This window comes from Arthrobacter sp. KN11-1C, from assembly GCF_052180225.1.
Taxonomy (GTDB): domain Bacteria; phylum Actinomycetota; class Actinomycetes; order Actinomycetales; family Micrococcaceae; genus Arthrobacter.
The window spans coordinates 4,271,152-4,326,064 of record NZ_CP197467.1 but is presented as its reverse complement, the minus strand read 5'-3'; the positions used below and the strand labels follow the sequence as shown (position 1 = coordinate 4,326,064).

56 protein-coding genes, 4 tRNA genes and 2 pseudogenes (2 of these 62 running past the window's edge) are annotated in these 54,913 nt (G+C 65.3%); 36 read left to right on the top strand and 26 right to left on the bottom strand.

Annotated features, from left to right (window positions below; all coding sequences use genetic code 11):
- The 5 genes and pseudogenes from ptsP to ACSBOX_RS20250 form a co-directional block, all read right to left on the bottom strand.
- Positions 1-1,013: pseudogene (gene ptsP / locus ACSBOX_RS20270) on the bottom strand (phosphoenolpyruvate--protein phosphotransferase); it reaches 696 nt to the left of the window's first position.
- Positions 1,014-1,047: 34 nt separating this feature from the next.
- On the bottom strand, positions 1,048-3,081 hold the full coding sequence (locus ACSBOX_RS20265; protein ID WP_442544067.1) for a PTS fructose transporter subunit IIABC: 2,034 nt from the start codon (positions 3,079-3,081) through the stop codon (positions 1,048-1,050).
- Between the two features lie 2 nt (positions 3,082-3,083).
- The gene (locus ACSBOX_RS20260) at positions 3,084-4,079 is read right to left on the bottom strand and encodes a 1-phosphofructokinase family hexose kinase (protein WP_442544066.1); all 996 of its coding nucleotides are present in this window, start codon (positions 4,077-4,079) and stop codon (positions 3,084-3,086) included.
- Positions 4,076-4,888, bottom strand: a complete 813-nt coding sequence (locus tag ACSBOX_RS20255; protein WP_442544065.1) for a DeoR/GlpR family DNA-binding transcription regulator — start codon at positions 4,886-4,888, stop codon at positions 4,076-4,078. The genes ACSBOX_RS20260 and ACSBOX_RS20255 overlap by 4 nt, the downstream gene beginning before the upstream one ends.
- Before the next feature lie 487 nt (positions 4,889-5,375).
- Positions 5,376-5,567 carry a hypothetical protein gene (locus ACSBOX_RS20250; RefSeq protein WP_442544064.1) on the bottom strand — a complete coding sequence of 64 codons (192 nt, stop codon included), beginning with the start codon at positions 5,565-5,567 and terminating at the stop codon, positions 5,376-5,378.
- Between the two features lie 720 nt (positions 5,568-6,287).
- Between ACSBOX_RS20250 and ACSBOX_RS20245 the strand changes: the two genes are divergently transcribed.
- Complete coding sequence (locus ACSBOX_RS20245; RefSeq protein WP_442544063.1) at positions 6,288-7,025, top strand: ANTAR domain-containing protein; 738 nt, start codon at positions 6,288-6,290, stop codon at positions 7,023-7,025.
- A gap of 9 nt (positions 7,026-7,034) precedes the next feature.
- On the opposite strand, the gene ACSBOX_RS20240 is transcribed toward ACSBOX_RS20245, so the two are convergent.
- Together ACSBOX_RS20240 and ACSBOX_RS20235 are read right to left on the bottom strand one after the other, a co-directional pair.
- Positions 7,035-7,466: an SRPBCC domain-containing protein gene (locus ACSBOX_RS20240; RefSeq protein ID WP_442544062.1), complete on the bottom strand. Its 432-nt coding sequence runs from the start codon at positions 7,464-7,466 to the stop codon at positions 7,035-7,037.
- A 51-nt stretch (positions 7,467-7,517) separates the two neighbouring features.
- Complete coding sequence (locus ACSBOX_RS20235; protein ID WP_442544061.1) at positions 7,518-7,655, bottom strand: hypothetical protein; 138 nt, start codon at positions 7,653-7,655, stop codon at positions 7,518-7,520.
- Between ACSBOX_RS20235 and ACSBOX_RS20230 the strand changes: the two genes are divergently transcribed.
- From ACSBOX_RS20230 to ACSBOX_RS20215, 4 genes are all read left to right on the top strand, one after another.
- Positions 7,654-8,271, top strand: a complete 618-nt coding sequence (locus ACSBOX_RS20230; protein ID WP_442544060.1) for an alpha/beta hydrolase — start codon at positions 7,654-7,656, stop codon at positions 8,269-8,271. The genes ACSBOX_RS20235 and ACSBOX_RS20230 overlap by 2 nt on opposite strands.
- A 154-nt stretch (positions 8,272-8,425) precedes the next feature.
- A complete protein-coding gene (locus ACSBOX_RS20225; RefSeq protein WP_442544059.1) occupies positions 8,426-9,436 on the top strand; it encodes a LacI family DNA-binding transcriptional regulator in 1,011 nt (336 codons plus the stop codon).
- 17 nt (positions 9,437-9,453) lie between these two features.
- On the top strand, positions 9,454-10,191 hold the full coding sequence (locus ACSBOX_RS20220) for an HAD family hydrolase (RefSeq protein ID WP_442544058.1): 738 nt from the start codon (positions 9,454-9,456) through the stop codon (positions 10,189-10,191).
- Between the two features lie 40 nt (positions 10,192-10,231).
- Entirely contained in the window at positions 10,232-12,613 is a 2,382-nt protein-coding gene (locus ACSBOX_RS20215; RefSeq protein WP_442544057.1) for a glycoside hydrolase family 65 protein, read from the top strand.
- A gap of 75 nt (positions 12,614-12,688) precedes the next feature.
- On the opposite strand, the gene ACSBOX_RS20210 is transcribed toward ACSBOX_RS20215, so the two are convergent.
- Genes ACSBOX_RS20210 through ACSBOX_RS20195 form a run of 4 tightly spaced genes read right to left on the bottom strand, consistent with a single transcriptional unit; the run spans position 12,689 to position 15,377 of the window.
- Positions 12,689-13,099, bottom strand: coding sequence for a DUF6855 family protein (locus ACSBOX_RS20210; RefSeq protein ID WP_442544056.1), 411 nt, complete (start codon positions 13,097-13,099; stop codon positions 12,689-12,691).
- A 58-nt stretch (positions 13,100-13,157) separates the two neighbouring features.
- Complete coding sequence (locus ACSBOX_RS20205; RefSeq protein ID WP_442544055.1) at positions 13,158-14,447, bottom strand: macrolide family glycosyltransferase; 1,290 nt, start codon at positions 14,445-14,447, stop codon at positions 13,158-13,160.
- A gap of 36 nt (positions 14,448-14,483) precedes the next feature.
- Positions 14,484-15,197 (bottom strand): DNA alkylation repair protein, encoded by a 714-nt coding sequence (locus tag ACSBOX_RS20200; protein WP_442544054.1) that lies wholly within the window; start codon positions 15,195-15,197, stop codon positions 14,484-14,486.
- 30 nt (positions 15,198-15,227) lie between these two features.
- Positions 15,228-15,377: a hypothetical protein gene (locus ACSBOX_RS20195; protein WP_442544053.1), complete on the bottom strand. Its 150-nt coding sequence runs from the start codon at positions 15,375-15,377 to the stop codon at positions 15,228-15,230.
- 133 nt (positions 15,378-15,510) lie between these two features.
- On the opposite strand from ACSBOX_RS20195, the gene ACSBOX_RS20190 reads away from it, so the two are divergent.
- Genes ACSBOX_RS20190 through ACSBOX_RS20175 form a run of 4 tightly spaced genes read left to right on the top strand, consistent with a single transcriptional unit; the run spans position 15,511 to position 18,602 of the window.
- Entirely contained in the window at positions 15,511-16,299 is a 789-nt protein-coding gene (locus tag ACSBOX_RS20190) for a hypothetical protein (protein WP_442544052.1), read from the top strand.
- Positions 16,299-17,048 (top strand): LamB/YcsF family protein, encoded by a 750-nt coding sequence (locus ACSBOX_RS20185; protein WP_241707273.1) that lies wholly within the window; start codon positions 16,299-16,301, stop codon positions 17,046-17,048. Before ACSBOX_RS20190 ends, ACSBOX_RS20185 begins: the two co-directional genes overlap by 1 nt.
- 37 nt (positions 17,049-17,085) lie before the next feature.
- Positions 17,086-17,679, top strand: a complete 594-nt coding sequence (gene pxpB, locus ACSBOX_RS20180; protein WP_442546077.1) for a 5-oxoprolinase subunit PxpB — start codon at positions 17,086-17,088, stop codon at positions 17,677-17,679.
- Positions 17,679-18,602, top strand: a complete 924-nt coding sequence (locus ACSBOX_RS20175; RefSeq protein WP_442544051.1) for a biotin-dependent carboxyltransferase family protein — start codon at positions 17,679-17,681, stop codon at positions 18,600-18,602. Before pxpB ends, ACSBOX_RS20175 begins: the two co-directional genes overlap by 1 nt.
- Positions 18,603-18,885: 283 nt before the next feature.
- Here the strand turns inward: ACSBOX_RS20175 and ACSBOX_RS20170 are convergent, their stop codons facing one another.
- Entirely contained in the window at positions 18,886-20,247 is a 1,362-nt protein-coding gene (locus ACSBOX_RS20170) for a DUF445 domain-containing protein (protein ID WP_442544050.1), read from the bottom strand.
- Between the two features lie 50 nt (positions 20,248-20,297).
- Between ACSBOX_RS20170 and ACSBOX_RS20165 the strand changes: the two genes are divergently transcribed.
- Positions 20,298-21,194, top strand: coding sequence for a glycerophosphodiester phosphodiesterase (locus ACSBOX_RS20165; RefSeq protein WP_442544049.1), 897 nt, complete (start codon positions 20,298-20,300; stop codon positions 21,192-21,194).
- Positions 21,195-21,263: 69 nt separating this feature from the next.
- Here the strand turns inward: ACSBOX_RS20165 and ACSBOX_RS20160 are convergent, their stop codons facing one another.
- Positions 21,264-22,001: a fumarylacetoacetate hydrolase family protein gene (locus tag ACSBOX_RS20160; RefSeq protein WP_442544048.1), complete on the bottom strand. Its 738-nt coding sequence runs from the start codon at positions 21,999-22,001 to the stop codon at positions 21,264-21,266.
- Positions 22,002-22,184: 183 nt separating this feature from the next.
- On the opposite strand from ACSBOX_RS20160, the gene ACSBOX_RS20155 reads away from it, so the two are divergent.
- From ACSBOX_RS20155 to ACSBOX_RS20145, 3 genes are read left to right on the top strand one after another with little or no spacing between them, the layout of a single operon-like run.
- Positions 22,185-22,679, top strand: coding sequence for a DoxX family protein (locus tag ACSBOX_RS20155; RefSeq protein ID WP_442544047.1), 495 nt, complete (start codon positions 22,185-22,187; stop codon positions 22,677-22,679).
- Positions 22,676-23,428 (top strand): AzlC family ABC transporter permease, encoded by a 753-nt coding sequence (locus ACSBOX_RS20150; RefSeq protein WP_442544046.1) that lies wholly within the window; start codon positions 22,676-22,678, stop codon positions 23,426-23,428. The genes ACSBOX_RS20155 and ACSBOX_RS20150 overlap by 4 nt, the downstream gene beginning before the upstream one ends.
- The gene (locus ACSBOX_RS20145; RefSeq protein WP_442544045.1) at positions 23,425-23,736 is read left to right on the top strand and encodes an AzlD domain-containing protein; all 312 of its coding nucleotides are present in this window, start codon (positions 23,425-23,427) and stop codon (positions 23,734-23,736) included. The genes ACSBOX_RS20150 and ACSBOX_RS20145 overlap by 4 nt, the downstream gene beginning before the upstream one ends.
- A gap of 55 nt (positions 23,737-23,791) precedes the next feature.
- Here ACSBOX_RS20145 and ACSBOX_RS20140 read toward each other — a convergent pair whose 3' ends face one another.
- Positions 23,792-24,412 carry a TetR/AcrR family transcriptional regulator gene (locus tag ACSBOX_RS20140; RefSeq protein WP_241707286.1) on the bottom strand — a complete coding sequence of 207 codons (621 nt, stop codon included), beginning with the start codon at positions 24,410-24,412 and terminating at the stop codon, positions 23,792-23,794.
- 70 nt (positions 24,413-24,482) lie between these two features.
- On the opposite strand from ACSBOX_RS20140, the gene ACSBOX_RS20135 reads away from it, so the two are divergent.
- The 4 genes from ACSBOX_RS20135 to ACSBOX_RS20120 all read left to right on the top strand — a co-directional run bounded on the left by ACSBOX_RS20135 (position 24,483) and on the right by ACSBOX_RS20120 (position 27,045).
- A complete protein-coding gene (locus ACSBOX_RS20135; protein WP_078106842.1) occupies positions 24,483-24,806 on the top strand; it encodes a thiamine-binding protein in 324 nt (107 codons plus the stop codon).
- A gap of 39 nt (positions 24,807-24,845) precedes the next feature.
- Positions 24,846-25,544: an O-methyltransferase gene (locus ACSBOX_RS20130; protein WP_442544044.1), complete on the top strand. Its 699-nt coding sequence runs from the start codon at positions 24,846-24,848 to the stop codon at positions 25,542-25,544.
- Between the two features lie 15 nt (positions 25,545-25,559).
- On the top strand, positions 25,560-26,063 hold the full coding sequence (locus ACSBOX_RS20125; protein WP_442544043.1) for a GNAT family N-acetyltransferase: 504 nt from the start codon (positions 25,560-25,562) through the stop codon (positions 26,061-26,063).
- Between the two features lie 91 nt (positions 26,064-26,154).
- Entirely contained in the window at positions 26,155-27,045 is an 891-nt protein-coding gene (locus ACSBOX_RS20120; protein WP_442544042.1) for a spermidine synthase, read from the top strand.
- 76 nt (positions 27,046-27,121) lie between these two features.
- Here ACSBOX_RS20120 and ACSBOX_RS20115 read toward each other — a convergent pair whose 3' ends face one another.
- Positions 27,122-28,018 (bottom strand): LysR family transcriptional regulator, encoded by an 897-nt coding sequence (locus tag ACSBOX_RS20115; RefSeq protein WP_442544041.1) that lies wholly within the window; start codon positions 28,016-28,018, stop codon positions 27,122-27,124.
- Positions 28,019-28,147: 129 nt separating this feature from the next.
- Here ACSBOX_RS20115 and ACSBOX_RS20110 point away from each other — a divergent pair, with 129 nt between their 5' ends.
- The 3 genes from ACSBOX_RS20110 to ACSBOX_RS20100 are packed head-to-tail and all read left to right on the top strand — an operon-like array spanning position 28,148 to position 31,452.
- On the top strand, positions 28,148-29,524 hold the full coding sequence (locus ACSBOX_RS20110) for an MFS transporter (protein WP_442544040.1): 1,377 nt from the start codon (positions 28,148-28,150) through the stop codon (positions 29,522-29,524).
- Positions 29,521-30,264, top strand: a complete 744-nt coding sequence (locus tag ACSBOX_RS20105; RefSeq protein WP_442544039.1) for a 3-hydroxybutyrate dehydrogenase — start codon at positions 29,521-29,523, stop codon at positions 30,262-30,264. Before ACSBOX_RS20110 ends, ACSBOX_RS20105 begins: the two co-directional genes overlap by 4 nt.
- Before the next feature lie 45 nt (positions 30,265-30,309).
- Positions 30,310-31,452 (top strand): diguanylate cyclase, encoded by a 1,143-nt coding sequence (locus ACSBOX_RS20100; protein ID WP_442544038.1) that lies wholly within the window; start codon positions 30,310-30,312, stop codon positions 31,450-31,452.
- Between the two features lie 42 nt (positions 31,453-31,494).
- Here the strand turns inward: ACSBOX_RS20100 and ACSBOX_RS20095 are convergent, their stop codons facing one another.
- A complete protein-coding gene (locus tag ACSBOX_RS20095) occupies positions 31,495-31,698 on the bottom strand; it encodes a helix-turn-helix domain-containing protein (protein ID WP_442544037.1) in 204 nt (67 codons plus the stop codon).
- Positions 31,699-31,733: 35 nt separating this feature from the next.
- Entirely contained in the window at positions 31,734-32,018 is a 285-nt protein-coding gene (locus ACSBOX_RS20090; RefSeq protein WP_442544036.1) for a hypothetical protein, read from the bottom strand.
- Between the two features lie 252 nt (positions 32,019-32,270).
- Between ACSBOX_RS20090 and ACSBOX_RS20085 the strand changes: the two genes are divergently transcribed.
- Entirely contained in the window at positions 32,271-32,924 is a 654-nt protein-coding gene (locus ACSBOX_RS20085; RefSeq protein WP_442544035.1) for a hypothetical protein, read from the top strand.
- Between the two features lie 28 nt (positions 32,925-32,952).
- Here ACSBOX_RS20085 and ACSBOX_RS20080 read toward each other — a convergent pair.
- Positions 32,953-33,588, bottom strand: a pseudogene (locus tag ACSBOX_RS20080) (LysE family translocator).
- A 75-nt stretch (positions 33,589-33,663) separates the two neighbouring features.
- Complete coding sequence (locus ACSBOX_RS20075) at positions 33,664-35,145, bottom strand: amino acid permease (RefSeq protein WP_442544034.1); 1,482 nt, start codon at positions 35,143-35,145, stop codon at positions 33,664-33,666.
- A gap of 287 nt (positions 35,146-35,432) precedes the next feature.
- Here ACSBOX_RS20075 and ACSBOX_RS20070 point away from each other — a divergent pair, with 287 nt between their 5' ends.
- From ACSBOX_RS20070 to ACSBOX_RS20055, 4 genes are all read left to right on the top strand, one after another.
- Positions 35,433-36,236, top strand: a complete 804-nt coding sequence (locus tag ACSBOX_RS20070) for an IclR family transcriptional regulator (RefSeq protein ID WP_345447919.1) — start codon at positions 35,433-35,435, stop codon at positions 36,234-36,236.
- A 189-nt stretch (positions 36,237-36,425) separates the two neighbouring features.
- Positions 36,426-38,156: a urocanate hydratase gene (locus tag ACSBOX_RS20065; protein WP_442544033.1), complete on the top strand. Its 1,731-nt coding sequence runs from the start codon at positions 36,426-36,428 to the stop codon at positions 38,154-38,156.
- A gap of 94 nt (positions 38,157-38,250) precedes the next feature.
- On the top strand, positions 38,251-39,843 hold the full coding sequence (gene hutH, locus ACSBOX_RS20060; protein ID WP_442544032.1) for a histidine ammonia-lyase: 1,593 nt from the start codon (positions 38,251-38,253) through the stop codon (positions 39,841-39,843).
- Between the two features lie 194 nt (positions 39,844-40,037).
- Positions 40,038-40,286, top strand: coding sequence for a hypothetical protein (locus ACSBOX_RS20055; protein ID WP_078106823.1), 249 nt, complete (start codon positions 40,038-40,040; stop codon positions 40,284-40,286).
- 113 nt (positions 40,287-40,399) lie between these two features.
- Here ACSBOX_RS20055 and ACSBOX_RS20050 read toward each other — a convergent pair whose 3' ends face one another.
- The 4 genes from ACSBOX_RS20050 to ACSBOX_RS20035 form a co-directional block, all read right to left on the bottom strand.
- Positions 40,400-40,621 carry a hypothetical protein gene (locus ACSBOX_RS20050; RefSeq protein WP_442544031.1) on the bottom strand — a complete coding sequence of 74 codons (222 nt, stop codon included), beginning with the start codon at positions 40,619-40,621 and terminating at the stop codon, positions 40,400-40,402.
- A 116-nt stretch (positions 40,622-40,737) separates the two neighbouring features.
- Positions 40,738-40,808, bottom strand: a tRNA-Cys gene (locus ACSBOX_RS20045).
- Positions 40,809-40,993: 185 nt separating this feature from the next.
- Positions 40,994-41,959 carry a formimidoylglutamase gene (gene hutG, locus ACSBOX_RS20040; RefSeq protein ID WP_442544030.1) on the bottom strand — a complete coding sequence of 322 codons (966 nt, stop codon included), beginning with the start codon at positions 41,957-41,959 and terminating at the stop codon, positions 40,994-40,996.
- 74 nt (positions 41,960-42,033) lie between these two features.
- A complete protein-coding gene (locus ACSBOX_RS20035; RefSeq protein ID WP_442544029.1) occupies positions 42,034-43,476 on the bottom strand; it encodes an NCS2 family permease in 1,443 nt (480 codons plus the stop codon).
- Positions 43,477-43,590: 114 nt separating this feature from the next.
- Between ACSBOX_RS20035 and ACSBOX_RS20030 the strand changes: the two genes are divergently transcribed.
- The gene (locus ACSBOX_RS20030) at positions 43,591-44,271 is read left to right on the top strand and encodes a copper resistance CopC family protein (RefSeq protein WP_442544028.1); all 681 of its coding nucleotides are present in this window, start codon (positions 43,591-43,593) and stop codon (positions 44,269-44,271) included.
- Here ACSBOX_RS20030 and ACSBOX_RS20025 read toward each other — a convergent pair.
- Positions 44,268-44,945, bottom strand: coding sequence for an FAD-binding protein (locus ACSBOX_RS20025; RefSeq protein WP_442546076.1), 678 nt, complete (start codon positions 44,943-44,945; stop codon positions 44,268-44,270). The genes ACSBOX_RS20030 and ACSBOX_RS20025 overlap by 4 nt on opposite strands.
- A gap of 399 nt (positions 44,946-45,344) precedes the next feature.
- On the opposite strand from ACSBOX_RS20025, the gene ACSBOX_RS20020 reads away from it, so the two are divergent.
- A complete protein-coding gene (locus ACSBOX_RS20020; protein WP_442544027.1) occupies positions 45,345-46,397 on the top strand; it encodes a universal stress protein in 1,053 nt (350 codons plus the stop codon).
- 39 nt (positions 46,398-46,436) lie between these two features.
- Entirely contained in the window at positions 46,437-49,187 is a 2,751-nt protein-coding gene (locus ACSBOX_RS20015; RefSeq protein WP_442544026.1) for a PEP/pyruvate-binding domain-containing protein, read from the top strand.
- Between the two features lie 73 nt (positions 49,188-49,260).
- Here the strand turns inward: ACSBOX_RS20015 and ACSBOX_RS20010 are convergent, their stop codons facing one another.
- Positions 49,261-49,791, bottom strand: a complete 531-nt coding sequence (locus tag ACSBOX_RS20010; RefSeq protein ID WP_442544025.1) for a metallopeptidase family protein — start codon at positions 49,789-49,791, stop codon at positions 49,261-49,263.
- Between the two features lie 159 nt (positions 49,792-49,950).
- On the opposite strand from ACSBOX_RS20010, the gene ACSBOX_RS20005 reads away from it, so the two are divergent.
- Together ACSBOX_RS20005 and ACSBOX_RS20000 are read left to right on the top strand one after the other, a co-directional pair.
- The gene (locus ACSBOX_RS20005) at positions 49,951-51,003 is read left to right on the top strand and encodes a LacI family DNA-binding transcriptional regulator (RefSeq protein ID WP_442544024.1); all 1,053 of its coding nucleotides are present in this window, start codon (positions 49,951-49,953) and stop codon (positions 51,001-51,003) included.
- Between the two features lie 28 nt (positions 51,004-51,031).
- A complete protein-coding gene (locus ACSBOX_RS20000; RefSeq protein ID WP_442544023.1) occupies positions 51,032-51,952 on the top strand; it encodes a carbohydrate kinase family protein in 921 nt (306 codons plus the stop codon).
- Positions 51,953-52,027: 75 nt separating this feature from the next.
- Here the strand turns inward: ACSBOX_RS20000 and ACSBOX_RS19995 are convergent, their stop codons facing one another.
- On the bottom strand, positions 52,028-52,951 hold the full coding sequence (locus ACSBOX_RS19995) for a DMT family transporter (protein ID WP_442544022.1): 924 nt from the start codon (positions 52,949-52,951) through the stop codon (positions 52,028-52,030).
- Positions 52,952-53,216: 265 nt separating this feature from the next.
- On the opposite strand from ACSBOX_RS19995, the gene ACSBOX_RS19990 reads away from it, so the two are divergent.
- From ACSBOX_RS19990 to ACSBOX_RS19965, 6 genes are all read left to right on the top strand, one after another.
- A tRNA-Glu gene (locus ACSBOX_RS19990) sits at positions 53,217-53,289 on the top strand.
- A 100-nt stretch (positions 53,290-53,389) separates the two neighbouring features.
- Positions 53,390-53,463: transfer RNA gene (locus tag ACSBOX_RS19985), tRNA-Asp, on the top strand.
- A 50-nt stretch (positions 53,464-53,513) separates the two neighbouring features.
- Positions 53,514-53,589: transfer RNA gene (locus ACSBOX_RS19980), tRNA-Phe, on the top strand.
- 538 nt (positions 53,590-54,127) lie between these two features.
- Positions 54,128-54,601: an Asp23/Gls24 family envelope stress response protein gene (locus ACSBOX_RS19975; RefSeq protein WP_442544021.1), complete on the top strand. Its 474-nt coding sequence runs from the start codon at positions 54,128-54,130 to the stop codon at positions 54,599-54,601.
- Complete coding sequence (locus ACSBOX_RS19970; RefSeq protein ID WP_078106814.1) at positions 54,598-54,789, top strand: DUF2273 domain-containing protein; 192 nt, start codon at positions 54,598-54,600, stop codon at positions 54,787-54,789. Before ACSBOX_RS19975 ends, ACSBOX_RS19970 begins: the two co-directional genes overlap by 4 nt.
- Positions 54,786-54,913: the beginning of a hypothetical protein gene (locus tag ACSBOX_RS19965; RefSeq protein WP_442544020.1), read on the top strand. The gene runs 256 nt beyond the window's last position; only the first 128 of its 384 coding nucleotides appear in the window; the start codon lies at positions 54,786-54,788; its stop codon lies off the right edge, out of view. The genes ACSBOX_RS19970 and ACSBOX_RS19965 overlap by 4 nt, the downstream gene beginning before the upstream one ends.

The window sequence follows — 54,913 nt, the reverse complement described above, 5'->3', positions numbered from 1 at the left end:
GGCTTGTCCGCGCCGGCGTCGAGGGTTCGGACCACCACCTTCTTGCCCGGGAACGCAGCGAAGACTGCGCCGTAGGCGGCGATCTGCTCCTCGACGGTGGGTTCGTCGTCGCGATCCAGGAAACAGAATTCGGTGCGCAGCAAACCGACGCCCTCGGCACCGGCGTCGGCGGCCTTGACCGCGTCGGTACCCGTGCCGACGTTGGCGAGCAGCGGAACCCGGAACCCGTCGGCCATGACGTTGCTCCCGCTGAATGCGGCAATCGTCGACGCCTGGTTGGCCCACGCCTTGGCAGCAAGGCGGAGTTCCTCGCCAGGGTCAACCGTGATGGTGCCGGCAGCACCGTCGAGGTAGACCTCGATGCCGTCCCCGATCTCGTCGACACCGGGGGCGGCGACGATCGCGGGCAGGCCGAGGGCGCGGGCCAGGATGGCGGTGTGGGACTGCGGGCCGCCGCTTGAGGTGATCAGGGCGATCACCTGGGCGGGGTCCAGGGTGGCGGTGTCCGCCGGGGCGAGGTCCTCGGCGGCCAGGATGAACGGAACGTCCGACGCCGGGATGCCCGGCGCGGGCAGTCCGCGCAGTTCGGAGACGATGCGGGCGCGGACGTCCAGGACGTCGGCCACGCGCTCTGCCATGTAGCCGCCGAGGGCCTTCAACGAATCGGCAACTGTGGCAGCTGCCTCCCAGATGGCCCTTTCGGCGGTGCGTGCGCCGCCCGGGACCTCGGGGGAGAGGAGCCTGATGGCCGATTTCACCAGCATGGGATCGGCGGCCATCAGGGCAGTTGCTTCCAGGACCTCTTTGCCTTCGCCGGATGCCGTCGCGGCCCGGGCACGGAGTTCCGCCTGCACGGCCTTGGCGGCATCCTTGATGCGCTGGCCCTGCGATTCGACGGTAACGTCCGCAGGAATATTGACGTTCTCGTGGGGCTCTAGAACCGGCTTCGGCATCTGCCGCACCGGCCCCAGAACACGCCCGGGGGCAACGCCTACTCCTGAAAAGGTCTGCATGGATTTGTCCTCTACTTGCTTATTGGCGGGTTGTTCAGGCTGCGACCGGAACAGGAACCTGCTCTGCCTCAACCGGCTTCCGGACTGCCCAACGCTTCAGCGCGAGGAGGACGAGGGCGGTGATAACCATGCCGACGATGATCGAGATGACGAACATGGCCAGGTTTCCGATCGCGAAGAAGACGAAGATGCCACCGTGAGGGGCTTGCGAAGTCACGCCCGTCGCCATGCACAGCGCACCGGTCACGGCGCCGCCCACCATGCTGGCGGGGATGACACGGAACGGGTCGGCAGCAGCGAACGGGATGGCGCCTTCGGAGATGAAGGACGCGCCCAGCAGCCAGGCGGCCTTGCCGTTCTCGCGCTCAGCCAGGCTGAAGCCCTTCTTGTTCAGCGTCGTGGCCAGTGCCATGGCCAGCGGAGGAACCATGCCGGCTGCCATGACGGCGGCCATGATCTGCCACGGAGCCTGGTTCGCCAGGCTACCGGCACCCAGGCCGGCGACGGCGAAGGAGTAGGCAACCTTGTTGACGGGGCCACCGAGGTCGAAGCACATCATGAGGCCGAGGATGATGCCGAGAACGACGGCGGACGCGCCGGTCATGCCGGTCAACCACGTGTTGAGCTGCAAGGTGACCCACGCGATGGGACCGCCGAGAACGAGGAACATCAAACCGGAAGCGACGATCGAAGCCAAGAGCGGGATGATCACCACAGGCATGAGCCCGCGCAACCAGCGTGGAACCCTGAACGTGCCGATCCAATGTGCCGTGAGGCCGGCCAGCAAGCCGCCAACCAGGCCGCCCAGGAAGCCTGCGCCCATGAAGCCGGCAACAGCACCGGCCACGAAACCAGGCGCAATGCCGGGCCGGTCCGCGATGCCGAAGGCAATGTAGCCTGCCAGGGCGGGGACCAGGAAGCCAAGGGACAGTCCACCGATCTTGAAGGCAACGGTTCCCAAGTAGAGCGCAAGGTTCCCGTTGGGCAGATCAAACAGCGTGTTGTGGGCCAGGATGTCGTTGGCCTTCGTTCCCAAGGCAATGTCGTAACCCGCCAACAGGAAGCCCAGGGCAATGAGCAGGCCGCCACCGGCGACGAACGGGATCATGTAGCTGACACCGGTCAGGAGGACCTTCTTGACCTTGGTGCCGAGGTGCTCGCTCGCAGCCTCGGACGCCTGCTCGGCGCTCTCTTCGGCGCCGAAATGCGGGACACGGTGCGCGTGCGGGTCGGTCGCGGCGGCGAGGGCTTCCTGGACCATCTTGGCCGGCTCGTCAATGCCGCGCTTCACGGGTGCGTTGATGACGGGCTTGCCGGCAAAGCGTTCCTTGCCGCGGACATCGACGTCTACCGCGAAGATCACGGCGTCTGCAGCAGCGATGACCGAAGGGTCCAGCGCCGTGAATCCGCCCGAGCCCTGGGTTTCCACCTGAAGGTCGACGCCCATTTCCTTGGCCGCGGCCACGAGGGAGTCGGCTGCCATGTAGGTGTGGGCGATGCCGGTGGGGCAAGCCGTGACGGCAACGATGCGCTTCGGGGCCACAGAAGCCGTACGGGCCGACGTCGGGGCGGCCTCTGCAACGGGTGCCGCCGAGCCTGCAGCATGCGCGGCCGGCTTGTCGGCCAGGGCGCCTTCAACCAGGTCGACGATGTCCTGCCCGGTGGCAGCCGAACGAAGAGCCGCCGTGAAGTCCTTCTTGATGAGGGAACGGGCCAGCTTGGAGAGCAACTTCAGGTGCTCCTGGTCCGCTCCTTCCGGTGCAGCGATGAAGAAGATGATGTCCGCGGGACCATCCTTGGCACCGAAGTCCACTTTGTGCGAGAGCCGGGCCATCGCCAAGGTCGGCTCCGTTACCGCGGCTGAGCGGCAGTGCGGGATGGCGATGCCGCCGGGTACGCCCGTGGCAGTCTTCTGCTCGCGGGCGAAGGCGTCCGCGAAGAGCCCTTCAACCTCGGAGGCGCGCCCGGCTGCGGCAACTTTGCCCGCCAGGAAGCGGATGACATCGGCGGGGGAATCGCCGAGGTTCTGGTCAAGGGAGACCAGTTGGGGGGTGATGAGCTGGGTCACTGTTAGTCCTTCTGAAGGGCCGTGATGGTTACGGCGTCGGGAGTTGTTTGGTGGACCGCCGGGACAGTGGAGCCCGGCAGCGAAGCAGCGGCGGCACCGTGTGCCACAGCCTGACGGAGGCAGTCCTGCGAAGTTCCGCCGTTGGTGGCGGCCAGCAGATAGCCAGCAAGGGATGAATCGCCGGCACCAACTGTGCTGACGGCTTGGATCGGCGGATGCGTGGCGAGCCACGCGCCGTCGGCGGTTACCAGGACGGCGCCCTTCGAACCGAGTGTTGCGAGTACCGCACCCACACCGCTGCCGACGACGGCGGCAGCGGCCCTGGCGGCAAGGCCGGGGTCCGCTTCCAATTCGTCAGCCGTGTGGACGTCTGTGAGGCCGGCGGCGGCAGCCAGTTCGGCCAGTTCTTCCGCGTTGGGCTTCAAGAGATCGGGCTTGCCGTTGATATTGCCGAGTGAATCGCCAGTGATGGCGGCAACCAGCGGGGCGCCTGAGGAGTCGATTGCGATAAGCGGGGCGTCGCCGTCGTGCGTGGAACGGAGCCGGCGGGCGACCGTGGCATAGAAATCCGCAGGAACTCCTGGTGGGAGCGATCCGGCGAGTACCACCCAGCTCGCGCCACGGGAGCGGTCCAGCAGCAGCCCGATCAGGGCTTCCTGCTCGTCCAGGCTCAACTCCGGGCCGGGTTCGTTGATCTTGGTGGTGACGCCGTCCGGTTCGGTGAGCGTCACGTTGCTGCGCAGCGGCTCGCTGATGGGAAGCGCGGCGTAGGGGACGCCGTCGTCGAGCAGTCCGGCGAGGACGGGATCGGAATCCCCGCCCGGCAGGACAGCGACGGTGTCCAGGCCCGAGGCGACCAGCGCCCGCGAGACGTTGACGCCCTTGCCGCCCGAGTGCTGGTGGACGGCGACGGCGCGCTGCACCTCGCCCCGGGCCAAAGGCGCAGGGAGCTCGACGGTGCGGTCAAGGCTCGGGTTGGCGGTCAGGGTGACGATCATGCGATCACCACGTCGACGCCGGCCTCCGCCAGTGCGGCAGAGAGCTCTTCTGAGGGTTCGTGGTCAGTAATCACGGTGTCCACATCTTTTAGGGCAGCGAACTGGACCAGGGTTTCCGCGTCCAGTTTGGAGGAATCCGCGAGGACGACGACGCGCCGTGCGGACGTGACGAAGGCGGCCTTGACGGCGGCTTCTTCGGGATCAGGGGTGCTGAGCCCGAACGTGGCGTGGATACCGTTGGTGCCGACGAAGGCGATGTCCGGGCGGAGCCGGGAAGCGGCCTCGACCGTGGACTGCCCGACGGCGGCCTGGGTGAGCCCGCGGACGCGGCCACCCAGGATCTGCAGCGCGATGTGCGGGTTTCCCGAAAGCCGTCCGGCGATGGGAATGGCGTGGGTGATAACCACCAGTTCTTCCCGCGGGCCGTTTCCGTTGGAAGAGGCGGTGCGCAGCGCGGTGCGCTGGTCCAGCAAGCGGGCGAGGGCTTCCGTGGTGGAGCCGGCATCGATCAGGATGCTGCCGGCAGCGTTCTCGGGGATGAGTGCAAGGGCGGCCTCGGCGATGCGGACCTTTTCCGGTTGGCGCTGGATGGCCCGCTCAACCACGCTTTCCTCGCGGGTGCTGAGGCGGTCCGACGGGACAGCCCCACCGTGCACGCGGCGAAGGTTGCCGGCGGATTCGAGGGCAGCAAGGTCACGGCGGACAGTCTCCGTGGTGATGCTGAACCGATCCGCAAGGTCAGTGACGCTGACCCGTCCACGCTCGGCGACGAGCTCGGAGATCAGCTGTTGGCGCTCCTCGGCAAACACATACCCTCCATTGCGTACAAGCTCTAGGTACATCAGTGACTGCGATCACATGATGTGGAATTGCTTGACTCTATCTTTGTTCATGTTGGTCTGTCAACAGAAAACAACATAAACAAAGATGTTGGCTTGGTTTGGGGTTGGTTTTGCTTGGATGAGCGGTGGGTGGGGTGGGTTTTGGGCGCGCTTGAGGGTGGGCAGCGTTGGATTCTGCTGGATCATTCGAAGATGGCGGCTCGCCGGCCCCGGAATGGCGGGGGCAGCGAGGCTGCATGCTGGAGTGATCCAGCAGAATCCGACATGCGACGGATGAGGCGACGGATGAGGCGTGCGGGCGCGACCGGCGCGACGGCTCGGGTCTGGGGCGCGGCGGCTTAGGCTCTGGGGCGCGGCGGCGCCAACGTCTAACCGGTCCGACGCAGGGTGGCTAGTCCCGGAAGGGGGTAGTCGGATTGGGGCTTTCCGCCCTAGCGCCGGACCGGAGGGTTCCCTACGGCCACTCGATCTCCCGCAGGCCGGGGTACTCGATGGGGAGGTTGTCCGGGTCGGGAGGATCGGGCAAGCGGGGCCGGGGAGGGGAATCCGGTTCTTGCCGGTGCTGGTTCCGCTTTTGGTCCAACTCATCCGACTCTTGCCGGAAGTCGTCCCCGGGCCGTCGGTGCTGTGTACTTTCGAGCTTCATGGTGCTTCCTTCGGATAATTCTGCGCGTCGCGGCTAAGCAGGTATTTCCAACTCGAATCCGCAACTGCATCTCAAGACCTTGGTGGGGAGAAGGGCTTCGGAGGGGGAGCTGCGCGATCGGGGCCTGCCCGTCTGCGGTACTCCGAAGCGCCGCTGTGCGGTTTTGACTTCACGGAGAGGTTCACTGCAGTGGAAATAGTGGCTTCCAAACTCAAGGAGGCCATCCTGAATCCCCCGACGATTCAGGATGGCCCCCGCCTGCTGGACGGTGGCCGCGTGGCTGTAGGAAGACCCGCAAGAAGTGCACGTGTAGAACACGGCAATCTGTTGGGAAAACCTTGGAGCCCGGGCCTGGATTGATTCGATGATCAGGTGCTTGTCTGTTCCACAACCGACACACCAAAGGGGTGAGGCCCCTGGGCGATGTGGTTCATGGGGAATCGCGGATTCGGAGATGGTCGACACCGACTAGCTCCGTACCGGCAACAGGCATTTGCTCATCAGGCAGCACCTTCACATTGAGTGACATGGCGCCCGGCTGCTTGAGCGAAAACAGGCCGAAGAGTTCGGCCCTGTCCGGAATTCTGCACGGACTGTAGAAGAATTGTGCACTGTGCATCTCCGGTGCGCAAGACCGTCGGGGATTTTGTCCAAGTGGTGGACGTTCTATTGGGGCGCTCTTTTTCCTCCATTGCCGGCCTGCTGCTCGTAGACTGAGCCATGGACGAAATGGGCCTGAATGCCTCGGTAGTCGGACAACTCCAGGATTTGGTCATCGACAGCGAAGACGTCAGCGGCTTCCTCGAAGAACTTGCGGTATTCACGGCCTCGTCAGTGTCCGCTGCGCGCGGCCAGGATGTCCTATGCGGTATCACGTTGAGCAGGCGTCGACGGTCGATGACGGTTGCTGGAAGCAGCCACGAAGCCCGCCTCATTGACGAAGTGCAGCAAGCCTACGGAGACGGACCTTGCCTGGAAGCGATGAGAACGGGCAAGTCTGTACTGGTCTCCGACACGTCCACCGACTCGCGGTGGCCGGAATACTGCGCCACCATCGCTGAGCGCGGACACCTCGCCGTGCTTTGCGTGCCTCTGGGGCTTGAAGAAGGCGCGACGGCGGCGATCAACCTTTTCGCCCCACAGGGCGAAGCCTTCGATGAGACCTCCATCCGCAGCTGCGAGCAATTCGCAAGCCAGGCGGAGAAGGCCCTACGGCTCGCGGTTCGGATCGGCGCCAGGCAGCAGCGTGCAGAGGACCTCGAGCAGGCCATGCGTTCACGGACTGCCATCGATCTGGCAACCGGCGTCATCATGGGCCAGAACAAGTGCAGCCAGGAGGAGGCCTTCAGGATTCTGACCAAGGCCTCAAACGGCAGGAACCAGAAACTCAGGGATGTTGCGGAATCCCTTCTCCAGTCCTTGACGAACGAGACGCCCGTCTTGCACTTCGAGCCTTAAGCGACTCGGCTAGCTGCGCTCAGCGATTTCTTTGACGCTTGCCACGAGGCTGTCCCACATGCCCTTCGAATGCGCGGCTTCTTCCGGGCTGGCGTTGTTATCCTGGGCCAAAGTCAGCCTGGTCATCCCGTCTTCAGGATCCAAGGTCCACGTCAGGGTGTGGTAGTTCTCCGGGGCATCGACTTGGCCCGACAGCGGGCTGAAATGGGTGTTCACCAGCCGCTTGCGGGGCTCGAACTCGAGGATGACGCCCTTGTCCTCATAGTCTTTGCCCTTCCAGACCCCACGCCAAGCAATGGGTCCGCCAACCGTCCAGTCGGTGACAATCTCGGTCCCGAACATGAACTCCTTGACGGCCCGGGGGTCGGTGAGCACCGACCACACCCGATCGGCGCTCGCCTGGATCGTGATGGTTGAACTCGCGATGAAATTGCCTGTCATGTCAATCTCCTTTGCCACGTGGTCGGCATCCGGGCGCCGGCGCAACAGAGTCTACGCCGGGATGAGTTTCAGGTTGAGCGCGAGCTCGCCGGAACGGTGCCGGCTCGCCCGAGCCTTCCGGCGACCGGGCACCATTCCGGCGACTTCGACGACGGGCACGACGATGGCGACCGCATAGGCTCTTCCCATGGAAACTGTCGTCTGGTCCAAACCGGAAAATGAACGTGCCGGGACGCCTCTCCTTGTGATGATGCACGGATACGGCACGGACGAGCAGCGAATGGTGAATCTCTTTCCCCAGCTCCCGAAGGAGTTCACTTGCGCCGCGCTCCGGGGTCCCATGGCGATCGGCGACCACTACGGCTGGTTCCTGCTGGACTATTTCCTCGCCAACGACTTTGCGGATGTCATCACCGCCACCAACAAAGTCTTCGCTTGGATCGACTCCGTCAAGCGCAACCACAGCAGTGTGAGCCTCCTGGGCTATTCCCAAGGCATGGCCATGGCCAGCACCCTCCTGCGGCTTCGTCCGGAAGGCTTCAAAGCCACAGTGGGCCTCTCCGGATTCGTGCTGGAAAACGACCTCCTGGCGCTGAGTGAATCCTTCGACTCGCCGCCGCCCTTCTTCTGGGGGAGGGACAAAGCCGATCCCGTGATCTTCAGTGATGCCATTGAGCACACGGCGGAATGGCTCGACAAAAACACTGCTCTCACCGCGAGAACCTACCCCGGCATGGGCCACCGGATCGAGGCCCGGGAAATGGCGGATGTCAGCGCTTTTCTGCGGTTTTACGCCCTTCGCTGAAGTGAGGCCTGCGTCACATTCGGGGATGCTGGAAAACAACTCTTGATTGCCAAAATTGTAAGCGCTTACACTCTTCTTCGGCGGTGCAAGGATGTGCCGCCGATTCCAGAAGATGAAAGGGTTGAGGCCGTGTTGAATGGTTAAGGCTCACCGCGTGACAATCCAGGACGTTGCCGTCCTCTCGGGCCTGTCAATATGCACCGTTTCTCGCGCCCTGCGGAACCTGCCGAACGTGTCCGAAAAAGCCCAGGCGAAAGTGGCCGACGCCGCCGCCAAGCTCGGCTACAAGGCATCCTCCGCGGCAGCCCGGTTGGCCGGCGGAAGTACGGGTTCCATCGCCATCATCGCCCCCACCGCCACGGCCTGGTTCTTCGCCCAGGCCGTCGAAGCGGCCGAGGAAGTCTTCGGGGACAGCGGCTTCGACACCGTCCTGATCAGCCTCCGGGGCAAGTCGAGCGTCAAGCGGAAGATCTTCGGTGACCTCCTTGGGCTGTCCCAGCGCGTGGACGGAGTGCTGCTCCTCAACGTCGATTTGAGCGAATCCGAGGTTGCCCTCCTGGCCGCGTCCGGCCTTGCAGTTGCGAGCGTGGGGATGACTTCCGTACCGTGGGACAACGTAGGGATCGACGACGAACTCGCGGCTTGGCAGGCCACGTCACACCTGCTGGGGCTGGGCCATTGGGATCTGGCGGTGCTGTCCGGCCGCGAAACCCAAGAGAACTCGGTATTGACGGCCAGCGACAGGCTCAAGGGATTCGGCCGCGCATTGAAAGACCATCACCTGACCGTTCATCCGGACTTGGTCATGAACTCGGACTCCACGATCGACGGCGGCCGTATAGCCATGAACGAACTCATTGCCCACAGAAGCCTTCCCACCGCAGTCTTCGCGCACTGTGACGAGGCGGCGTTCGGAGCACTGATGGCCTTGCGCGAACATGGATTGTCCGCGCCAAAGAATGTCTCCGTGATTGGAATCGACGACCACCCCATGAGCTGGTTCCTTGGCCTCGGCACGGTGGCGCAGCCAGTGGCGGACCAAGGAGCCTTCGCCGCCAACCTCCTGGTGGACCGGCTCCAGAACGCCGACGCCCCCAACGAACCCTCCAACCATTTCCTTGACACGAAACTCATTGAACGCAAAACCACGCGCCGCCAACGCTGAACGGACCACTCCACACCATGACTGATACCCGAGCATCCCAGAAGACCGCCTGGACAGGCGCTACCGCGCTCCTTTTCGACCTCGACGGCGTGCTGACGCCAACCGCCGTCGTGCATGAGCAGGCTTGGCAGGAACTCTTCGACGGCTACCTGGCCGAAACCGGCCATCCGGACGGTTACCAGGAGAGCGACTACTTCGACCACATCGATGGCAAGCCGCGCTTCGATGGTGTCCGGGATTTCCTCACCTCCCGTGGCATCACGTTGCCGGAAGGCCCCACCGACGACGATCCCGCCAACACCAGCGTGCAGGGCCTGGGCAACCGCAAGAACCGGATCTTCAACGAGATCGTGGACTCGCGCGGCGTCGAGCCCTACGCGGGCTCTGTCCGTTTCATCCAGGCCGCACTGGAGCTGGGACTCAAGCTCGCCGTCGTATCCTCTTCCCGCAACGCGCCCGCTGTCCTGAAGGCGGCCGGACTGGATGGCTACTTCCCGGTGGTGGTCGACGGCCAGGTGGCTGCCGCCGTCGGACTCCCGGGCAAGCCGGATCCCGCCACGTTCCGTTACGCGGCCGAGTTGCTGGACGTCCCCGCCGAGGGCTGCGTCGTCGTCGAGGACGCAGTGTCCGGTGTGCAGGCCGGCAGCGCCGGGAACTTCCGTGCAGTGATCGGGGTGGACCGGGGGGCGGGTCACCAGACCCTGCTCGACGCCGGAGCGACATTCGTAGTCGACGACCTCGACGATCTTCTCTAACCAAGCCGTTTCACCAGGAACAGAAGGAACCCAACAGTCCATGGCACTCATCAGCTCCGACCGGCTGCGCTTCCCCTGCGAACCGCGGAAGCTCGTGGAGAGCATCCACGTTCCCGGCGACGCCGGTACGCTTGAAACCCTTTTCAGCCTCGGCAACGGCCACCTGGGCATCCGAGGAGCCCATTGGGCGGGGGCGGACGCCGAACTTCCCGGTACGTTCATCAACGGTTTCCACGAAACGTGGGACATCAAGCACGCCGAGAACGCTTACGGCTTTGCCCGCACGGGACAACGGATCGTGTATGTTCCGGATGCCAACAACTTCAACATCGTCATCGACGGCGAGCAGCTGAGCCTCACCGAGTCCGCGGTGCAGAATTACCGCCGCAGCATCGACTTCGCGACGGGTGTGTACGAATGCGCCGTCACGTGGGAATGCCGTTCAGGCGCCATTGTCACCACGGTGGAGCGTCGCGCCGTCGGGATCGATTCCAGGGGTTCCCTCGGCATCGAGCTGAGCCTTATCGCAGACCGCCTGGTTTCCGCCGACGTCACCTCCTTGGTGATCAATCGGCAGGACCAGCCTGTGGAGGACCACTCGGCCCACGACCCCCGCCGCTCCGGCCGCCACGCCGGCAGGGTATTGCTCCCGCTCCATCTCCAGGGCTCCGACGGATCCCTGCGCATGGCCTGGGAGACCGCAGAATCCAGGCAGCGCATCGGCATGGCCGTGGACCACTGGATTTCCGCCGAAGGCCAGCCTTTCGAGACCGTGGTGGGGGAGGACGAGTCCACTGTCCGCTACGTCATGGCCGTGAATGAGGGCGAGACGTTCCGCTTGGAGAAGAGCGTGAGCTACGTCGTGAACAGCGCCGACGCAAGCGAATCGGACCCCGGCGAGATCCTCGCGTCCGACGCCGAATTGGGCCTCGTGCCGTTCGACGCACTCCTGGCCGAAGGCGCGGCCCACTACCGGGATTACTGGTCTACGGCGGACATCACCATTGGCGGCCAGCCCGAACAGCAGCAGGCCGTGCGCTGGAGCCTGTTCCAGCTCGCCCAGGCAACCGCTCGTGCCGGCGTCGCGGGCATCCCGGCCAAGGGCGTCAGCGGCTCCGGCTATGAGGGCCACTACTTCTGGGACCAGGAGGTGTACCTCCTGCCGTACTTGACCTATACGAACCCGGCTGCCGCACGCCAGGTGCTGGAGTCCCGCCACGCCATGCTTCCCGACGCCCGGATCCGGGCCAAGGAACTCAGCGTGGACGGTGCGCTGTTCCCGTGGCGCACCATCAACGGGCTCGAGGCCAGCGCGTACTACGCCGCCGGCACGGCTCAGTTCCACATCGCCGCCGCGATCTCCTTCGCCGCCAACCGCTACCAGTGGGCCAGCGGCGACGCGAGTTTCCGCACCGAGGTGGGCGCCGACCTGTTGATCGAGACGGCCCGCATGTGGGCGTCGCTGGGCTTCTTCGGCAAGGACGGCTTATTCCACATCCACGGCGTCACCGGCCCGGATGAATACACGGCCGTGGTCAACGACAACCTCTATACCAACGTCATGGCTCGCTTCAACCTGCGGGCCGCCGCGGCACTGGAACACCCCGACGTCCCGGACACCGAGCGGATGGTGTGGCAACAAGCCGCCGCGCGCATGTCCCTTCCCTACGATCCGGACATGCAGATTTACAGCCAGGACAACGACTTCATGACCCTGGAGCCATGGGACTGGTCTACGCCGCGCTCCAAATACCCGCTGCTGCTCAACTTCCACCCGCTGGTCATCTACCGGCACCAAGTCCTCAAGCAGGCGGACACGGTGCTGGCGATGTTCCTGCAATGGCAGGACTTCACGGCAGAGGAAAAGCAGCGCGCGTTCGACTTCTACGATCCCATCACCACCGGCGACTCCACCTTGTCCGCTTGTGTCCAGGGCATCATGGCGGCCGAGGTGGGCTACTCCGACATCGCGCTCAAGCATTTCACCGAGGCTTTGTTCATCGACCTGGACAACACGCACCACAACACGGTCGACGGCGTGCACATTGCGTCCACCGGCGGCATCTGGAGTTCGCTGGTGTGTGGTTTCGCGGGCATGCGGGACCAGGGGAAGGTCCCGCACTTCGATCCACGGCTGCCGGCCGAGTGGGACAGCCTGTCCTTCCGGCTCAAAATCCGCGGCCGGCAGTTGTCCATCGAGCTGCGCCCGGGATCCATCAGCCTTGCGCTCGTTCCGGATCCGGCTTCAGCGCCCGACGGCGGCGCCGAACCTTTGGAGGTCAGCGTGCGCGGACAGCGGCTCGTCGTCGGCGTCGAGACGGTCACTGTGCCCCTCGACGACGTGCCACACCCCGCGCCGTCGGTCTTCCCGAGCCTCTTCCCGACGGCGGGCCTTCCGGTGATTGGAAGCGCGCGGATCTAGGCCGTCCACTGCTGAGTAACTGTCGTTCTGAGCGCTCAGAACGACAGTTACTCAGCAACGGATGCAAGCCGCTCGCTACTTCGGCGCGATGCCCCGCATGCTGTTGTTCCGCTTCTCGTGGGTGAGTTCCGCGAGTCCAAGTGCTTCCAGGAGCGGCGGCATGTACATCCCGAATCGGCCGCGGTATCCCTTGCGCAACCCGTACCAACCGCCTACCGGGTTGCCGTCGTCGCGACCCCAAGCCTCAACAGTGCCTTCGGCGGCTGGCTTGTTCTCGTCCGCGGCGCCGAGCGGCACCCAATCGCCTTGCTGGAGTAGCCACGCATGAAGGTCCTCGATGGCGCTCAATTGGTATTTGAGGGTCGTGGAGCCTACCTGGCAAACGATCGCGGGAGGGTCGGCTGCTTCGTCCCGGTACATCGTGTAGTCGGAGGAGCCGGGCGGGGTTGTGAGCTTCCAGGGGTCTTCCTTGGATCCAGCGGCCATGTGACGGTGTCCTTCCTGGCGGGCGTCGCAGCAGGCGTCGCGCGATGATGGCTACACGCTACACAGCATCGGCCGGCCCCGGAAGGCGGCCATCGGGGCCGCGCAGGAAGTCCTCAATGGCGTCGGCGGCTGCGTGAGCTCCCCCTGAGCCGCGGACGCGCGCGCTCATCGCCTCAAGGTTGCCCCTGATCGCCCGGTCGCCGCTGACGTCAAGGACCGTTTCCCGGATCAGCTGCGGGGAGAGCCCCTCCAGCGGGAGCCGCCGCCCGAGTCCAAGGTCCTCCACGCGGCGCGCATTGGCTCCTTGCTCGGGCTGCAGCGGGAAGGCCACCAACGGCACTCCGAAATAGAGGGCCTCCATGGTCGAGTTCATCCCGGTGTGGGAAAGGAAAGCGGAGGCGTGCGGCAGGACTTCGAGCTGCGGAAAGAAAGGCCGTACCTCAAAGTTCTCCGGGATGTCTCCGAGCTCAGACTCCTCGACGCGCTCTCCGATTGCCATGGCGACTTGCCACTCGGTGTCCGCGAATCCTTCCAGGCACATCCTGAAGAAGTCCGGGCGGTCATTCAGCGGGGTGGTGCCAAGGGAGATGAACAACAGCGGACTGTCCTTCACCCGCGGTTGCCAGGCCTCCTCGTTACCGCGCAAGCCAAGGCAAGGGCCCACGAAGTGGAACCTGGCATCGAAAGTCTCTCCCGAAGGCTGGAATTCCCTCGGGATGAAGGAGATGTTCAGCGACGCGGGCGGGCCTCCCATGAATTGCAGATGGCCCACGCCATGTTCGGCGGCGAAATCATGGATCCGTTGGCCGACCTGTTTCCACGCCTCCACCATGCCTGGCGGCGGCGGGCCCGGCATGAGGTCCCGCATCGAGAAATGTTCATTGGTGGCGTAGCTCGGAAGCAACGCAATATCGGGCAAGGCCAACTTCGCGGCAGCCATCTTCCCTGAGAGCGTCATGGCGTCGTATGCCAACCCGTCCGGCGGGTCCTCGGCCAGCCGGGCCAGCAGCGCCGGGAACTCCTCCCTCGCGCCCTTGAGGATCCGCTCGAGCAGTCCCGACATCATTCCGGACGGCATTCCGGCGAACATCCCCGTCATCGGCGAGGGTGCCGGAGCGCCCTCGGCCGGCGCCGGACTGGCCTCCGCGGAACGCTCGCGCGGCGGGAGGAAGGCCGCCAGATCCTCTCCACTCGGAAAGAACTCGGCGCCGGCAGATTCAACGGCCTTCGCGTACTTCGCCGACGTGGCGTACGTGACCCGGTGGCCTCTGCGGACCAGCTCCGCGACCACTGGCAGGGTCGGGTTCACATGTCCCGCCGCCGGCAAACAAATGAAGGCTATGTGCATGGCGCCACTCCCTCGGGTGTCGGAACAGTGGATGCTTCACTTGGAAAGATCGATGCCATGAACGCTGCGCCGGCGCGATTTCAGCCCAGTCTCCAACTTGGTCCGCACCTCGCGCTTCACACGGGCGGCAAGCTCGGTCTCATGCATATCCAGGAAGGTCCGGACGGCGCGCGGATCCCACGGCACCAGGGACCGCAGCGCCCAGCTGACTGCCTTGACCACGGTGTCGTCGCGATCATTGATCAAGATCCCGACGACGGCGAGCGTCCGCTGCGTATCGCCGGTTCCCCACCGTGACCTCGTGTTGAGGACCGTCGTGGAGACAAGCGCAATGCGCCGCCACCAGCGGTCCGGGCTCCGTGCCCAGCCGTCGACGTCGGCGTCCGAGATGAGCCCTTCGCGCCAGGCCGGCCCCACCAAGACTGTCGCGAACGCATCAGCCTGGCCCCAAGTGGAAATGCCTTCTCCCAAGTATTCAAGCCGGGCCCGCGTCAGCTCAGCGAAAGCCGCCTGATGGGCATTGATGAATTCCCATCCCTCCCAGGCAAAGCCGGCCCGCACAAGCCCTTCGGCGAGATTGAAGACGACGGCGCCGTCCATCGTGGCGATTTCCGCCGAAACCCGGCGGCGGACGGTGCGGAAGCTCGCGGCGTCGTGCTTCTCCAAAGCGCGCAGTTCCTCGAGGACGCGCGCCAACAATTGCCCCGGTTGGGTATCCCCCGGAGAGACTAGTACTCCGTGCGAAGCCACTTTCGGCTCCCCGATTTCGCAGGCTGAACGCTATTTTGCGGGGGCGTCGTCGGTATCCGGGCCTTCGGCGGGTTCCTGGCTATGAAGGCCCGTATCGTGGGGCACCCAGCCCTCCGTTTCCCCTTCGGCAGGGGCGTCACTGTGATGGCGGACGTCGTTGGGATCTGCTGTTTTGCTCATTACGGATACTCCCCTGTCCTTCGTTGGACTGTTCCCGCGAACGCCTTAAAGTCTACGCCGGGGAGGGGGAGTGTGGCCTAGGCTAGGCAAGGAACTACCGAACGAATTCAACGGCTGAATGCAGAGGTGAAGAATGGCAAAGCGACCCAACCAGGCAGTAAGGATTGCGCAGGAAACGGCCCACAACGCCATGTTCGACGCCAGCGGCAATGCCAAGCCCGGTGTCCACAACGTGCTGCTTCGCGCCGTCGAAGTCCAGCGTCCCCTTGTCCTGGCCAACCTGCGCCGCCTGCAGCGCAAACACCCGCACGCCACGGCGGCCCAGTTGGCCGCCAAACTTGAGCGCGACTACCTCGCCGCAGTCACCGGAGGGGGTGCCGCCGTCGGGGCAACCGCCGTCGTACCCGGGATCGGCACCGCAGCCTCGCTGGGCCTGTCCGCGGTTGCCACCATCGGCTTCCTGGAAGGAACCGCGCTTTATGCCGCTTCCCTGGCCGAACTCCACGGCATCCGCCTGACCGATCCCGACCGTGCACGAACCATGGTCATGGCCATCATGCTCGGCGAGGAAGGCACGGCCCTGCTCGGTGCGCTCAGCGGACAAACGCTCGGCAAAGGCAGAGGCGTCACGCAGGCCTGGGGCAAGACCCTTACCAAGAAGTTGCCTGGCGGAGGATTCGGAGTCATTCGCGACGCCATCCAGCGCGCCTTCCTCAAGCGGCTCGTCCAGCGCCAAGGCGCCGCTTTCCTCGGCCGGGCCCTGCCTTTCGGAGTGGGGGCCGTGGTGGGAGGGGTCGGAAACCGCGTCATGGGGCGCGCCGTAGCGGCCTCGGCAAGAGAAGCATTCGGTCCCATGCCGGACATCATCCCGGGCGAGCTGCTTCCAGCCGCCCGCCAGAACGCGCTGGAAGGCGGAAAATAGTGGATCTCAACGCTGATTCGGGGGAGTCGTTCGGCTCCTGGACCATGGGGAACGACGCTTCAATGTTCCGGATTGTCAGCAGCGCCAACGTTGCCTGCGGCTTCCACGCCGGGGATCCGGTGACCATGCTGGACAGCTGCCGCGCCGCCTTCGAACTCGACGTCCGGGTGGGTGCCCACGTGGGCTACCGGGACTTGCACGGCTTCGGGCGCCGATCGATGGACATGTCCTTCGACGAGCTCTTCGGCGACGTCCTGTACCAGCTCGGTGCCCTGGACGGCATGGCCCATGCCGTGGGCGCCTCTGTAGACTACGTCAAACCGCACGGTGCCCTGTACAACAGGATCGTCAACGACGTCGAGCAGGCGGAAGCCGTGGTGGCCGCAATTCACGCCTACGATCCCGGGCTTCCCGTCCTTGGCCTGCCGGGCTCGGCATTATTGCGGCTGGCCGAAGAATCCGGGCACCCGGTGTTCCGGGAGGCTTTCGTGGACCGCGGCTACATGCCGGACGGAACGCTGGTGCCGCGCTCGCAGGACGGCGCGGTGGTGCACGACGCCGCCGCGGTCGTCGAGCGGGCCGTGCGCTTTGCCGTACGGGGCGAGGTGCTGGCCGTGGACGGCACGGTGGTGCGGGTGAAGCCCGATTCGTTGTGCATCCACGGTGACACCCCAGGCGCTGTCGAGCTGGCTGCGGCGGTGCGCGCCGGCCTTGAGGAAGCTGGTGTGGAGATTGAATCCTTCGCCTGACCGGGAGCTTTTGCCCTGCGGCGACAGCGCTTTCTTGGTGGAATTGCCGGAACTGGCCGCCGTCGTCGCGTACTACCGCGGGCTGACCGGGGCGGGCGTTTCTGCCGGCGTTTCAACGCCGGAGGGGATCATCGACGTCGTGCCCGCGGCCCGCACTGTCCTGGTCACCTTCGATCCCGAAACGATCCGTCCTTCCGAAGTCCGCGACTGGCTGGAGTCCGCGGAACCGGCATACGACGCTGCGGCTTCGGGCCGCGAAGTGACCATCGAAGTCTCCTACGGCGGCCCCGACCTTGCGGAAACGGCGCAGTTCCTGGGCATGAGCGAGGCTGACGTGGTCAAGCTCCACTCGAGCTCGGAATGGACGGCCGCGTTTTCCGGCTTTGCGCCCGGCTTCGTGTACCTGGTCACGACACATGAGCGGCTCCGCGTCCCGCGTCGGAACACTCCGCGCACTGCCGTGCCGGCTGGCTCTGTTGGCCTCGCGGGCGAGTTCAGCGGGGTCTACCCACGATCCTCTCCAGGCGGGTGGCAGTTGATCGGAACGACGACGGCGGCACTGTGGGACGCGTCCAAAGCCGAGCCCGCGCTCATCCGGCCGGGTGACCTGGTCCGGTTCGTGGAGGCCTGATGGGGATCGTAGTGGTGAACCCCGGCCCGCTCACCTTGGTGGAAGACCTTGGCAGGAAAGGCTGGGCCTCGTTGGGGCTGAGCCCTTCCGGCGCACTCGACCGGCAATCGCTTCGCCTTGCCAATATGCTCGCCGGGAATCCTGCGGAGGCGGCCGGGCTGGAAATATTGCTGGGCGGGCTTCGCCTGCGGTTCGTCACGGCGTCGACCATTGTGGTGTCAGGCGCCGAGGGGATCGTGACCCTCAACGGGGCCGAGATTCCGTTGAACCAAGCCGTACGGGTGGCTCCGGGTGCCGTGCTTGATTTCGGTACTCCGCTGTTCGGACTGAGATATTACCTGGCGGTTCAGGGCGGCATCGACGCGCCCAGGCTCCTCGGTTCAAGCAGCACGGACATGCTCTCCGGTGAAGGCCCGGCGCCGTTGACATCGGGTGGACAGTTGGGAATCGGGCGGGTTTCCGCTGGCAACGGCCTGGTTTCCGGTATGGGTTCCGGTGCGGGGGCTGGGACCGGGGCCGGGACTTTAACCCGCGATAATGCGCGTGGCCTCCCTGCTATCCGCAGCGCTCCTGATCCGGGGCGAGCAATCGTAGCCCGCGTGGACCGCGGCCCCCGTGCGGACTGGTTCGACCTAGACTCCTGGCGCCGCTTGGTCAGCCAGGAATGGATCCTATCGCCTGATTCCAACAGGATCGGTGCCCGATTGGTGGGCCGCCCGCTCACCCAGACCCGGCTGGGGGAACTGCCCAGCGAAGGAATGGTGCTCGGCGCACTGCAAGTGCCGCCGTCGGGCCTTCCTACGGTATTCCTGGCAGACCATCCCGTGACGGGTGGCTACCCTGTGATCGCCGTGGTGCGTCGCACGGACCTGGACTTGTTAGGTCAAGCCCGCCCGGGCCAGCGGATCCGTTTCCTGGGCTGACGGTCCCCACCACTGGACATGCGCCTTCTTCGCTGCGAGGGGTGGGCATGTCCCTTGTTCGTGCGCACCCGCGCTGGACATGCGCCTTCCTGGGTGTGAGGAGTGGACATGTTGGGTTTATGTCCATTGCTCAGGGGTAGGGGTGGGCATGTCCCGTTCCGCCTGGAGGGTACCCGCGCTGGACATGCGCCTTCCTGGATGCGAGGAGGGGACATATTGGGTTTATGTCCAATGCTCAGCGGCAGGGGTGGGCATGTCCCCTTCCGCCTGGAGGGTACCCGCGTCAGCCGAACAGCAAGTGCGCCACGGTGAAGATCGCGAGCCCGGCCAGCGAACCCACCACGGTGCCGTTGATGCGGATGTACTGCAGGTCCTTGCCCACTTGGAGTTCGATCTTTTGCGAGGTTTCCTCGGCATCCCAGCGCGCCACGGTGTCCGTGATGACCCCCGCGATGTCGGAGCGGTACGTTTTGACGAGGTACCCGGCGGCATCGCCGATCCAGGCGTTGACCTTGCCCGCCAGCTCGTCATCACTGACAAGCCGCGAACCGAAGTCCCGGACGGCGCTCTTGAAACGCTGCGTCAGTTCGCTGTCGGGATCGTCAACGGCGGTGAGCAGCGCGTTCTTGATGGTGCCCCACGTGCGGGAGGCAAGTTCGCGGACCTCGGGATCACCGAGGACCTGGGCCTTGATTGTCTCGGCCCGGGCGATCATTGCGGGATCGTGCTGAAGGTCCTGGGCCAGATCCCCGAGGTATGTGTCGATCGATTGGCGCACTTGGTGGTCGGGATCCTGCTGCACAGCCCGGATGAACTTGGCGATTTCGTTATAGACCCGGTCGCCCACGATGTCGTCCACGAAGGACGGAACCCAGAGGGGCGAACGGTCGGACACGAGCCGGTTCACCGTGGAGTGGTTCGCTTCCACCCAATCCGCCGCCCGGTCAACCAGCAGATCCACGAGCTTGTGGTGGTGGCCGTCGGCAAAGATCCGTTCGGCCATCCGGCCCACCGGCGGTCCCCAGGGCGGGGTGAGCAAGTGCTTGCGGACCATGCCCTCGATCACTGCCTGCACGTCGTCGTCGTTCAACACGGTGAACGCGCCGCGAATCAGTGCTGAACCTTCCCTGGCGATACGCTCCGGACCACCGGGGGAGGCGAGCCACGTGCCGGCTTTCCGGGCGATGTCCACGCTCGCGAGCTTCTCCTGGACCACTTGCTCGGACAGGAAGTTGGTCTCGACGAATTCGCCAAGCGAGGCGCCGATCTGGTCCTTCCGCCGCGGGATGATGGCCGTGTGCGGGATCTTCAGGCCCATGGGGTACTTGAACAGGGCGGTGACGGCGAACCAGTCGGCCAGCGCTCCGACCATGCCGCCCTCGGCGGCTGCCCGCACATATTCCAGCCACGGATACTGCTTCTGCAGGGCGAAGGCGGCCGTGAATACCACCGCCATCACAATCAGGAGCGCAAGCGCCACGGATTTCATCCGACGGAGGGCTGCAGCCTTTTCGGCGTCGCCGTTCCGTTGCCCGACGCCGGCCGCAACCGTGGAGCCGTTCCTGGCACTTGCGCGCCGGGTAGCCTCCGCCGTCGGGTCGCTATCGCTGTCCGTCACCGGGATTTGTTCAGAGTTCACCTGCATGTGCCCAGCGTAGCCCCGTCGCCGTCGCGGGCGTGGGCTACCGTGTCCCCATGACGATTGACAACCCCGGTCGCCCGGAGCAAACGGAACAAAGCACGCGACCCAAGGTCTACGCCCACCGCGGAGCCAGTGCCGCATTTGCGGAGCACACGCGTGCCGCTTACTTGAAGGCAATCGCCGACGGCGCCGACGGCGTCGAGTGCGATGTCCACCTGACCCGCGACCAGCACGTGGTCCTGCTTCACGACGCGAACTTGGACCGCACGTCGGACGGCACCGGTCCCGTGGCCGAGAAGACGCTCGAAGAGCTGCGGCAGCTGGACTTCTCCTCCTGGAAGGGCGCCAGGATTCCGGACCAGTACGGGGCAAAGTCGGACCAGCTCCTCACGCTCCCGGAGCTGCTGGACATCCTGCGCGATGCCGGCAGGGCCATCGGCCTGGCCATCGAGCTCAAGCACCCGAGCCCATACCAGCTCAAGCTTGAAGACCGCGTGCTGGAGGTTCTGGGCAGCCAGGGTTGGGATGCAGAGACCTCCACGCTGGACAACATCCAGGTTTCTTTCATGAGCTTCAGCCCGGATTCCGTCAAGCACCTGCTCCAGTTCGTTCCCGGGGAGCACATCTGCCAGCTCGTGGACGACGTCACGGTGGAAGAAATCCGCGATGAACTTGGCCTGGGTGCCATCACCGGGGGAGCCGTGGCCAACGTGATGAAGGCAGCCCAGCAGGAAGGCGAGCGGATCCTGGACGACTGCGAGGTCGGGCTGGCCGGCCCGGGCATCGACTACGTCCGCAAGCACGCCCGCACCGTCCAGCGCTGGCTGGAATCAGGCCGCCGCTTCCGGGTGTGGACCGTCGACTCGGAGAACGATGTCGCCCTGTGCCAAGGCCTCGGCATCCACGAGATCACCACGAACAAGCCGGCGCAGGTCCTGGCCCAGCTTTAGGCACAGCGGGCACCCAACTAACTCGCAGTTGTTGTCGTTTTGGGGCTCCAAAACGACAACAACTGCGAGTCAGATGACCGTGTTGCTCAGGGTTCCGATGCCGCCCAGCGTGATATCCACCTGGTCGCCCGGCTGGACAGCAACGAAGGTGTTCGGAGCTCCTGTCATGATGACGTCGCCTGGTTCCAGGGTGAGCCATTCGGTGACGTAGACGAGGCAATCCGTGATGGAGGACGGCAGGTTGAAGGAACCGGACCTGGCCTTGACCTCGCCGTTGACCGCTACTTCCGTACTTACGTTGTCCGGGTCCTCGATCCCGGTTTCGATCCACGGACCGAGCGGCGTGTAGTTGGTGCCGGACTTGCCCTGGAAGAGCTTTTCGTCGATCTGGTTTTGGTCCACGTTGGTGACGTCGTTGACCACGGTGTAGCCAAGGACGTGGCTCAAGGCGTTCTCCGCTGTGAGGTTCTCCGCCCGTTTTCCGATGACGGCGGCAAGCTCGCCCTCCACGTTCACCGTGCCCGCGTTGCGCACGGCCACGATGTCATCACCCGGCCCGGCGATGCTGTGGACCGACTTGTGCCAGGCCTGGATGGGCAGCACGTGGTTGTTGTTGCCCAGGTTGTGCCCGATTCCCAGCACTACGGAAGGGCGGACAGGCGCGAGGAACTCGGCGTCGTCCGCGGAGCTGGATTCTCCCGTGAAGGAAAGGACCTCGGCAAAGGGATCCTCGATGTGGTCCCAGCTTCCGTTGCGCAGCACTGCATGCTGAGGGCCGGAGGGTGTCTGTAGGCGGGCGATGCGCATGGAACTCCTCGTTGAATTTCGTGGGGCAGCGGACGGGGGCGATGGTCGGCGCCAAGCCCGACTAAGGAAGAACATACATCATACTGAACCTAGTCCAGCATTCTGAACGATTGTGAACAGTCTGCGCTCGGCTCTTCGAGTTTCCGGTTACCGCGCCGGGCGGGGCTGTGGTTGCATGAATACATGCCTTTTTCGTGGTCCGCCCGGACAACCCAGACAATCTCCGCGGCGGCCATGAGTGCACTGTTACTCGTGAGCGCCAGGAAGCACTTCCAGGAGCCGAAGTTCTACGCTCCGGTCGTCCCGGACTATCTCTGCCGCAAGGACCATGCGGTCGAAAACGCCGAACTCGAGGATGGCCAAGACAAGGCCAAACCAACCGCACCGCGCAACGGCGCCTTGGCGGTCATGTCCCGGGAGGAATGGATCGCGGTGAGCGGACTGCTTGAGGCGGCTGCCGCCGTCGGACTTCTCATTCCTGTCACCCGCAAGGCCGCAGCCCGCGGCACCACCCTGATGTTCACCGCATTCCTGGCCGGGCACGTGGACGCGCTCCGGCGTGCATACTCTCCCGGCGGAACCGCATCCGCGCGGCGGATTCACACACTGCGCCTACCGTTGCAGATCTCCTTGATCCTGTGGGCATGGAGTTTGGCCGGAGCGAAACGGGGAGCATGAAACTCCTCGAATCCCCGGCGGTGAAGGTGGGAATCTCCATCAGCATCGCAACGGGCCTCTACGGCATCTCGTTCGGGGCGTTGGCCTCGGCCTCCGGGTTCAGTTTCTGGCAGACCATGGCGTTCAGCCTGCTCATGTTCAGCGGAGGCTCGCAGTTCGCCTTCATAGGCGTCGTGGCCGGCGGCGGATCCGGTATTGCAGCCATGACCGCGGCGGCGCTGCTGGGCTTGCGCAACGGCATCTACGGGATGCAGATGAACGCGCTGTTGCGCCCCCGCGGTTGGCTCAAGTACCCGCAAGCCCACATCACCATCGACGAATCCACGGCCACCGCTTCGGGCCAACGGAATCCGGACGAACAGCGCCGTGGCTTCTGGACCGCCGGACTCGGCATTTTCGTGTTGTGGAACATCTTCACGGCCGTCGGCGCCCTGGCCGGCGATGCCTTGGGCGATCCCAAGCGATGGGGGCTCGACGGCGCCGCCGTTGCAGCGTTCCTCGGCCTGCTCTGGCCACGGCTCAAGGGCCGTGAGCCTTGGGCGATTGCAGCAGCCGCTGCGCTGGCAACCATCGTTGCGGTCCCGTTCGTTCCGGCGGGCGTGCCCATTCTCGTGGCTGCAGTGGTGGCGGGGGCCATCGGCTGGTTCAGTCACGGCCGCAGCGACGAAGGGATGGAGCCCGACGTCGATCCCTACCCGCATGGTCATTCAAGCGCTGACGCTTCCAGCCGCGAAAGGAACGCCGAATGAACCTCTGGCTCTGGATCCTCATCGCCTGCGGACTGGCGTACCTCACGAAGCTTTCGGGCTATTTCGTGCCGGCGAAGCTACTGCGGAGTCCCCGGATGATGCGTGTGGCCGGCACCATGACCATCGGCCTGCTGACGTCCCTGACCGTCGTCAATGCGGTGGCCTCCGGCCAGTCCCTCGCCTTCGACGCCCGGCTCGGTGCCCTCGCAGCTGGAGCCATCGCGCTGTGGCTCCGGGCCCCGTTCCTGGTGGTGGTCATCGTCGGATCAGCAGCGGCCGCGGGGCTGCGGCTGCTCGGCTGGCGCTGAACCGCAGCGGGCAGTGGCGATCGTAGCTGCGGTGCGGACCGCCGTCGTGCGCTGGTTATTGAAAAGTCATCCCGGGGATGGGGGTCTGTTGCGGCAGCGGGCGCGACGGGCGTTCGGTGCGGATGGCGTCCTCAAGCAAGGCAACCGGCCGTTCCCAGGCGCGGGATCCCGGCTCCATGGTGTCGACGGCGCCGATCAGCATGGCAACAAGGCGCACCATGTCCTCGATGGAAATGTCCCGGCGCAGCGAACCCTGGCCCTGGCCGCGGCTGAGGAGTTCAGCCATGGAATCGATCAAGCCGCCCGTGATACCCACAAGGAGTCCGCGGCGGCCGGCGACGGCGCCCAGCAGGTTGGCGTCTTCGCTGGCAACCTGGACTACGGCGTCGATCACGTTGATGAGCCCGACGGCGGCATCCATGCCAGCGAGGGACTCCGCCACGACCGGGTCCACGTGAAGCCTGAGTTGCCGCGATAGGGCAGCCAAGACGAGTTGTTCTTTGTCCGCGAAGTTGCGGAACAAGGTGGCCGGGCCGACACCTGCGGTGGCCGCGATGGTCTGCAGGGGAACCTCCGGACCCAGCTCGCGGAAGCACTGCCGCGCCGCCGTGATGATCTTGTCGACATTGCGCGCAGCGTCAGCTCTAAGTGGCTTGCGTTCCAAGGGCCGGTCCATGCTGCTCACAGTAGCAACGGAGGGCCTCCAATCACTTTTGTGACATTCTTGCCCATGAAAGACTGGATTCATGTTGCTTGCCTTCTCAGTTGCCCCGTCCGGCCAGCCCACTGCTGGCGCCGTATCCGTTGATGGCTCGGTACACGACGCCGTTGCCGAAGCCGTGAAGATCGTCCGCGAATCCGGGCTCCCCAACCAGACGGACTCGATGTTCACCACCATCGAGGGCGAGTGGGATGAGGTGTTCGACGTCGTCAAGCGCGCCACCGAGGCCGTGGGCAAGTACGGTAACCGGGTTTCCCTGGTGATCAAGGCGGATATCCGGCCGGGATACGCCGGAGAACTCACGGGTAAGGTCGAGCGGCTTGAAAAGGCGATCGCCCAGGGGGAGTAGGTCCTTCCCACTGCCCGTGCCCGGTGCCAGACTGGGGCCATGTTTGAACACAACGGATTTGAACACAAGGCCCAGCCCGGCTGGGTGGCCGTCGAGGAATACCTGTCCACCGCCGTCGTCCGCCCGAACGCCGCGCTCAAACACGCGGTGCAGTCCGCCCTCGACGCCGGGATGCCGCCCATCGAGGTAGCGCCCAACGCCGGCAAGTTGCTCAAGATGCTGGTGCAGTTGTCCGGCGCGCGGCACGTGCTCGAGATCGGCACTTTGGCCGGCTTCAGCGCGATCTGGATGGCCCAGGGACTGCCCGACGACGGCCGCCTGGTCACGTGCGAATACCTCCCCAAACACGCTGAAGTCGCCAGGGTAAACCTGGACATGGCGGGGATCGGGCACAAAGTAGACATCCGGATCGGCCCGGCGCTGGAGACCCTTGCGGCGCTGGCCGAAGATCCCATGCGGGACGGCCCGTTCGACTTTGTCTTCATCGATGCCGACAAGGAGAACGATTCCAACTACCTCGACTGGGCCATCAGGCTCGGGAGGCCGGGCACGGTGATCGTCATGGACAATGTCATCTGGGAGGGCGCCATCCTGGATCCTTCCATGGATGAGGTGAACGCGCCGGGCATCGTAGGGGCACTCGAGATGATGGGCAGGGATCCGCGACTCGACGCGACGGCCATCCAAACCGTTGGATCCAAGGGCTGGGACGGCTTCGCGATAGCCCGCGTGGTGTGACGCTAGGCTGTCCGCATGGAATTTACCCTTCGCCCGGCAACGATGGACGACGTCGAGCCCCTGACCCGCATGCACTTTGCTGCCTGGCGGGAAAGCTACGGACACCTCTTGCCCGAGGAGTTCTTCGCCAGCCGTGAAGCCACCATCAACACACGGATCGAGAGGCAGCGCGAAGCATTGGCGGGCTCGTACAAGCCGATGCTCGCCCACGACACCGACGGCGCGCTTGTGGGAATCGCTTCTTCCGGGCAGTCCCGCGATGAGGATGGGCCGTGCGACGTGGAACTGCAGATGATCTACACCTTGCGTCGAGTGCACGGATTGGGCGTGGGGCAAGCATTGCTCGACGCCGTTGTCGGCAACGCTGCCGCATACCTTTGGGTGCTTGAAGACAATCCACGTGCCCAGGCGTTCTACCGCAAGAATGGCTTCCAGCCTGACGGTACGCGTCAGCTCCTGCCGCCGGATTGGCACGAACTGCCGGAGATCCGGATGGTGCGTGCTGCCGTCGGGGGCTGAGCGCAACGCTGGTGCGTGCCGCCGTCGGGGGCTGACCGCAAGGCTGGGGCGTCAACTAGGGTTGAAGGATGACCGGAAGAGGGCGGGTGTAGTGGCGAAGCGTGGCAAGGGCAGGGGCGCCGGGCAGGCTGCCGGGGTCATCGAGGTGCCCGCGGGCACCAAGCCGAACGGTCCCGTGGAGGGCGTCTACTACATCGACACCGGGGATTGTGAACTCGTTGCCGACCCGGACAACTCCAACGGCTGGCTCCTGAAGATCAATGGCGTCATGAGCTCGCACATCGACGTGGCAGAACCGCTGTTCCTGGACTTCGAGTACATGCGCTGGATTGCGGCCCTGGTGGAATCCAAATGGCCGCCCGAGTCCAAGCCGAAGCTGCGTGCCTTGCATCTGGGCGGCGGAGCATGTTCCCTTGCCCGGTACTTCCACGCCGCCTACCCGGATGCGCGCCAAGTGGTGGTGGAGCTTGACGGCAAACTGGCCGAGTATGTTCGCGGCTGGTTCGACCTCCCGAAGGCCCCATTGCTGCGAATCCGCGTGGGTGAAGCAAGGGAAGTGACCGAGGGCCTCACTCCGGACACCCGCGACCTCATCATCCGGGACGTCTTTGCCGGGGCCCTCACTCCGAGGGCGCTCACCACCCGCGAATTCAACGACCACGCGTCCAGGGTGCTGGCGCCGGGCGGGCTCTACGTGGTGAATTCCGGGGATGCGCCGGACCTCAAGAACGCCCGCGAGGACGCCGCCACCATCGCAGACACCTTTGCGCACACCATGATCATTGCCGATCCCGCGATGCTCAAGGGCAGGCGGTACGGAAACATGATCATGGCGGGTAGCCACGAGCCCTTCGGCGACGATCCCCAGTTGGCCCGGAAGCTCCTCGGCGGGGCGGTGCCCGCGCATATCTGGAACGACGCCAAGGTGCGGGCATTCGCCGTCGGCGCCCAGATCCGGCACGATCCGCGGCCAACCGCCTGACGGTTGCCCTCCGATGCGCTCATATGTGAGCGAGCGTTGGCCGGGGAGGGCGTATATGTGAGCGGGGGTTGGGACTTCAGCGGCGAGCCAGCAGCAGCTCGCGGTGGGCGGCGGTCTCCTCCTGCAGGGCGTGCACGACGGCGGCAACGGCGGGGCGGCGCATCGAGTCGGGCCGCAGGACCATCCAATAGGGGAGCAGCTCCGCGAAATCCGAGGGCAGCAGCCGCACCAGGTCCGGGTGACGGTCCGCCATGAAGCACGGCAGGAAGCCGACGCCGGCTCCGGCACGCGTCGCTTCCACGTGGACGAAGACGTTCGTGGAGCTCAGGCCGTCGCGCATGGAGGGGACCAGCCGGCGCGGGGCATCGAGATCGTCCACCTGCAGCATGGAATCCACGAAATAGACCAGCTGATGCTGCGTGAGCTCCTCCACCGTGCCGGGCACGCCGTGAAAAGCCAAGTACTCGCGCGAGGCATACATTCCCAGCATGTACTCGCCCAAAAGCACAGCCTCGGCCCGGTGCACCTGGGGTTCGCCCACCACCACCTCGAGGTCCAGTCCGGAACGCTGCTGGAGCGCCCGACGGGTCACCGTGATGATCTCGACCGTGAGGCCCGGATGCGATCGCCGCAATCGCGCCACGGCGGGTGCCGCGATGTACGCGCTGAAACCGTCGGTTGCCGTCATGCGCACGACGCCGGCAATGGGGTCCGGCGCGCGGTCTTCCGGTCCCAGCGTGCCCACGGCCGCTTCGATCCGCTCTGCGACGCCCACCGCCTCGGCACCGAGCTCCGTGACTTCCCAGCCACCTGCCGCCCTCGCGAGGACCCGGCCGCCGAGCGCCTTCTCGAGCGCGGCGATCCTGCGGGAAACGGTGGTGTGGTTCAGGCCCAAGGCCTGGGCCGCCGTCGTGAACTTTCCTGAGCGCGATACCGCGAGGAGGACGAGGAGGTCGTCGGGATTCGGATTCATATCTGCAATTCTGCACACATAAGGTGCCATTTTGGGTATTGAAGCCCCAGTATTGTGCGGCAATACTCATTGGAGCATTTCGTGTTGTGGATCACAGCACGTGTCAGTGTGGACACTAAGGAGATGGACATGAGCGTAGGACAACGCTCCGCAGCAGGCGCCGCCCCCGGCAAGGGCGCAGGCCTCAAAAAGATCGTTGCCGCCTCGATGGTGGGCACGGTGGTTGAATGGTACGAATTCTTCCTCTACGCCACCGCCGCAACGCTGGTTTTCGGCAAGTACTTCTTCCCGCCCACCGGCAACGACCTTGACGGCATCATCCAGGCGTTCCTGACGTACGCTGTGGGCTTCATTGCGCGGCCCCTCGGCGGCATTGTCTTCGGCCAGATCGGCGACAAGCTCGGCCGCAAACCCACCCTGCAGCTCACCATCGTGATTGTCGGTGTCTCCACCTTCCTGATGGGCTGCCTCCCGGGCTTCGCCGACTTCGGCTACTGGGCGCCGGCCATGCTCGTTGCGCTCCGCTTCATCCAGGGCTTCGCACTGGGTGGCGAATGGGGCGGCGCGGTGCTGCTGGTTGCAGAACACAGCCCCAAGGAGTCCCGCGGATTCTGGTCAAGCTGGCCGCAGGCCGCCGTTCCCGTCGGCAACCTCCTGGCCACGCTGGTCCTGTTCGTCATGTCCACCACCCTCAGTAGCGCAGCCTTCCTGAGCTGGGGATGGCGCGTGGCCTTCTGGCTCTCCGCCGTGATCGTCTTCGTGGGCTACTACATCCGCACCCACGTGACCGAGGCTCCCATCTTCCTTGAGGCAAAAGCCCAGGTGGAGGAAGAACAAGCCGTGAGCTACGGCGTTGGCGAAGTCATCCGCAAGTACCCCAAGGGCATCCTGCAGGCCATGGGACTGCGGCTCGCCGAGAACATCATGTATTACCTCGTGGTGAGCTTCTCCATCGTGTACCTCAAGAGCGTGGACAAGTACGACACCTCCTCCTTGCTGCTCGCCCTGCTGATCGCGCACGTTGTCCACTTCATCGTCATCCCGCAACTGGGCCGGCTGGCAGACACCTGGGGACGGAAGCCGGTTTACCTGATCGGCGCCATCAGCGGCGCCACGTGGCCGTTCTTCGCCTTCCCCATGTTCGACACCAAGAACGCGGTGGTGATCGTCCTCGCCGTGACCATCGGCCTCTGCCTGCACGCCTTCATGTACGCAGGGCAGCCGGCCATCATGACCGAGCTCTTCCCCACCCGCATGCGCTACTCGGGCGTCTCCCTTGGCTCCCAGGTCACCTCGATCTTCGCCGGTTCGCTCGCCCCGCTGCTGGCGACCCAGTGGCTCAAGGACACCGGATCCTGGATGCCCACGGCCATCTACCTGGTGATCTCCTGCGTGATCACCGCCGTCGTTGTCCTGACGCTCAAGGAAACCCGCGGCGTGGCGCTGGAAGACGTCGACAACGCTGACGCCGTTCGCCACGGCCTCCCCGTGGGAGCCCGGGCATGACCCTGGAGGGCCGCAAGGCCCTTGTCACCGGCGGGGCGAGCGGCATCGGGGCAGCATGTGCCACGGCCCTCGCCGCGCGGGGCGCGAAAGTTGTGGTGGCCGACGTCGATGCCGCCGGAGCCGCGGCGCTCGCCGACAAGCTGGGCGGCACCGCCTGGCCCGTCGACCTGCTCGACACCGAGGCGCTCGCCGGCCTCAGCCTGGATTGCGACATCCTCGTCAACAACGCCGGCATCCAGAAGGTTGCTCCGATCGAGGAGTTCGAACCGGCAGATTTCCACCGCATCCTGACCCTCATGCTCGAGGCCCCTTTCCTGCTCATCCGGGCCGCACTCCCGCACATGTACGCCAACGGATTCGGCCGGATCATCAACATCTCCTCGGTCCACGGGCTGCGGGCATCGGCCTTCAAGAGCGCATATGTCTCGGCCAAGCACGGACTCGAGGGGCTCAGCAAAGTGACTGCCCTTGAGGGCGGCCAGCACGGAGTCACCTCCAACTGCATCAATCCGGGGTACGTGCGTACGCCCCTCGTCGAGAAGCAGATCGCGGACCAGGCCCTGCTGCACGGCATCCCCGAATCGGAGGTCCTGGCCAAGGTCATGCTGACGGAGTCCGCGGTGAAACGCCTCGTGGAGCCCGCGGAAGTAGCGTCGCTGGCCGCGTGGATAGCGTCCGACGACGCCGGCATGGTCACCGGGGCCAGCTACACGATGGACGGGGGCTGGTCCGCCCGCTGAGTCGCCCCTCGATGTCGTAGGCTGGTGCGCACGAGGGGAGCGAATATGGGTCTCGATCCGGTCAGCTTGAAGATAGCTGTGGGCGTTGTCGCGTCTACTCTCTGCCTGCTGTTCTTCGGATCGTTCCGCCGGACCCGCTCCGCGTACAGCGGCTGGTGGTGCCTCGCCCTCGTTTTCTTGCTCTCGGGGAACATGGCGTACCTGCTCAGCGGGACGTCCCAGCAAATCTGGGCGGGTCCCCTCGGCAATGCTTTGCTGGTGGCGGGCGCGTTCAGTGTGTGGGCAGGCTCGCGTTCGTTGAGGTTGCTTCCGACGCCGCGATGGCAGCTCCTCGCGGGACCCGCCGCCACCGCCGTAGCCGCCGCGCTGGAGAACCCCGCCACCAACGTGTGGTCCGGCGGCCTGGTGTATTTGGCCATGATGTCCTTGGGCATGGGTTTGGCAACAGTTGAACTCTGGCGGTTGAAGCCCAGCGTTTCGCAGGCCCACCGCTCCTTGGCACTTGCCGCGGGAGTGCTGGCGTCCTTCTTCTTCTGCCGGGGGATCGCCTACCTCGTGGAAGGGCCCGACGGCCCGGACTTCGGCACCTACCTCAGCTCGGCAACCACCAGCGTGGTCACCATCGTGCTTCTGGTCACCGTGTCCTTCAGCATGACGGCGCTGAGCAATGAGCAACTGATCAACGGCCTCAACGAACGCGCCACCCGGGACGGCTTGACGGGGCTCCTGAACCGCACTGCCTTCATGGAGTTGGCCACCCAGGAAATCAACAGGCTGCACTCCGCGGGATCGGTTTCCACGTTGATCCTCGCCGACCTCGACCATTTCAAGTCCCTCAATGACAGCCATGGCCACGCTGCCGGCGATACCGCCATCCAAGCCTTCGCTGCAGCGTGCCAGGCCTCGGTCCGCCACACGGACCTCGTCGGGAGGTACGGCGGAGAGGAATTCACCATCCTGCTTCCCGGTGCCGATCTGGAGAGCGCGGAACTCATCGCCAGCGAAATCAGCCGCCGTTTGGCCTCGGCAGAAGCTCCGGACGGCATCACTTTCCCCACGGTGAGCTATGGCATCGCCCCCAGCACCCTCGCCAATGCCGAGGTTGCCCACATGGTCGTGGCCGCCGACAAAGCCCTCTACCAGGCCAAGTCCCTCGGCCGGAACCGCGCGGTCTGCGCAACCTCCTAACTGCGGCACCGCGCCGCCGTCGTGCGCTGATTGCCGCGGCGCTCAGTGGTCTGCTGAGCCGCCGTCGTCGTCCGTGTTCAGCTCAGCCTCGTCAACGGCGGAATGCTCGATGTAGGACTCGACCGCCGACTCCGGAACGCGGTAGGACCGCCCGAACCGCACAGCATGAATGGCATGGGAGTTCACCAGGCGGTAGACGGTCATCCTGGAGACGCGCAGCGCTTCAGCGACCTCTGCAATTGTCATGAATCGGTTGGCTGGAATGCCGGCAGCGGACATGTTCACCACGGCTTTCTCAGCTGGCGGTAGTCGTAGTAGACCACGGCGCCGCGTCTTGGGGCGACGGTATGCAAACCAACCGACGAGCCTTTGATGACAGCCACGACGCCCTCCTGGCATCCGTTGAAGGGATCGTCACCGGCCACATAGTCGCCCACCTTGAAGGGGGACGCCGTCGTTTTGGCGTGTTTGGCTGCCCTGGAATATAGCTGGCGTAGTCGCGAAGCCAGCTCGCGGCGGCGCTGCCTGCGCATCCGCGCACCGTGCCTTGAATACGGATCGAACATCGGAATCACTCCTTTGCAGTCGCGATCCACCAACGGTAGGCGCCCACCACACGTGACACATGAGTGACTTTCACCCGTTATGGAACATGGGTCACTCACGTCACTTGGACTACTACTCGGACAGGTCCGAAGGCAAGCAAGTGGTCATCCGAGTAGTCCGGGCAAAAGACGGGTAGGGGCTACGCATGCCGGGCCGGGCGAACAGTCCCTACGCTCAAGTCAAATGTTCCGTCAGGTCTGGGAGGGGGAACAATGAGGCGAGCTGCAAAGGCAGGAATCGTCGTTGCGGGCGTGGTGGCGGTCGGGCTAGCGGGGGCAATCACCCTCAACGCCACGCAGACATCATCAAGCTCGATTGCCGGCGCCGCGCCGTCGGTCACCGTGAGTGCGGTGGCTTCTGCGGCCGGTGCAAGCACGACGCCGACCGCGACGCCGAGTGCCCCCGCGTCGGCGCCGGCCGCCAACAGCCCGGCCGCCAGGACGCCGCCTGCCGCGGCACCTTCAAGTCAGGCCCCGGTCCCCGCCCCGGCGAGCAGTGCCAAGCCCGATGCCCCGGTGCCGGCGCCCGTCGTGCCGGCTCCGGCTCCAGCTGCGCCTGCTCCTGTGGCACAGGGGCTCGACGCGGCGGGGATCCAACGTATCAAGGACAGCTGCACTTCGAGGCTGCAAAGCGATGCCGCCCACTCCGCAATCGTGACCGGAACGGTGGTGCCCCGGCCTTTCACCGTTGTCTCCATCGCGTTCTCCGGGAACCCCGCCCAGTCAACGGCGGCCTCGGGCCTTGCGTCGTACGACATTCTCATGAAGATCACCACCAAGCTTGTTGATGGTCCGGCCCAGGACAGCGTGCGGGTCTGCCGGGTCTACGACTCGGATTCGCACGTGGATTGGCTTCCGGCCGGCTGAGACGGTAGCCGCTCCCGGTCCTGCGACTCTAAGACTTGGTGCCGGTGAGCGCCAGGGTTCCGCCGAGCCCGATCATCATGACCCCGCCCGTGGCACCCAAGGTGGAGATCCGCCGTGGTGAGCGGGCAAACCAGTGGCGTGCCGTGCCCGCTGCGAGGGCCCAGATACTGTCCGAAATCAGCGCGATGACCAGGAAGACTGCCCCCAGCTCAGCGAGCTGAAGCGGAATGCTGCCGCTCGAATATGCCACGAATTGAGGCAGGACGGCTACGAAGAACACGATTGACTTCGGGTTGCTCGCACCCACGATGAAACCCTCGCGGATCAGCCGCCACAGGGACCGCGACGGCGGCGGACCGGCCGCCGTCGAACGCCCGCCGCGGTGACGGATCGCCTACACGCCGAGGTAGATCAGATACGCTGCGCCGGCGAACTTGATGATGGTGAACAGCATGATCGATTGGGCCAGGACCGCACCAAGTCCCAGCGCCACGGCGAGGATCTGCGGAACCATGCCCAGGGCATTTCCAAGGACGCTCAGGAGCCCGCCTTTGCGGCCGAGGGCGAGGGAACGCCCGATCACGAACAGGACGCTGGGACCGGGGACTGCGATGAGGACCAGTGCGGCCAGCGCAAACGCCAGGAGGTTGGTGAACGGAACCATCCCTGATGATAGCGCTGGCCTGCGGTGACGGTCGATGGCTGGCGGGAGCCGCCGTCGTCGTCCTGGTCAGGGGCGCTAGGAGCGCCGGGCGACCACGGGAATCGAGGCTGTTTCGTCGACGAGGTCGGCGCGCACCCGTCCGCCGCCGCGGACCCAGAGCTTGTAGGCCAGCACCAACAGTCCGAGCCAGACAGCACCGACGTACAGGGCCACGCGGGTGTCCTCGAAGACCCCAAGGATCACGATCACGAGGGCCATGAAGGCGATGGTCGCCACGGACGCCGCAGGCCACCACGGCGAGGCGAATTCCGACGCCGGAAGTCCCTTGCGCTTGATTTCGCGCTTCATGGCAACGTGCGAGGCGAGGATCATGACCCACACCCAGACTGTCGCGAAGGTGGCGATGGAAGCGATCACCAGGAACACGTCCTCGGGAATGACCGCGTTGAGCACCACGCCCACCAGCAGGATGCCGCCCATGAGGACCACGGTCATCCACGGAACGCCGTGTCTCGAGATCTTGCCGAAGCTCTTCGGGGCATGTCCTTGCTGGGAAAGCCCGAAGAGGATCCGTCCGGCGCCGAAGATGTCGCTATTGATGGCTGACAGCGCCGAGGTGATGACTACGGCGTTGAGGATGTGGGGCGCCGCGGGGATGCCGAGGCCGCTGAAGATCTGCACGAACGGGCTGCCGTTGTTCCCGATATCGTTCCACGGGAACAGGCTCATGAGCACGCCGAGCGTCAGGACGTAGAACAGCAGCACGCGGACCGGAACGGTGTTGACGGCCTGCGGAATGACCTTCTTGGGGTCGGCGGCTTCGCCCGCAGTAATGCCGATCGTTTCGATCCCGCCGAAGGCGAACATGACAACGGCGAAGGAAGCAAGGAGACCGCCGAAACCGTTCGGGAACAGTCCGCCGTGGTCAACGAGGTTCCCCAGCCCCGGTGCCGCGCCTCCGCTGCCGGAGTGGAAGCCGAACACGATGATCGCGGCGCCACCGGCAATCATGGCGATGATCGCCACCACCTTGATGAGCGAGAACCAAAACTCGAGCTCCCCGAAGACTTTGACGCTCAGGAGGTTCATGGCGCCAAGGAGGAAGATAATCGCCAGGACCCAGATCCACCGGTCCACTTGCGGGAACCAAAAGCCCATGTAGATGCTGAAGGCCGTCACGTCCGCGATTGCCACGATGGCCATCTCGAAGACGTAGGTCCACCCGGTGATGAACCCTGCCAGCGGTCCCAGGTAACGGCTGGCGTACTGGCCGAACGAGCCGGAGACGGGGTGGCGGACGGCCATTTCGCCGAGGGCCCGCATCACCATGAAGACGGCGGCTCCACCGATCATGTATGCGAAGAGAACCGACGGTCCGGCCTTTTGGATCGCAGACGCAGAACCGTAGAATAGGCCTGTTCCGATGGCCGAACCGAGCGCCATGAAGCGGATGTGGCGGACGTTGAGGCCACGGCTGAGAACTGTGGTGACCGCGCCTTCGACGCCTTCGACGACTTTGGCGGCCGGCGTCCTGACGGCTGTTGGGGCTTGCTGCATGCGAATACCTTCTCGTCATTGGGAGGGGGACTGTTAACCAGCAGACCATTCCGGAGCGGGCTGTGATGGGACTCACGGGACATCGTTGTCTCGGTTCTCAGACGCTGCGCCGCGGACTGGCTGTTTCGTGCGCGAATGTCTGGTATTCCAGACACCTTAATGTTCTGATTGGCTTCCCGATCCGCTCCGCGGGGCGCACGCTTAAGTACGGGATCCCGGACACCCACCCGGCCGCCTTGGGGGCAGAAGGGGCGGGCCGGGCATTACCGTGCACTCGAAGAGGAGCCATGACCATACAGCCATCCACTCAAGGCCGGGCCGCTTCCAAGGTCCCGGCTGCCGAGAACACCCTGCGCATCCTGAAGTTGCTTGCGTCCCGGCGTGGCCCGATGGCAGCGTCCAACATCGCCACCGCGCTGGGCCTGCCCCGGTCCAGCGTCTACCACCTGCTCGGCGTCATGGAGGCCAACGGATTCGTCCTGCACCTTCATGAGGAGCAGCGCTACGGGCTTGGCATCAGCGCCTTTGAACTCAGCTCGGCGTACTCGCGGCAAGAGCCGTTGTCGCGGCTCGGCCGCCCCATGCTCGCCGCCCTCGTGGATGCGATCGGCGAGAGCGCGCACTTGGCTGTCCTGCACGGCCGCGATGTGCTCTACATCGTGGAGGAGCGGGCCAAGAACCGCCCGTCCCTCGTGACCGACGTCGGGGTCCGGCTTCCCAGCCACCTCACCGCCAGCGGGCGCGCGATCCTGGCCGCACTGCCGAAGTCGCAGGTCAGGGCACTCTACCCGAACGCCGCCGCCTTTACCGCCCGGCACGAGATGGAATCGCCCATCATGAAGTACTCGGCCTTGTCCTCGCATTTGGACCAGGTCCGGCAGCGCGGCTACGCGACCGAACACGGCGAAGTCACGCCTGGATTCGGTTCCGTGGCCGCCGCCGTCACCGACCATTTGGGATGGCCGACGGCGGCAGTCGCCGTGACATTCCTCGAGGACCGGGTGCCGGCCGAGGAATGGCCCGCGTTGGCGGCCCGGATCCAGAAAACGGCGGACGAACTCTCGATCCGCATCCACGGCCGCCCGTCCTAGCCCGCCCCGCCCCAACTGACTCGCAGTAGTTGTCGTTATGGGCGCTCATAACGACAACTACTGCGAGTCAGTTGAGTCTGGTATTCCGGACAGCACCCTCCCTAAAGCCATTCCAAGACCCTTGCGGAGGGGCTCTACTGGATACAGAAGGACTTCCACCTAGCAACCTCCAGAGACGAAGGAGTCATCATGGCACCCGCCGATTTCACCACCGGAGCCCGTCCGGTCAAGGCCGCCCGCGGCACCGAGCTCACCGCCAAGAGCTGGCAGACAGAAGCGCCGCTGCGCATGTTGATGAACAACCTGGACCCGGAGGTCGCCGAACGCCCGGATGACCTGGTGGTGTACGGCGGCACTGGCCGGGCAGTCCGCTCCTGGGCCGCGTTCGACGCCATCACCCGCACCCTGGAAACCATGGAGAAGGACGAGACCCTGCTCGTCCAGTCCGGCAAGCCCGTCGGCGTGTTCCGCACCCACGAATGGGCGCCCCGCGTCTTGCTGGCCAACTCCAACCTCGTGGGCGACTGGGCAACGTGGCCCGAGTTCCGCCGTCTCGAGGCCGAGGGCCTGATGATGTACGGCCAGATGACCGCAGGGTCCTGGATCTACATCGGCACCCAAGGCATCTTGCAGGGCACCTACGAAACCTTTGCCGCCGTCGGGAACAAGCTCGCTGCAGAGGGTCGCCACCCGGCCCCCGCCGCGGAAGGCTCCACCGAGGGGCCGCTCGCCGGCACCCTGACCCTGACCGGTGGTTGCGGTGGCATGGGCGGCGCCCAGCCGCTGGCCGTGACCCTGAACGACGGCGCGTGCCTGATCGTCGACGTCGACGAGACCCGCCTGCGCCGCCGCGCTGGCAAGCGTTACCTGGACGAGGTCGAAACCGACCTCGACGCCGCGATCGCCAAGGTCGTCAAGGCCAAGGAAGAGCGCCGCGGCTGGTCGGTGGGCTACGTCGGCAACGCAGCCGAAGTGTTCCCGGAACTGCTGCGCCGCCACAAGGCCGGCGAGCTGACCATCGACGTCGTGACCGACCAGACCAGCGCCCACGATCCGCTCTCCTACCTGCCCGAAGGCATCAGCGTGGCCGAGTGGCACACCGAGGCCGAAGCCGACCCTGAAGGATTCACCAAGAAGGCCCAGGCCTCCATGGCCAAGCATGTCCAGGCCATGGTGGAATTCCAGGACGCCGGCGCCGAGGTCTTCGACTACGGCAACTCGATCCGCGACGAGGCCCGCAAGGGCGGCTACGACCGGGCGTTCGAGTTCCCCGGCTTCGTCCCGGCCTACATCCGCCCGCTGTTCTGCGAGGGCCTGGGCCCGTTCCGTTGGGTCGCGCTCTCGGGTGACCCCGAAGACATCGCCGTCACCGACGCCGCGATCAAGGAACTCTTCCCGGAGAACGCCCACCTGCACAAGTGGCTCGACGCCGCCGCCGAGCGCGTCGAATTCGAAGGCCTGCCCGCCCGCATCTGCTGGCTCGGCTACGGCGAACGCGCCAAGGCCGGCCTGCTGTTCAACCAGCTCGTAAAGGAAGGCAAGGTCAAGGCGCCCATCGTGATCGGCCGCGACCACCTGGACTCCGGTTCCGTGGCCTCCCCGTACCGCGAGACCGAGTCCATGGCCGACGGCTCCGACGCCATTGCCGACTGGCCCTTGTTGAACGCCCTGATCAACACCTCCTCCGGCGCTACCTGGGTCTCCATCCACCACGGTGGCGGCGTGGGCATCGGCCGGTCCCTGCACGCGGGCCAGGTCTCCGTCGCCGACGGCACCGACCTCGCCGCCGAGAAGCTCGAGCGGCTCCTCACCAACGACCCCGGCATGGGCGTCATCCGCCACGTCGACGCCGGCTACGACCGCGCCGTCGAGGTCGCCAAGGAACGCGGCGTCCGCATCCCCATGACGGAAACCAACTAACCAGACCCCACAACCCCAACTAGCTCGCATTAGTTGTCGTTATGGCACCCCAAAACGACAACAACTGCGAGCTAGTTGGGAAGAACGAGGAAAAATGACAGTTACAACACACCAGCCGCTGACCGTCACGCTCGGTTCCAGCGGAGTCACGCCGGAGGACGTCGTCGCCGTCGCACGCCACGACGCCAAAGTGACCATCTCCCAGGAAGCCCTGGACACGGTTGCCAAGGTCCGCGCCCACATCGACGGCCTCGCGCACAGCGAAGTCCCGGCATACGGCGTCTCCACGGGCTTTGGAGCCCTGGCCAACCGCCACATCCCCAACGAGCTCCGCACCCAGTTGCAGAAGTCGCTCATCCGCAGCCACGCCGCCGGCATGGGCCCGGCAGTCGAGCGCGAAGTGGTCCGCGGCATCATGTTCCTGCGCGCCAAGACCCTGGCCTCGGGCCGCACGGGCGTTCGCCCCGTGGTCCTGCAGACCATGGTGGACGTCCTCAACGCCGGCATCACCCCCGTGGTGCGTGAATTCGGCTCCCTGGGTTGCTCCGGCGACCTTGCCCCGCTGTCCCACTGCGCCCTCGTCCTGATGGGCGAAGGCGAAGCCACCGGGCCCGACGGCGAGCTCTACGGCGCCGCCGGAAAGAAGCCGGTTGCCGAGCTTCTCGCCGCACACGGCATCGAGCCGGTCGTCCTCGCGGAAAAGGAAGGCCTCGCGCTCGTCAACGGCACCGAGGGCATGCTCGGCATGCTTCTCATGGCCATCGCCGACCTGCACCTGCTGCTTACGACGGCGGACATCACCGCCGCGCTCAGCGTCGAGGCGCTGCTCGGCACGGACCAGGTGTTCCTGCCGGAGCTGCACGCTGCCCTGCGGCCCCACCCGGGCCAGGCTGCAAGCGCGGACAACATGCTGCGTGTGCTGTCCAACTCGCCGATCGTCGCTTCGCACCGCGTCAATGACACCAAGGTCCAGGACGCGTACTCGCTCCGCTGCGCACCCCAGGTGGCCGGCGCGGTCCGCGACACCGTGACGCATGCCGAACTCGTGGCTTCCCGTGAGTTGGCTGCAGCCATCGACAATCCCGTGGTGCTCCCGGACGGCCGCGTGTCCTCCAACGGAAACTTCCACGGCGCCCCGGTGGCGTACGTCCTGGACTTCCTGGCGATCGCCGTGGCGGACCTGTCCTCCATCGCCGAGCGCCGCACGGACCGCATGCTGGACCCAGCCCGCTCGCACGGCCTCCCGGCCTTCCTTGCCGACGACCCCGGAGTGGACTCGGGCCTCATGATCGCCCAGTACACCCAGGCCGGCCTCGTCTCGGACAACAAGCGCCTCGCCGTGCCCGCATCAGTGGACTCCATCCCGAGCTCGGCCATGCAGGAAGACCACGTCTCCATGGGATGGCACGCTGCCCGCAAGCTCCGCAAAGCGATCGAGAACCTGCGCCGCGTCCTGGCTGTGGAACTCGTGACGAGCACCCGTGCCCTCGACATCCGCACCAAACTGTCCGGTGGCGAACTCACCCCGGGGCCGGCCGGCACCGCTGTGATCGAGGTGCTGCGCGGCGTCGTCGATGGTCCTGGTACCGACCGGTTCCTCTCACCTGAGCTGGAAGCCGCGGACTGTCTTGTAGGCGCCGGCGAGGTGCGGGCGGCCGCCGAATCCGCCGTCGGAATTCTCGCCTGACGCCGAACAAAATACTGTTCGCGTGAACAATAGGAAGCGCCCCGGAAATGTTCGGCAATACGTCCACCGGGGCGCTTTCTGTGTAGTAGAACTTATGGGGTACGGCATTGTCCACGCCGAAGATGCCGTGGGCTTGCCGGGGAATATCCGTTCACAACTGAAGTAGCGAACATCCACAAAGGGGTAGAAGTTCAATGAAGGCACGCGGGACAGTCCTGTCCAGGCGAATCGCACAGTCCGCCGTCGTTTCCAACTGGGGAACGTTGAAGGTGGGGGAGCGGATCGAAGTCGTAAGGCACGCACATGTGGTCGCGGCGGGGGAGGTGCAGGAAGTGTCGGACAGCGGCAATGTCGTGTGGCTTGAACCCGCAGGACCTGGCGCCGATGAAGCCGCCAAGCAGCTTTTCATGAAGTCCGACGGCGTGGAGTTGCGCCGGGCGTAGTAACTCTATAGATCAAAAAACCGGGGCTTGTTTCCCATTCCGCGCCTTCTTGGCGTGGTCTGGGAAACAAGCCCCGGTTTTTGTCTGAGCTGTTACTTGGTTGCCTAGGTTTCCTAGGCGGCGAGGACCTCGTGGGTCTGGCCGAACGGGACCGACTCGTCCAAGGCAACGGTGTAGCTTCCGGGCTCCCGGCGGGTCACCAGGATCCCGCAGCGGCCGTTTTCGGCAGCGGCTTCGATGAGCGTGCTGACGGCTTCGTCAAGTCCGGCGTGGACCTCGTCGACGGACGCAAAGGACAAATGGATCTCGTTGTTTTCAATCGTGGCAGTGCTCATTGGGGGCCTCCTTCTGCAGGATGCCGCGGGGGGAGCGGCAATTCCTGCATAAAAGATAGCAAAGAGTCATGGGATGTCTGTCATTCTGCGAGCTGGATCACCGGCGGGCCGAGGAGACGTGGTGGCGGGATTCGAACCCGCGTGCGCTGCTTTGCAGGCAGCTCCCTGGCCGCTCGGGTACACCACGTGCATCGAGGTTAGGCAGGCTGGGGCGCGCAAACCAACAATGGTTTCGAAGCCTTTCGCCGGGTTTCGTGGCGTTGCTTCACGTGTCCTCCCGCGACGCGCTTTTCGCCCAACTAACTCGCAGTTGTTGTCGTTATGAGGGCTCATAACGACAACAACTGCGAGCTAGTTGGGTTGGGTGGGGCCCTACCCCAGCAGCGTGTTCACCAGGCGCGCGGCCACCTTGGCGGTCCGCGAGTCGATGTCGAACTCGGGGTTGAGCTCGGCGACGTCCAGGTGCAGGAGTTTCCCGCTCGCGGCAAGCTGTTTGCACACAGCGCTGATAACGGGCAGCGGCACGCCATACGCTGCGGGGGCGCTCACCCCGGGAGCCACCGACGCCGGAAGCACGTCGAGGTCGATCGTCAGGTACAGCACGTCCACGGTGTCCAAGAACCCCGCCACGAAATCCCGAACGGCCTCGGCGGAGCAGTCCTCATCCAGCAGGTACTTTACGCCCAACCGGTCAGCCGTGTTGAAAAGGGCTCGCGTGTTGTTGGGCTCGGAGATTCCGACGACGGCGTAGTTCAGTTCGCGGCCTTCGGCGGCTTCCGCTCGGGCCATCTGCAGGAACGGCGTGCCTGAGCTCGGCACCGGCTCGTCCCGCAGGTCGAAGTGCGCGTCCAGGTTCAGGACTCCGAGGCGCTTGCCGCTCCGCACAGCCTCCGAGGCTGCCACGCCCAAATAGCTGGCGAAAGCAGTCTCGTGCCCGCCGCCGAGCAGCACGGTGAGCTTGCCGGCGTCGAGCAGTTCCGAAATCACGCCGCCCGCGCGCTCCTGGCCCGCCTCCAGCGAGCCGTCCTCCACGACGACGTCGCCGGCGTCGAACACGTCCCGGTCGAGGTGGAAAGCCAGCGGACCCAAGGCTTGGCGGATCGCCTCCGGAGCGGCCGCCGCGCCCATACGGCCTTTGTTGCGCCGCACGCCTTCGTCACTGCGGAAGCCCACGACGACGGCGGGCCGGGAGCCCGCTTCCGTCGCGCCGGGGGCGGTCGCACTGGGAGTGTGGGGTACCACGGCCTGCCACCAGCGGCGGTGCTCATCGCCGTCGCCGTCGAAGCGGCCGGTCCATGGCGTGGGGCGGACATCGGCAACAGCGCGGGAAATCTCCATGGTTAAAGCTCAGCGCATGACGGCGCCGAAAAGTACCGCTTGCAGGCGGAGGGTGTCCGGTATTCCGGAAAGGCCTATTTGACTCCCAGGATTTCCTCGACGGGACCGATCCCGAAGAACAGCAGGAACGCCGCGGCCACAGCCCACATGAGCGGATGGACTTCGCGGGCACGGCCCTGGAAGGTGCGGATCAGGGCGAAGGAGATGAACCCGGCGCCCAGGCCGTTGGCGATCGAGTAGGTGAACGGCATGAGGGCCATGGTCAGGAACGCGGGAATGCCGACGCCCCAGTCCTGCCAGTGGATCTTGCCCACCTGGGACACCATCATGAAGCCCACCACCACCAGGGCGGGTGCAACGGCCTCGAAAGGAACCAGATTGATGAGCGGGGTGAAGAACATGGCCACGAGGAACAGCAGGCCGGTCACGATCGAGGCCAGGCCGGTGCGGGCACCTTCGCCGATGCCGGCGCCGGATTCCACGAAGATCTGGTTGGAGGACACGGAGGAGCCGCCGCCGATGATCGCGCCGAGGGCGTCGACCTGCAGGACACGGTCCACATTGGGGATGTTTCCGTGCCTGTCGATGTTTCCTGCTTCCCTGGCCAGGCCCACCATGGTGCCCATGGCGTCGAAGAAGATGCTGAGCAGGATCACGAACGCCAGCAGGGTTGCGGCGATGATGCCAAGGTGCTGGAACGCGCCGAAGGGGTTCGCCTTGCCGATGAGCGACAAGTCCGGTGCGGCCCACTCGGTGAACTTGGGCGCCACCAAGGACCAGCCGCGGGGATTATAGGTCTTGCCGTCGAAGCTCGGTCCGATGTGCAGCGTGAATTCCAGGATGGCCGCGAGGGCCGTGGAGACGATGATGCCGATCAGGATGGCGCCACGCACCTTGCGGACAACCAGGGCGATGGTCAGGACGAGGCCGACGACGAACACCAGGGTGGGCCAGCCAAGCAGCTTCCCGTCGACGCCCAGGCCCAGTGGGACCGTGGTGCCCGCGGCGTCCGGGATTCGGCGTACGAAGCCGGCATTGACCAGTCCGATCAGCGCGATGAAGAGGCCGATGCCCACCACGATCGCGGTCTTCAGGGCCTCAGGTACCGCTTTGAAGACCGCGGTCCGGAAACCGGTGAGCACCAGGATCAGCATGGTGAGGCCCGAGAGCATTACCAGGCCCATCATGTCCGGCCATGTCAGGCCGGGGTGCGAGGCAATCGTGACTGCCACGAAGGCATTGACTCCCAGTCCGGTAGCAATTGCGAACGGGTGCTTGGCCCAGGCTCCCATGAGGATCGTCAGGATGCCGGCGACGAAGGCCGTGGTAGCGGCGACGGCGGCGAAGCCAAGGGAATTGCCGCTCGAGTCCGTCCCGGAAAGGATCAAGGGATTGAGGACCACGATGTAGCTCATGGCAAAGAAGGTCGCGAAGCCGCCTCGGATTTCGCGCGAATAGTTGGATCCGCGTTCCGAGATCTTGAAGTAGCGGTCGATGGCTGAGCCCTGTTTGAGCATGGGGGTCTCCGGGGATCGGGGAAGTGTGCTCTCAAATCCTATGCCCGCGGCTTCGGCCCTCCCGCTAATTCGCCTAGTCTGTAAGGAATCCAACATCAAGGGAGTCCATCGCTCATGCGCCCTATCCGCCAGCTGCTGGCCGTCGTCGTCGCTTTCACAGCGGTTCTTTTCTCTGCCGCCCTGTTCTCGGCAGCACCCGCCTTCGCGCACGACGTCGCAGAGTCAACGTCACCGGCCAACGGCTCATCGGTTGCCAACGTTCCGGACTCCGTGTCCGTCACGTTCAACAACCGGCCGCTCCTGCTCGGCTCACAAATCCAGGTGAACGACTCCTCAGGCCGGAACTGGGCAGATGGTTCCGTCGAGATTGTGGATGCCGTGGTGTCGCAGAAGCTGCGGCCGGGGGCGCCCGCCGGCGCCTACACCGTCGTCTGGCGGGTTGTCAGCTCGGATTCGCACCCCATCGAAGGCACCTTCACCTTCACCGCCAAAGCAGCAAGCACGACGGCGGGCAGCGCCTCCGCGGGCACCGCGCCTTCGGCAGAGGTGCCCACCGCCGGCACTGCCGCACCCGGTTCGACGACGACGCCGGAGAAGGTGCCCGATGCTTCCCAGCCGTTCCCTTGGAGCATTGTGGTCTTCGCGGTGGTGGCCGCGGGCCTGCTGGTTTTCCTGGGAATTACCGCACGGCGCAGGCTGGCAGGTGGAGGTTCCGATGATGCCGCGGATGACGAGGACTCCGATGATGCCGGGGATGACGAGGACGAGCCCAGCAGCTCCGAGAAGAAGTCCTAGGCCAGAGCAGGAATTGCTGCAAAGGTGCCGGTGAGGGCCCCGTGGACGCTGTCCGGGTGGACCTTGGCGGAAATCGCCTGGCCCACCACCTTGGCCTGGCGCAGGACTTCCTTTGGCGTGGGTGTGGCAAGTTCGCCGACTCCAACCAGGTACATTCCAATCGCGCGCATGGCTGCGACCAGGTTCTGGCCGATAGCGATGCCAAGCTCGGCTAGCATCCGCCGCAACTGGCTCTGTCCACAGCGGGTGACAACGACGTGGTCGGCCAAAAGCACTCCGTTCGCGGTGTGCACGGCCCATTGGTAAGAGACAACGCCTGGGGAGACCACGCCGGGGGAGGCCATGGTCTCCGCAGCGGCCACGGCCGGGGCGGCTTCGTCCAGGCGATCGAGGCGGACAGCCCGCGTGGTGCTTCGGACGTCGAGGCCGTGGCTGGCTGCGTAGTTGCGCAGGTGCCTCAGGATTTCGCTGCGCTCTTGGAGGCACGCGGCGTCGGCGGCGTCGCAGCGCTGCAAGATGCCGGTGTTGAGCGGCTGCAAGGGGCCAGGGACGTACATTCCGTCCACCACGATGGCATCCACCCCGTAGCGGCTGAGTTCGCTGGCCACGGCCAGGCCGGGCATGCCGGCACCGATGACCACGGCGGTGGTGCGTTCCGTACTCGCAGCAGGCATGGTTGACACAGCTTGGCTCCTCTTTGAAGGTGCGTTGCCGAAGGCAACACCGGGGGTCGGCGTCCGGGTCCCCAAGCGGTCGCGAATGATGGCCGTTGATGTGTTGAAAAACACTATCCCCGGTCACCAGTGCCTCGAACATTACAGAAGAAATCGCGTGGTGGATAGCCCCGGCATCGGCATGTCTGCCGCCGCGTTTTTCCCGCCACGATTCGGTGGATTTCCACGCCCCGGGCCGGTTTCCACATACGCTTCTTCCGGCTTGATTCGACCCTTGCAAACGAGAATAGTGAGCATTGGAGACCGCAACTCACGGCAGGCGCGCGAGAAACACGTTGTGGGCGCGGGCTCTGGCAGAATAGCCGCAACATCAGCCAGCAGTGCGAGGAGGCAGGCCCCATGGACCAGCACGGCAAACACTCTGAGAGCCATCGAGCAGAGACCGAAGGCAACGGAGAGGAACCGTCCATTGCCCCGGGAGGAATCGTGGTGGGCGTTGACGGCAGTGAACACGGCCAGTGCGCCCTCCTTTGGGCAGCGCGCGAAGCCGAACGCAGGCAGCTTCCCCTGCATGTAGTCACGGCCTACTCTGTGCCCATCTTTGCGGCTTCCGGCCTGGACGGCGGCTATGCGACCGTGGATGACTCCGTGATCCGGGACGGCGCCGAGGCCATCGTCAAACAGGCCCTTGAGAAGGTCTCCGGCTACGCCATCGACGTCGATGGCTCGGTGGAGAACGGAGATGCCTCCGGCGTGCTGCTCGATCTGTCCGAAACGGCCGAGCTCCTGGTCTTCGGCACCCGGGGACGCGGCGGGTTCGTGGGCAGGCTCCTGGGCTCCGTGAGCAGTGCCCTGCCGGCGCACTCGAAGTGCCCCACCGTGACCGTCCCGCTCTTCTGCGCAGACCGGTTCGGTGAAACCACAGAGGACAAGCACATCAAGGCCGAGCGCGCGAAGGCCGGCCCCCACGTAATTGAGAATGTGGTGGCAGTCGGTGTGGACGGCTCGGAACAGGCCCGCGTTGCCGTCTTGGAAGCCGCGGAGCAGGCCCAGCGCATGGGCGCGAAACTGCGCGTCATCTGCGCCGTACCCGAGTACAGCGGCTCGTTGGCGTGGGTTCCGGCACCCCTGGACAGGGAAGCGCTCTTCAAGGACATCAGGGTTCAGCTGGACGCAGGCTTGGCGTGGCTCAAGAGCCACTTCCCCAAGCTCCCGGCGGAAACACAACTGCTGGACGGTTCACCCGTGGAAGTCCTCGTGGAGGTGAGCCGCGGCGTCGAACTCGTAGTGCTGGGGACGCGCGGGCGGGGAGGCTTCGCAGGGATGCTCCTCGGATCGACGTCGGATGGAGTCCTGCACCACGCCAAGGGGCCCGTGCTGGTTGTTCCCGACCGCGAGGATCCCAGGCTGGCGGACCGCGTCAACTTCGGTCCCATGCTCGGCGCCGCATAAGCGGCACGGCCAAGGACCGGTGAACGCAGGCGGACGGCAATGGCGGAGCACGCACAGCCCGGGGAAGGCCCGCGCCTGATCGTCGAGTTGCGCCGGATCCGGGCAACCCTGCTTCCGGAAGTCGGCGGCAAGGCGGCCAATCTGGGCGAAATGATCTGGGCGGGACTCCCGGTCCCGCCCGGTTTTTGCCTGACCACGGAGGCTTACCGGCGCGCGCTTCAGCCTGAAGGAAGCCCCGAGCCAGCCCTCACGGATATTTTTCGTGGCCTTGAGGCCGTGGAACCCAGCGACCTTGAGGGGCTCGCTTCCCTCGCGGCCCGCGCCAGGGAAGCAGTGCTCGACGCCGGCATCCCGGCCGAGGTCGAAGGGGCCGTCCGCTCGGCCTACTCCGCGCTGGGCCAGGAAGTCCCCGTGGCGGTCAGGTCCTCTGCCACCGCCGAGGACCTGCCCTTTGCGAGTTTCGCCGGACAGCAGGACACCTACTTGAACGTCGTGGGGATCGGCGCCGTGCTGCAGGCCGTCCTGAAGTGTTGGGCCTCCCTGTGGACTGACCGGGCGGTCAGCTACCGTGCAAGCAACGGGATCGACCACGCGACGGTGACGCTCGCCGTCGTCGTCCAACGGATGGTGGACGCTGAGTCTGCCGGAGTGTTGTTCACCGCCAATCCGGTGACCGGGCGGCGCCGCGAGGCGGTCATCGACGCCAATCCCGGGCTCGGCGAGGCTGTTGTCTCGGGTTCCGTGAATCCGGACCACTTTGTGGTGGATTCGCTCACCGGCAGGATCACGGAACGATTGGTCGGCGACCGGAAGCTGGTGATTCGCCCTGTTCCTGGCGGTGGGACCGAAAGGCTCTCTTTGTCCGGAACCTCCGACGCGGCCGCGCAGGCTCAAACGGCCGGGGATGCTTGCCTTGCCGACTCCCAGATCCGGGCACTCGCGGTCCTCGGCCAGCGCGTCGAGGACCATTACGGAGCACCGCAGGACACTGAATGGGCCATCGATGGCGACGGCAAGCTGTGGCTCACCCAGACCCGTCCCATCACCACGCTGTACCCGCAAATGACCCGGAAGCCCTCGGTCCCCGGTCCCCACGCGTACCTTTGCTTCAGCCTCGCCCAAGGCCTCACCCGTCCCTTGACTCCCATGGGCCTTGCGGGCATCAGGCTCATGGGGTCATCGGTAGCCGTCGCCGCGGGATTCCGCGTTCCCGAACCGCGGGACGGCCCTCCGCCCTATTACGAGGCGGGGCAGCGGATCTATTTCGATCTCACGTCGGTGTTCCGGAGCGAAGCCGGGCGGGCCTTCGTGCCCAGGATCTTCGATGTCATGGAATCACGTTCGGCAGCCATCATCCGCGCCCTGTTCGAGGACCCGCGTTTCGCCGTCACCAGCAAGACGCCGTTCAAACTGCTCAGGCACATTGGCCCGATCGTGCTCCGCTTCCACCTTCCGGAGACGCTGCTGCGCGCGCTCGTTCGGCCGGAAGTTGCCCTCCGCAAGGTGGGACGGCTCGGGGAGGACCTGTATGCCGCGCATGACGTCCCCGCCGATGCCACCCCCCGTGAAAAGCTGGACCACGCCGAGCGGATACTGCGCGAAGAATTGTTCCCCATCCTGCCCAATATCCTGCCTCCGGTAGCGCTCGGGTTCGCGATGATCGGGCTGGTCCGGAAGCTACTTGGCGAACAGGCCTCCTGGGGTGAGCTCCAAACCATCATCCGCGGCCTGCCCAACAACGTCACCACTGAAATGGACCTTGCGCTATGGCGGCTTTCGGCCAGCATTCGTGACGATCCCGCTTCCTCCGAGGCTTTTACCGGCGGGGATCCAGCTGCGCTCGCGGAGAGGTATCGGAACGGCGGGCTGCCGATCGCCGCGCAATCGGGGCTGGCCTCCTTCCTGCGCGACTACGGGCAGCGGGCCGTCGCCGAAATCGACCTGGGCATGCCCCGTTGGTCCGACGACCCGACCCACATCATCGGAGTCCTGGTCAATTACCTTCGCCTCGACGATCCCCGCCTGGCGCCGGACAAACAGTTCGAAAAAGCAGCGCGCGACGCCGAGGAGCAAGTCGCGGTGCTGGTGGCCCGTGCGCGGTCCAAGAGTCCGCTCCACGCCAAGATCGTGAAAGGGGCACTTGAACGGACACGCATGTTCGCGGGACTCCGCGAATTGCCCAAGTATCACCTCGTACGTGGCTTCGCCACAGTGCGCGCCCGGGTTTCGGAGGTAGGGGAGGCCTTGGCGGACGCGGGAGTCATCGAGGACGCCGGCGACGTCTTCTTCCTGGATTTCAACGACGCCCGCAATGGCTTGGACGGCAAGGATCTCCACGAGGTGGTGGCCCAGCGGCGCGAGGCGTACGAGCTTGAACTCAAGCGCCGCCACGTGCCTCGCGTCCTGCTTTCCGACGGCACCGAACCGGAAGCCCTGCCCGGTTTCCTTCGCGGCGGATCGGAGGCGCCGGCGTCGGACGGCCTGCTGCACGGAACCCCTGCCTCGGCGGGAACGGTGACGGCGGTGGCCAGGGTGATCATGGACCCGGTCGGCGCGCACCTCGAACCCGGCGAAATCCTGGTGGCACCCTCCACGGATCCCGGCTGGACGCCCCTCTTCCTGACCGCCGGCGGGCTCGTGATGGAGATGGGCGGACCCAACTCCCACGGAGCTGTCGTGGCCCGTGAGTACGGGATTCCCGCCGTCGTGGGCGTCCCCGACGCAACCTCCAGGGTCAGTACGGGACAAACGATCACGGTGGATGGCGCCACGGGGACGGTGGCCATCTAGCCGAGACCGCGGGTCTGGTCCGGGAGCTGCGTTCCGGACCACAGCCAGCGGCCTGCACCCAAGATCCCGGTGGCTATCCCCAGCCGAGCTCGTGCAAGCGGTCGTCGCCGATGCCGAAGTGGTGGGCGATCTCATGGATCACGGTGATGGCCACCTCGTCGATCACTTCCTGGCGGGACTCGCAGATATCCAGGATCGGCTGCCTGAAAATGGTGATCCTGTCCGGGAGGGAGCCGGCGTCCCACCAAGAGTCCCGTTCCGTCAAAGGCACGCCCTCGTACAGGCCAAGGAGAACGGTGTCCGGGTCCTCTCCGGGCTGCGGGATGTAGTCGTCCTCGATGAAGATGGCCACGTTGTCCATGGCCCGGGCCGCTTTGTCCGGAATGAGGAGCAAGGCATCGCTGACCGCTGCCTCGAAGTCTTCCGGCGACATCTCGAAAGGAACGGTAGTGAACTGCGCCGCCCCGGAACCAGCGCCAGTACCAGTCCCGGAACCAGCCCCGTTACCCACACCGGAACCAGGGAGAGGAGTGGAGTTGCGCGGGCCGCCAGGGGCATCGCCGTCGGGAACGATCGGCAGGCCGGGAGGAAGATTCGCGGGCATGTTCTGACTCTAGTCCGCGGCCCGGTCATTGACGCACGATGTGCTGGCAGCTACAGTTTTCCGGGCTGGTAATTCGTATAACCAAGCCCCAGGTTAAGCCCGGCCAGCCGTGCGGATCCTGTGACAAGCCCCCGGAGTTCCGAGCAGACAGGCCAGCCCATGACCCGCCCCGGCAGCCGTTCCGGCACGACGATGAACGACGTCGCTGCCGCTGCCGGCGTATCCCAGGCCACGGTTTCGCTGGTGCTCAACGACGCCGCGGGAACCAGGTTCTCGGAAGAAACCCGACGCAGGGTCCATGCTGCCGCCCACGAACTGGGGTACCGGACCAACGCCCACGCCAAAGTGCTCCGCGATGGCGTCGCCGGGATGATCGGCTTCGTTGGCGATTTCGTGGCTACCGCGCCTTTTGCCGGCAAGATCATCGAAGGCGCCCAGGCCCGGGCTTGGGAGGCCGGGCTGCTCCTCCTCACCGTCAATACGGGCGGTGACAAGGCCCTCGAGGCCGCATCGCTGGAAACCATGCTGTCCTACAAAGTGGCCGGAGTGGTCTACGCCGCCATGTACCACCGGGTCCTTGACGTGCCGGACGTCCTGGCGGAGGTGCCCGCCGTCGTGCTCAATTCGCGCGACCGTTCCGGCCGCTTTCCGAGCATCGCCCCCCGGGAAGAGCTGGGCGGCTACACCGCCACCAGACAGTTGGTGGACGCGGGCCACCGGCGCATCGCGATGATCAACATCGGCGCGGTGGACGGTGAGCTTCCCGCCGCCGTCGGACGCTACGCGGGCTATCTCCGCGCACTCGACGAAGCCGGCCTGCACCCCGACCCCGGGCTCCACCGGATCGGCGACGGGCATGAATCGGGCGGTTTCGACAATACGTTGGCACTCATGACCGGTCCGCAGCCACCCACCGCCATCTTCTGCGCAAACGACCGCACCGCCTGGGGCAGCTACCAGGCGCTGGCCCAGCTTGGGCTGTCCATCCCGCACGATGTCTCGCTGGTGGGTTTCGACAACCAGGAAACGCTTGCCCCGCATTTGCGGCCCGGCCTGACCACGCTCGAACTGCCCTTCCTCGAGATGGGCCGGCGCGCTATTGAAGTGCTGCTCGCCGGCGCGGAACGTGATGGCAGTACCGAATACTTTGAATGTCCCCTCGTCGAACGCCATTCCGTGGCGGCGCCCCTGAAATCCATCGCTAGCAGCTGAAACTCCCCAAACAAGGAACAGGAAACGCATGAACCACTCGCACCTCGCGTCCGAGCCGCTCGACGTCGTCGTGGTCGGCGAAGCGCTCATCGACATCGTCAACTCGCCCGAAGGGCAGACCGAGTACCCCGGCGGCTCGCCGGCGAACGTCGCCTATGGCCTCGGACGGCTCGACGTGAAAGCGGGGCTGCTGACCGCCGTCGGGCGCGATTCCCGGGGCGAGTCCATCGCGGCGCATCTGGCAAGCGCCGGCGTGGTTGTCCTGCCGGGCTCGCAATCGCTCGCGAAGACCGCGACGGCGACGGCGGAGATCGCCGCGGACGGTTCGGCCGAGTACACCTTCGACATCGAGTGGAAGCTCGCTCCTGCCGCGCTCCCTTACGCCCCGAAGATCCTCCACACGGGTTCGATCGCCACGTTCCTCGAGCCCGGCGCCGCCGTGGTCAGGACCCTCCTGGAGCAGGCCCAAGGCGGGTGCATCGTCACGTACGACCCCAACATCCGCACCGACCTCCTGGGCAGCCACGGCGAGGCACTCCGCATATTCGAGGAGCTCGTACCGCTGACCAGCGTGGTGAAGCTCAGCGACGACGACGCGTTCTGGCTCTACCCGGGCAAGTCCTTGGAAGAGACTGCCAAGCACATCCTGGGTCTCGGTGCCGGCCTGGCCGTGGTGACTCGGGGCGCGCAGGGCTCCCTCATGGCGACGCCGCACACCCAGCTGACGGTTCCCGCGGTGACCTCGGTGGTGGCCGACACCATCGGGGCCGGTGATTCCTACATGTCGGCACTGATCCTCGGGCTGTTGCTGCGCGGCAGCCAAGGGCTCGCGCCCACGGTCCTCGAGCGCATCGGGCAGACCGCATCCATGGCGGCGTCCATTACCGTGGGGCGGCCAGGAGCCAACCCGCCCACGCACCGCGAGCTTCTGGCCGGGATGGCAAGGTAGGGCGGCTCTGGGGCCCGACGGCGGCTGGGGCCCGGCGCGGCCGCCTAGCGGAAGCGGCGCCGGACCGTCCGGCTTCTAGCGCGAGGTGATACGACGCGAGCGGCGCCGCGTCAGCCCGACGCCTACGAGGCAGATGACACCGCCCACGAGTCCCCAGATGGTGGGGATCTCCTTGAGCACCGCCCAGGAAATCAGGATCGTGGTGCCCGGAACCAGGTAGGTCGTGGCGGCGAGTTTGCCGGCCTCGATGAGGGACAGCGCATAGGCCCACGCGGTGAAAGCGATGGCCGTCGGGAAGATCCCGAGGTACACCAAGCCAAGCGTGGCCGGAAGGGGCGCTGCCTGCACTTCGGTCACCAGCTGGCCGGCCCACGGCAAGCAGCACACGGCGCCTACCATGATGCCAAACCAGGTGGCCTGCGCCGCGGAGAACTTGCGCAGCACGGGCTTTTGGACGATGACGCTTACCGCGGCGAGCACGGCGGCAAGGAGGCACAACAGCACTCCGGCGACGTCCGCCGTCGAGCGCTGTCCCGAACCGAGGGCGATCAGCGCAACGCCGCTGAATGCCACGAGGCTGCCGATGATCAGCCAACGCGGAAATCCTTCTTTCAGGATGACGCCGGCGAGGACAGCGATCAGGATGGGCGAGACGTTGATGAGCATGGCGCTGGTACCGGCATCGAGCATGTGCTCGGCGGCGTTCAGGGCCAGGTTGTAACCTGCGAACCACATGACGCCGTAGGCGAGGATGGGCAGCCATTCGCGGCCTTTGGGCCAACGCTTGAGCCTGGGCAGGGCAACAATTCCGAGCGCGACGGCGGCAACAACCAGCCGTCCGAGCGACAGGGAGCCGGGGGAGAAGCTGGGTCCCACGGCGCGGATGCCTACGAAGGCGGACGCCCAGAGGACAACGGTGACGATGACGGCGGCGATGCCGAGCTTACTGATGGTCCGGGAGGGAGTGGTCGCCGGAGAGATTGGGGTGCTTGTGGCCATGATGCCAATCTAGCCCGGGAAGGGCTGGGCGGACTGGCGGAATTCGGACGTCTTTCAACAAGAAACCGCCAACTCTCGAGGCGGGAGTTTGAGGCGGTGCGTTGCGTCCTGGTTTGCGTTCCGGTTTTCGTTCCGCGGGAGGCGATTTGGGAATATCCCCGACTATGCTCTAAAGTTTTAGAGTCCAGTTCGGACGAGCGAGAAGCGGGATGCAGGCGGGAAATCGCAGTGCGTTGTCGGCCGTCGCGAATTCGGATTGTTCCAGGCCCCCATCGTCTAGCGGCCTAGGACACCGCCCTTTCACGGCGGCGGCACGGGTTCGAATCCCGTTGGGGGTACGCAAGGAACTGGTCAGATCGGACTGAAAAGTCTGGTAGGCTGGAAGCCTTGAAAAAAGCGGTAGAGATGCCGCAATCGTAGTAGAGATACTGCAAGCAAGGCCCTGTAGCGCAGTTGGTTAGCGCGCCGCCCTGTCACGGCGGAGGTCGCGGGTTCAAGTCCCGTCAGGGTCGCTCTGATTGCCGGATGAAATTCCGGCAATCATGGTGACATTGTCACCTAAGGCTCTGTAGCTCAGTTGGTAGAGCGTTCGACTGAAAATCGAAAGGTCACCGGATCGACGCCGGTCGGAGCCACCACTGGGAAGCGTCAGTTCTTCGGAACTGGCGCTTTTCTTCATTTAACCTGCAGCGGTAAAGCCCGTTATTCGAGTTATAGGACAAAACGTGTGTAAATCCCGGGTGTGTCACGTGCGCCCGGGATCGTTTTCGCTCGGATGTCGGATTCTGCTCAATCATTCGGCTGGACAAACGCCGGGCCCGCGGAATCACGGGGCCGGCAACGTCGGCGAAGAGAACGATCCAGCAGAATCAGACAGGGTCCGTAGATCGTCGAACCAGCTTCGCTTACCGGAGCTCGTTGCAAGGCGGGAACCCGCGGGCAACGTTCCATCACCAGGCCGTGCAGCGCCGGAATGACCTGGCGGCCCCGTTTTCGTGCCGGCTTGACGGATTCTGCTCAATCACTCGAATGGACAAACCCGCGACCCCTGGAATCCCGCGGCTGGCAAACTACGCGGCTCGGGGTGATCCAGCAGAATCTCACGGCAAGGGCGGCTTGTCTCCGCCTTGTCACAGGCAAGCGCTAGGGTGGTACTCAACAGAAGGGGAGGGCTACATGGAACAGCAGGAAAGCTTCACCGCGCCTGAACCGGAAGCCGTTGGGGCTCCGGTATCCGAGGACCGGCAAACGGTGGCAGGAAGTGGCCGCACAGTGATCTCGGATTCCGCTGTCGCCAAGGTTGCCGGCATTGCAGCCAGGGGTGTTCCGGGTGTCTATTCCCTCGGATCGGCTCCATCGCGCGCCCTCGGAGCCATCCGCGATGCCGTCGGCAGCCAGGATCATGCTGCGGGTGTCCGCGCCGAGGTCGGTGAGACCCAAGTCGCGGTGGACCTCAATCTTGTGGCCGTCTATGGATACCCTTTGCATGATGTCGCCAACCAGGTCCGCGCGGCCGTCTACCGTGCGGTCGAATCGTTGGTTGGGCTGGAAGTCATTGAGGTCAACGTTGAGATCAACGACGTCTACGTTGCCCCGCCCGTCAAAGCCGGAACAAAAGGCGCATTATCGGAAAGGGAGCCACTCCAGTGAGCATGACTGTTGTCGGGATCGGGATCGGCGCCTTCGTGGCGTTCATGGCCTTCCAATTCGGGCTGTGGGGGTTCATCATTGCCCTTCTCTTCATGGGCATCGGCGCACTCCTGGGCCGCGCCGCGGACGGAAAGCTTGACCTGCGCAGCGTGCTGGATGCCCTCACCGGCCGCCGCTCGTCGTCATGAGTTCCACGGCTGAGGCTGTGCAGCCTGCCGTCTCCCTGGCCGGACACAACCGAATCAGCACCCAGGCCCTCACCACTTTGGCCCAGGCGGCCGCCGCGGAGGCGCTCGGCGTCTTGGCGCAGGA

Coding starts and splice junctions, on each gene's coding strand:
- ACSBOX_RS20055 (WP_078106823.1), top strand. CDS start 40,038: ATGAAGGCACGCGGGACAGTCCTGTCCAGGCGAATCGCACAGTCCGCC.
- ACSBOX_RS20100 (WP_442544038.1), top strand. CDS start 30,310: ATGGGTCTCGATCCGGTCAGCTTGAAGATAGCTGTGGGCGTTGTCGCG.
- ACSBOX_RS20025 (WP_442546076.1), bottom strand. CDS start 44,945: ATGCCTGCTGCGAGTACGGAACGCACCACCGCCGTGGTCATCGGTGCC.
- ACSBOX_RS20075 (WP_442544034.1), bottom strand. CDS start 35,145: ATGCAGCAAGCCCCAACAGCCGTCAGGACGCCGGCCGCCAAAGTCGTC.
- ACSBOX_RS20250 (WP_442544064.1), bottom strand. CDS start 5,567: ATGAAGCTCGAAAGTACACAGCACCGACGGCCCGGGGACGACTTCCGG.
- ACSBOX_RS20190 (WP_442544052.1), top strand. CDS start 15,511: ATGGCAAAGCGACCCAACCAGGCAGTAAGGATTGCGCAGGAAACGGCC.
- ACSBOX_RS20215 (WP_442544057.1), top strand. CDS start 10,232: ATGGCACTCATCAGCTCCGACCGGCTGCGCTTCCCCTGCGAACCGCGG.
- hutG (WP_442544030.1), bottom strand. CDS start 41,959: ATGGAGATTTCCCGCGCTGTTGCCGATGTCCGCCCCACGCCATGGACC.
- ACSBOX_RS20170 (WP_442544050.1), bottom strand. CDS start 20,247: ATGCAGGTGAACTCTGAACAAATCCCGGTGACGGACAGCGATAGCGAC.
- ACSBOX_RS20155 (WP_442544047.1), top strand. CDS start 22,185: ATGCCTTTTTCGTGGTCCGCCCGGACAACCCAGACAATCTCCGCGGCG.
- ACSBOX_RS20175 (WP_442544051.1), top strand. CDS start 17,679: ATGGGGATCGTAGTGGTGAACCCCGGCCCGCTCACCTTGGTGGAAGAC.
- ACSBOX_RS20195 (WP_442544053.1), bottom strand. CDS start 15,377: ATGAGCAAAACAGCAGATCCCAACGACGTCCGCCATCACAGTGACGCC.
- ACSBOX_RS20070 (WP_345447919.1), top strand. CDS start 35,433: ATGACCATACAGCCATCCACTCAAGGCCGGGCCGCTTCCAAGGTCCCG.
- ACSBOX_RS20015 (WP_442544026.1), top strand. CDS start 46,437: ATGGCGGAGCACGCACAGCCCGGGGAAGGCCCGCGCCTGATCGTCGAG.
- ACSBOX_RS20010 (WP_442544025.1), bottom strand. CDS start 49,791: ATGCCCGCGAATCTTCCTCCCGGCCTGCCGATCGTTCCCGACGGCGAT.
- ACSBOX_RS20205 (WP_442544055.1), bottom strand. CDS start 14,447: ATGCACATAGCCTTCATTTGTTTGCCGGCGGCGGGACATGTGAACCCG.
- ACSBOX_RS20035 (WP_442544029.1), bottom strand. CDS start 43,476: ATGCTCAAACAGGGCTCAGCCATCGACCGCTACTTCAAGATCTCGGAA.
- ACSBOX_RS20125 (WP_442544043.1), top strand. CDS start 25,560: ATGGAATTTACCCTTCGCCCGGCAACGATGGACGACGTCGAGCCCCTG.
- ACSBOX_RS20090 (WP_442544036.1), bottom strand. CDS start 32,018: ATGTTCGATCCGTATTCAAGGCACGGTGCGCGGATGCGCAGGCAGCGC.
- ACSBOX_RS20050 (WP_442544031.1), bottom strand. CDS start 40,621: ATGAGCACTGCCACGATTGAAAACAACGAGATCCATTTGTCCTTTGCG.
- ACSBOX_RS20165 (WP_442544049.1), top strand. CDS start 20,298: ATGACGATTGACAACCCCGGTCGCCCGGAGCAAACGGAACAAAGCACG.
- ACSBOX_RS20065 (WP_442544033.1), top strand. CDS start 36,426: ATGGCACCCGCCGATTTCACCACCGGAGCCCGTCCGGTCAAGGCCGCC.
- ACSBOX_RS20240 (WP_442544062.1), bottom strand. CDS start 7,466: ATGACAGGCAATTTCATCGCGAGTTCAACCATCACGATCCAGGCGAGC.
- ACSBOX_RS19975 (WP_442544021.1), top strand. CDS start 54,128: ATGGAACAGCAGGAAAGCTTCACCGCGCCTGAACCGGAAGCCGTTGGG.
- ACSBOX_RS20095 (WP_442544037.1), bottom strand. CDS start 31,698: ATGACAATTGCAGAGGTCGCTGAAGCGCTGCGCGTCTCCAGGATGACC.
- ACSBOX_RS20235 (WP_442544061.1), bottom strand. CDS start 7,655: ATGGGAAGAGCCTATGCGGTCGCCATCGTCGTGCCCGTCGTCGAAGTC.
- ACSBOX_RS20210 (WP_442544056.1), bottom strand. CDS start 13,099: ATGGCCGCTGGATCCAAGGAAGACCCCTGGAAGCTCACAACCCCGCCC.
- ACSBOX_RS20245 (WP_442544063.1), top strand. CDS start 6,288: ATGGACGAAATGGGCCTGAATGCCTCGGTAGTCGGACAACTCCAGGAT.
- ACSBOX_RS20150 (WP_442544046.1), top strand. CDS start 22,676: ATGAAACTCCTCGAATCCCCGGCGGTGAAGGTGGGAATCTCCATCAGC.
- ACSBOX_RS20260 (WP_442544066.1), bottom strand. CDS start 4,079: ATGATCGTCACCCTGACCGCCAACCCGAGCCTTGACCGCACCGTCGAG.
- ACSBOX_RS20110 (WP_442544040.1), top strand. CDS start 28,148: ATGAGCGTAGGACAACGCTCCGCAGCAGGCGCCGCCCCCGGCAAGGGC.
- ACSBOX_RS20115 (WP_442544041.1), bottom strand. CDS start 28,018: ATGAATCCGAATCCCGACGACCTCCTCGTCCTCCTCGCGGTATCGCGC.
- ACSBOX_RS20145 (WP_442544045.1), top strand. CDS start 23,425: ATGAACCTCTGGCTCTGGATCCTCATCGCCTGCGGACTGGCGTACCTC.
- ACSBOX_RS20105 (WP_442544039.1), top strand. CDS start 29,521: ATGACCCTGGAGGGCCGCAAGGCCCTTGTCACCGGCGGGGCGAGCGGC.
- ACSBOX_RS20220 (WP_442544058.1), top strand. CDS start 9,454: ATGACTGATACCCGAGCATCCCAGAAGACCGCCTGGACAGGCGCTACC.
- ACSBOX_RS20005 (WP_442544024.1), top strand. CDS start 49,951: ATGACCCGCCCCGGCAGCCGTTCCGGCACGACGATGAACGACGTCGCT.
- ACSBOX_RS20130 (WP_442544044.1), top strand. CDS start 24,846: ATGTTTGAACACAACGGATTTGAACACAAGGCCCAGCCCGGCTGGGTG.
- ACSBOX_RS20135 (WP_078106842.1), top strand. CDS start 24,483: ATGTTGCTTGCCTTCTCAGTTGCCCCGTCCGGCCAGCCCACTGCTGGC.
- ACSBOX_RS20160 (WP_442544048.1), bottom strand. CDS start 22,001: ATGCGCATCGCCCGCCTACAGACACCCTCCGGCCCTCAGCATGCAGTG.
- ACSBOX_RS20030 (WP_442544028.1), top strand. CDS start 43,591: ATGCGCCCTATCCGCCAGCTGCTGGCCGTCGTCGTCGCTTTCACAGCG.
- ACSBOX_RS20085 (WP_442544035.1), top strand. CDS start 32,271: ATGAGGCGAGCTGCAAAGGCAGGAATCGTCGTTGCGGGCGTGGTGGCG.
- ACSBOX_RS20230 (WP_442544060.1), top strand. CDS start 7,654: ATGGAAACTGTCGTCTGGTCCAAACCGGAAAATGAACGTGCCGGGACG.
- ACSBOX_RS19995 (WP_442544022.1), bottom strand. CDS start 52,951: ATGGCCACAAGCACCCCAATCTCTCCGGCGACCACTCCCTCCCGGACC.
- ACSBOX_RS20000 (WP_442544023.1), top strand. CDS start 51,032: ATGAACCACTCGCACCTCGCGTCCGAGCCGCTCGACGTCGTCGTGGTC.
- ACSBOX_RS20140 (WP_241707286.1), bottom strand. CDS start 24,412: ATGGACCGGCCCTTGGAACGCAAGCCACTTAGAGCTGACGCTGCGCGC.
- ACSBOX_RS20020 (WP_442544027.1), top strand. CDS start 45,345: ATGGACCAGCACGGCAAACACTCTGAGAGCCATCGAGCAGAGACCGAA.
- hutH (WP_442544032.1), top strand. CDS start 38,251: ATGACAGTTACAACACACCAGCCGCTGACCGTCACGCTCGGTTCCAGC.